The organism is Variovorax sp. RA8 (assembly GCF_901827175.1).
Classification (GTDB): domain Bacteria; phylum Pseudomonadota; class Gammaproteobacteria; order Burkholderiales; family Burkholderiaceae_C; genus Variovorax.
In genome coordinates this window covers 333362-389192 of sequence record NZ_LR594664.1, presented here as the reverse complement: position 1 = coordinate 389192, position 55831 = coordinate 333362, and the positions used below count along the sequence as shown (strand labels likewise).

Here is a 55831-nt window from a genome sequence, read left to right as displayed (position 1 = left end):
GCCTCCAACTGGTTCCGGATCAGTCCAGGGCCTAGCTGGCGGGTGCCCTCCCCCCATTTTTCCCATTCTTTTGTAGACAAGCGAGGCGAGAAATCAAATGAGCGCGAACGAACCCCAGCAGAACGTCGACCACGAATCGATCGGAATGGCCACTGCAATCGTAGAGATGGACGCACTGGAGAAGAACCACCCCGAGTGGTACGCGATGTTCAACGACGTGCTGCCAGATTCGTTGGCCAGCCGCGCCGAGCTCGCCGAGCTGTGGGCTACCGCTCCGACGCCGTTCGCCAACGCGCTGATCTATGGAAAGTTCACCTTGCGCCTGGAGATCGCAGCGCACACCGGCATTCCATTCGTTTGAATCGCGCCACGCGACTGGATCGCGAAGAGCGTCCAAAGAATGAGTTTGCAGGACAATATTGCTATGAACGAAAAAACCGGCGCCGACGCGCGATCGATGGTACGGAAGACGCTCAGCGTGAACATGCGCCAGGCAGCTGTGGCCGTCCTGACGGCCATCCTCGAGTGCGCGTCCCTGGGCGCGAGTGCGCAGGGCGTATCCCGCGTCTCGAATCCGGGCGCGCCGGTGCCGAACCAGCAGCCTCAAAGCCCCGCGGCAGCGAGCCCGTTCGCCCAGAGCGGTCCCAGCCCGGGTCAAGTGCCGGGAGCGCTGCCGTCGCCGGCCACGCCGCCGGCGCCGTCAGCCTCCGCCGCCATGCCGACGCCCTACGTCGCGACTACGCAGGCAGTGCTGGACAAGATCGCTCCGCTGACGCCCAAAGAGATCGTGAACCTGCGCAAGCAGATTGACGAGCGCAAGGATGCGTTCAGCGAGAACATTTCCGGCCGTCCGCCGGCCCGGCCGACCAGCACTCAAACGACCATCGATCTTTCGCCCGGCAGCACGCCCCCCGTGCTGCGGCTGGCGCCTCGCCAGGGCGCAACGATCATGTTCGTCGACGCGGCCGGCCGCCCCTGGCCTGTCGAGGCCGCTGACAATTTCAACGATGCCGGCTATGCGGTCTCGCAGATGGCCGAGCACGTCTTCTCTGTCGGGATGAAGCAGCCCCAACTCGGGAACATCGCCTTCAAGCTCAAGGACATCGCTCGACCGGTTTCCGTGACTGTGATGCCCGCGCAGGACGCCACGGACTACAACCTGGACTTGGTGGTGCCCAAGTTCGTGGGCGGCGTTCCGCCGACGGCGATGGCGAGCGCTGCGCCTGCGCCGACCCACATGGCCGACGAGCTGATGGCCTACCTGTATCGCACGCCGCCGCGTGAGGCCCGTCGCCTGACGGTGGCCGGCAGCGGGACCGACGAGATCATGGCCTGGCAGATCTCGCCCTCCAGCATGGCGGTGCGCACATCAGCGCAGATCCTTTCGCCGGCGTGGATGCGCCGCCAAGGCTCCTCCGATGGGGTGTTCGTCTACCAGCTCCCCATCACACCCGTGGTCGTGATCTCGCAGGCCGGTGAATTGCGCAATGTGGCCCTAGGGGGCATCAGCGTCGAGCCCGTTGGATCTAACGCCACCTCAGTTTCGGGAGCCCTGTTGTCGAACGCGCGGCTTTCTGGTTTCCCCAAGTGACGCGAGAAGCGCAGATGAGCAACGAAAACCAAAACACCGACGGCGAACTTGAGTTCGCGGACGTGGCAGGCACGGAGTCCGCGGCGATCGCCGGTCCTGCCGCCGATAGCGGAAAAGGCCGACGCCTCGACCCAGGCGCCAAGCGCGTGATGAAGTGGGTGGCAGCCGCGTTCGGGGTTGCCTTCGTCGCCGTGGTCGGCCTGGTCTTCATGGCCAGCGGCAAGAAAGAGATGAAGGCCCAGGTCGATCTGTCGGCCAATACGAGCACAGGCGCGCAGAAGGATGTGGAGCAGACCGACTACGAGAAAGGCCGGCTGGCTGAGCTGCAGGCGCAGAAGGCTGCGAAGAGCCGCCAGGAAGGTGGCGTGTATGTGCCGCCTCCCTCCGGCGCGCCCACGTCCATCGGCCAACACGGTGGCGCGCCTGAGACGCTGGTGGGGCCGGGCGCAAGCTCGTACCAGACCTACGTCACCACGCCGCAGGTTGCCATCCAGCCGGGCTCCTACCAGGACCCCGTGCGCCAGCAGGCCATCCAAGAGGGCCTGAACCGCCAGCTCGGCCAGCTTCTCGCTGACGCTCCCTCGGGTGCGGCGATCGCCCACGTGGCCCCTTACCAGAACCCCAAGGCGACCGGCAACGCGCAGCAGGGCGTGACGAGCCAAGGGCAGGGCGTTGCCGCCACGAACGTCGCCACCGAGGATCCCGATCTGCCGGGGGCGCTGACCATCCACGCCGCGCGCACCACGTCGCCGATCGACACCGAGAAGTCCTCGTACGTCACAGCAGAGGTCATCGGCGGCAAGTATGCGGGGGCGTTCCTCAAGGGCACGGCCGTGCTGAACCAGGGCGAAGGCCTGCAGGTGACCTTCACCGACATCCGCTTCAACGGCAAGGTCGCCAAGATCAACGCGGTCGCGCTGGACGAGCAGACTTCGGCTGACGCGCTCGCCGGCAGCATTGACCGGCACATCCTGTCGCGCTACGTGCTCCCGATCGCCTTCGCATCGGTGAGTGGTGCGGCGAGTGCGATCGCGCAGCGCAGTTCGCAGGTCGTGACGAACGGTCTGTCGACTTCCGTGGTCTTGCCTGAGGCCACTGATAAGCAGGCCGCCGCGGCGGGCCTCTCATCGGCCACCCAGGTGGGCCAGCAACTGGTGCAGTCACTGCAGCAGCAGAAGAACACGGTGAAGCTCCCGGCAAACACCATGATCGGCGTCCTGTTCAACTCCGTGCAGGCCGCTTCCTCCACCGCGGCGGCGCCGCAGCAGCAAGCCCAGGCGCAGGCTGAGCAGCAGCCGCAACGCTATCCGCAGGGCGGCTTCCAGCAGCAGCCTGGGATCTCTTTCAACCTGGCGACTGGCATGAACTACGGCTCGTTCGCTCCGGCCGTTGCCCCTATCAATCAAGTGCAGGTGCGCTACTGATGAGCAACCTTGAAGAAGATGGAACCAGATCGCAGGGCAACGAGGGTTCGCTCGATGATCTGTGGGGTGCAGAGGGCGGTTCGGAAGGCGTCGAGGCGCCGGAACTGCACGATCGCGTCGACCCAGGCTTCGACAACAGCGAAGCACGCGACACGCTGAGTGAGTCGCTCGAGGACCCTGTGGACGCGATTCCGCGCGACCCCGAGGGAGACGCCGAACCTGCGCCGAAGAAGAACTCCAATCTGCCGTTCTACGGAGCTGTGGGGGCGGTCGTGCTCGTGGCCGCGGGAATCGTCGGGTACAAGACCGGCCTGATCGGCAGTTCGTCGCGCAAGGCCATCGAGCCCACCATCGCGTCGGCAATGGACAGCGCACCCGCCATTCAGGCCAACAAGCCCAACGGCATGCTCGACTCGACCGGCCCCAGCAAGGCGTCCAGTCCGGACCTGTTCGGGGAGAGTGGTTCGAAGACAGCTCCCGCCTTGGACGCCGAGGCGGATCTCCTGGCGGACAAGGGCCCAGCGCCCGCAGCTGCCCCGGCAGCACCGGCAGAACCTGCTCCTCCCGCGGCCCTCGAACTGGCGCAGCCGGTCCAGAAGGCACCCGAGGTCGCTCCGGCCGTGGTGGCGCAGGCCCCGGTCCCAGCTCCTGCCCCGGCCGCCCCGCCGGCAGCGCCTCCAAGCGAAGTGCAGAAGGCCGTTCCGGCGACGACTGCGCCGATCGAAGTGGCGAAGGCGCCCCCGAAGGCCGAGGCGCCGAGCACCGCCGCCGTCGCCAAGGCGGAGCGCCCCAAGCCGTCCAAGCGCGTCACCGTGGCCGTCGCTCCGAAGATGGCCACGCCCGCCAAGGCCGCGGCGTCACGCGTTGTGGAAGCCAAGCCCGCCCGGGTCATCCGGCTCGCCGATGCCCGCAAGCCCTCCAAGGTAAGCGGCAAGGGGCGGCGCGCCCCGGAAACGGACTCGACGCCCGAGTCGAGGGAAGTGCTGGCGGGCTGGAAGCTGCGCGGTACCTGGCCGAACCACGGTCCGAGCCAGCTCGTCTGGATCGCCGACGAGCAAGGCCGCCTCACGACAGTGTCCGTTGGCGCGATGGTGGCGGGTGCTCGCGTGCTGTCCATCGGTAAGCGCGGTGAGGTAGTTCAGACCACCGCAGGCCAGATCATTCCTTGAGGCTGACCCATGCCAGATTTCGCCGCCTTCCTCAATGAGTTCGCAGCGCTCGGCAGGGCGTTCGTACCGCTCGTCTACTGGGCGGCGCTGCTCATCGGGTTCTTCTTCGCCGGCTCGGCCCTGCACAAGATCGCCAAGATGGGCCACGACCATCATGGCGGCCAGCAGCCGACATGGGCTGGCGTGGGCGGCAATCTGCTGGTGACCATCGGGGCCACGATGCTCTCGGCCTGGGTTGAGTCCCTGTCGAGGGATTACGGCGGAATCGGCGAGGGCGTCGCATCTCAGATGGCCTACATCCGGGACGGCACATCTGGCTCGCTGAAGCCGCTATGGGACGCGATCTACGCCTGGATCTTCTTGCTCGGCGTGTGCGCGATCTTCCGCGCATTCCTGCTATTCAATCGTGCTGCGCAAGGGCACGCCCAAGAGGGCGATGGGTTCTGGCGCGGGTTCTGGCACATCCTCGGGGGAGCGATTCTCGTGAACATTGCTACACATTGAATACAACCGCCGCAATTCTTGTCGCCGCTTGGCAACCGCGCCAATTAACTAGCACGGTGCACTGCATATTACGCCTTTCGTTCTAACCAATCAACCAACAGACCCGCAGGAGCTAACTTGAAAAACCTGATCTCCAACCTGAACGTACGTATCGCCATGGCCCTCGCAAACAACGCTGCACTGGGCCGCAACGCCGCGGTCGCCGTTGCCACCACCGCCCTGACAAGCAGCGCCTTCGCGCTCGATGCGAACACCTCCGTCAACTCGCTGATCCAGCTATTCAAGCTCGGTGTCACGCTCTTTCAGTGGGCGATGGTTCTGGGCGGCATGGCTTCCATCTGCTACGGCCTCCTGAAATGGAAGAAGAAGGGCCAGGACAACGGAGGCGACCAGGTCGAAGCACGCCAGATCTGGATGCCGATCTCCGCGGGTGCGGCAATGATTTGCATCTGGGCAATCGTCGAGTTCGCAGTGACTGCGGCCGGCGGGAGCACTTCTGACATTGGCCGGGTCCAGTCCTTCTAGGGGGGAGCAATTCGGTCTACACAACCCCTCTAGATTCGAAAAACTGGCCACGAGAAAAGAATCCGCGAAAAACTATTACTACAGCTATTAAACTGTAGTAGCTAAGAGCGCGAATTTTCCGGCACCCTCGCGGTGCACCATGCTGGTCGACGTCGGGGAGGGTTCGCCCCTCCTGGCGGTCGGCCATATTTTTTGCCCAGCCTGAATGTTCAAACTCATCCCTGGTATCAAGCGCAGCGCCTTTCGAGACAACGACCCGCGGGCCAAGCAGGCCGATGCGGTCTTTGTCGCGCGCCGGCCCCAGGTGCTTGAGAAGGCGCGCTACACGTGCCAGGCGTGCCTATACCGCTCGATGCAGACTGCAAAGAAGCCGACGAAGCTTCAGGTGCACCACCAGGACGACGACCACCACAACAACGACGACAGCAATCTGGCTCCGATCTGCTCCCTGTGCCACGGCTACCCGCATCTGGGCTGCAAGACGGCCTCGACCGGCGGCGGCGGGAGCCTGGCCTCGGACGCGCAGCTCGCGGCGATCCCGGAGCTTGCGGCGGCCGATCTGAACAACCTGCTGCGCGCCATCGGTGCGGCGATGTCCGATCCCAACGAGGCGGCCGTGGCCAAGCAGATCTACGAGGTGCTGTGCGAGCGGGTGATGCCCGTGCGCAAGGCCTTCGGAACTTCCAAGGCGCTGGATTTTGCTGGCGCCATGGCGAAGCTCAACTCGGTGGACTACGCGGCGCGGGGCGATGCCGTCTTCGACCTGCGCCTGGTGTGGAAGCCGGAGGTGCTGAAGAAGGCCGGCGCCGACATGCTCGATGACCACCCATCGTTGAAGCCGAGCTCGTGGCACGCCTCCTACGGCGAGCTCGTGGAGGAGGCGCTGGCCTCCCAGGCCTGAGCCCCAGGACCGTACCCGCAAGATGGCAATCACCCACGCCCGCCAAGGTTCCTACCGCAGCTCCCATCCGACCGAGGAGGAGTTGCCCACGGCCGTCGGTACCGCGCCGGAGTTCGGTGTGGCGCACTTCGACCTGCAGGACGTCACCTCTGGTGGCATCTGCTACTCGACCAACGGCGGCTTTCGGCGTTTCCAGTCTGGCGGCGACCTGATGAACCACATCTGGGTGACGAACCTTGATGCGGTGCCCAAGCAGCTCCCCAGCCTGCGCTCGAGCAAGTTCCTGCAGACAAAGCTCACCACGCTGGCCGAGGATCTCGGTGTCGAGCTCACCGGATTCAAGCAGGTGAACGGGGTCGACAAAGGCGGGATGGTCGATGTGGCGCGGGTGCTGAATCACACCCGCGACCTGGTCGTCGCGGCCTACCCGTGGAAGGCGCCCGACCGGGAGTGGAACAAGCCCCGTTTGAGCGAGTGCATCGCCGAGCTGCTGCCGTCCGTGGAGCGCTCGGTGCCCCAGATCGAAGTCGCGCTGCGCGGGGCCTACCAGTCCTGGTCGAGTCCGCAGATGCAGCAGAAGATGATGTACGACCGAGGCTCGCGGATGATCTACTTCCGCCGCAATCGCGTCCAGCACGCCCTGGACATCATGCGCACGCCGCTGCCGACGAGCGGCTGGTACCAGCAGCCGTTTCTGGACCTCGACAACCTGCTCGATCCGGGCCAGCCCACGCTGGTCGAGGTCGCGATCGAATGGCGCCATGCCGATGCCGACACGGTCTCGCTCATCGCTTTCGGCGCCGACGCCGGCAACACGCTGATCCGCCGCTGGGTGTCCCAGATCGAGTTGACCTGGCTGCTCAAGTACGCACGGATCACGGTGCTGTCGGCCTATGCGGCGAATGCGGCCGCGCCGCTGCCCGTGCAACTGCAGCTTCCGAACATCATCGCGGGCGATCCGATCTACCAGCTGTCGATTCCTCACGGCCTGGTCGCCGAGGCTCATTGGGCGGGCCTGGCGCGGCCGATCTACAACCGCATGAAGCGTCAGTCCGAGATCACCACGACATCCGTCTGGTACCGGGCGATGGACCGTGCAATTTCATTCCAGATGGCCCTCGCGGCGAAGGAGTTGGGCGGCAATGTGTCCGGCTATGGCTCAGGCGGCGTACAGGTGCGCATGGAGAACATGTCCGTACAGCAATTGCTTGAAGTGGCCGATGCCGTCGGCGCCAGCCATCCGTGCCTGGCGTCCGAAGTGGTCGGCCGGGAGAGGGGGGATTCATGACAGCAGCAACCACAGAGAGCGGCGCGCGCCTCGCGCAAGTGCTCGCAAAAGCGCCGGTCTCTGCCGGCCCCGACTACGCGGAATGGCTCACGATGTGGTGCCAGAGCGGAGCACGCATCGAGCGCAGCGTGCCGGCGCAGCCATTCCAGTTCCTGCTCCGAAAGGACCGCACGCCACGGGACGTTCTGGATGAGGACAACCTGCTGCCGATGCGCCGGATGCTTTCCAACCATCCGGGCGCGCCCATGGCCTTTGCGGAGATCTGCCGGGAGAGGTCGGGCTTCATGCGTTTGCGCTCGCTGGTGGAGTACCTCAAGGTCCAGTCCGAACAGCCCTCGGTGACGAACGCGAGCGACGAAGGCTCGGCGACGGCCTACGTGAGCCCGCTGCATATCAACGAGGTGATGCGGGGCTTTCACATCGATGACTCCGACGAGGCCGAGCAGGAGATCGCTCGGCTGCGTGCCTTGGCGCGCGAGCAGGTGATGCGGGATCTGCTCGGAATTGCCGGGGAGGCCTCGGAGCGCGCCTTCAAGGAAGCCGCCACCACCTGGCTGCGCAAGGAATACACCCAGCGTCAGGCCGCCGAGAAGCCTGTTCGGGTCGCGAGCGGCGCATCCGCGGCCACGAGCGCCACCGGCGCGAGCCGCGAGCGTGGCCATGACCAGGCGATCGCTCTTCCGACAGAGCGGCCCACACGGATGGGCTTCCCTGCCGCCACGCCGGGCTCGCAGCCCGATGAAACACATGCCGAGCCGGCTAAGGCCCGGGCAGCCCCGGCGCCGGACAAGCCGTTCGGCTTCGGGTTCCGCCGGCCAGCCGGCTGACCGGCGTAGGCAACCACCTTCCACGCGCAGTCTGAGCGCACCAGACATCCAGGATCTCATGCTCATCAACGCAATCGAGTCTTTCATCTACTGGGCTGGTTCCCAGATCTCCCTCGGAGACACCGATCTGGCCTGCGACTGGCGCGCCCCGATCCAGACGGAGGCTGACGCGCCGGCCGAGATCATGGCGCTCAAGAGTGGCAGCGTGGTGTCCTTCATCGAGATCAAGGGCATTCGGCGCTATGTAGGCGCCAAGGAATTCGAGCAGCTGGCGCAGAACCTGGCCACGATCCTCGCGAATCGGATGAAGGCAGGCAACGGGCGCAACCACAGCATGTCCTTCTGCTTCCGCAGCGACCCAGCTGGATCGGTGCGCCTGGCGCGCGAACTCATCTCGCCCATGGCGACGACGGCCAAGCGCCTCGGGATGACCGAGACCGCCTTCTTCGACGCCCGGGTCGAGGAGCTTGCGCGGGCCTGTACCGACGAGGCTGTGTACCTGGCGGTCTTCACGCATCGGGCGGGCATGAACTCCAACGAGCAGGCCAACCTGGTGGAGCGCCAAAAGAAGGCGGCCGCTGAGCTGAGCAGGCGCAAGGTGAGCATCGCCTACAACGACACGTTCTCGCAGTCGATGGCCCAGCCCTCCAACCTGCTGGTGACCCGCCACAAGTCCATGGTGGAGAACTTGGTCAAGGACCTCTCCGTGGAGATCAACACCGGCGGCACCTACCTGCTGGCGAGCACGATGACCGTGCGCGAGGCCGCGAACATGGTGCGCAGGGTGTTCGACCACACCGATTTCCCGTCCACATGGGCGCCGCGCTTCCTGGGTGACAAGGGCGTGATAGGCGCGAGCCCGGTGCGCCGGGCTGACGAGGCGGCGGTGATGCCGGTGGCCCTCTCGCGCCAGATGATCCCCGCCAGCTTCAGGGAGGAGTTCAAGTCCTTCGAGTTCGCCCGGCAGGGCTCAACCCTCTCGGCGAGCGTGGTGGTGGAGGTGCTGCCAGAGGAAGGCTCGCAGCCCTTCAACAAACTGATGGATAAGCTCGGCCGCACGATTCCACTGGCCTACTCGCAGGACGTGATTCCGTCGGGCCTGGAGTTCCGCAAGAGCGACCAGTTCTTCGGCAGTTTCATGGCCGCCATGGGCGACTTCAACAAGGGGATCAAGCGCGGCTGGGACGAGCTCAAGCAGATCGAAAAGGAGGGCGGCTACGTCGCGGCCACGCGCATGACACTCACCACCTGGGCCAAGAGCGAAGAGCAGCTGCAGTTCCAGGTGGAATACCTGCGCAGCTCGATCGAGGCATGGGGCTCGACCGTCTGCTCCAACGAAACGGGCGAGCCGGCCCTCGCTGCCATCTCGACCGCGGCCGGCTTCTCGCGCGCAAGCTCGGCTCCGTACCTGCCGGCCCCGATCGGCGAGATCACCCGCATGTCGCCGGTGGTGCGCGCGGCGTCGATCTGGAAGACGGGCCAGCTCATTGCATCGACGCTCGAAGGCCGGCCCTACCCGATCGCTTTGGGCTCGGGCCTGCAGACTTCCTGGGCGACGGTGGGCTTCGCTCCGACCGGCTCGGGCAAGTCGTTCTTCATGAACCTGCTCAATTCGGGGCTGCTCATGGCGCCAGGCGCGCAGGATGTGCCGTACGTGACGGTGGTCGACGTCGGCCCGAGCTCGCGGCTCATCATGGACCTCTATCGCGCCATGCTGCCGGCGAGCAAGCGCGACCAGGTCGTGTCCATCCGGGTTAAGAACTCCCCCGAGTACACCGTCAACCCGTTCGACACCTTCCTAGGGCTGGACCAGTGCACCGAGCAGGACCGGGACTTCATCGTGGCGGTTTTGGGCACCATCTCCCCGGGCCTGGGTCCCGAGGCCGACAAGTTCTTCCAGAAGCTTATCGCGGCGGCCTATGAGCGCTTCTCGCGCGCCTCCTCAGACGCAAAGCCCTGGCAGAACGCACTGGATCCGGAGGTCGGCGCCCTGTACCAGCGGCTGGGCAACGAGGTCGTCGACGGCCGCACCCGGGTGTGGGATGTGGTCGACGCGCTCTTCAAGGCCGGCCACGTTGTCATGGCCGAGCGGGCGCAGCGCTATGCGATGCCGATCCTGAAGGACCTTTCCAAGGTCGTCTCCCAGGCGGACATCATGCTGATGTACGGCGAGGCTCTCGCCGCCAACGGAGTGGAGACGATGGTCAAGGTGTTCCAGCGCAATCTGAGCGCCGCCTCGACCGGCACCTACACGCTGCTCAGCAGCTATACCCAGGCGAACCTGGGCGCGGCGCGCGCCATCTCGATCGACCTCGAGGAGGTGGTGGGCTCGACCACGTCGGAGGAGGGCCGCCGGCGCTCCGCCCTGATGTTCCTGTTCGCGCGCCGGTTGGGCGCCAAAAACTTCTTCGCGCGCTGGGAGGAGATCGCGCCGCTGGTGCCCGATCTGTATCGCCGGTACCAGCAGGACCGCGTCGAGAAGATGTGGGAGCAGATGAAGTTCCTCGAGTACGACGAGGTGCACTACGCCTCGGGCGCCGAGTCCTTCCAGATGCTGCTGCAGCAGGATTTGCGCGTGGGCCGCAAGTTCAATATGGTGACGATGATGATGAGCCAGCTGATCTCCGACTTCCCGGAGGCGATCATGGCCAACTCGACCAACTTCTACGTCTTCGGCCTGGGCGACGGCAGCATGGCCGACCAGGTGAAGGCAGCCTTCAAGCTGAGCGACGCGGAGATGCAGGCGATCAGCACGCACTGCCGCCGGCCGGGCACGCTGTTCGCTCGCTTCGCGACCACCGAGGGCGTGCTCGCCCAGGTGCTGAAGACCACCGCCAGCCCGCTGGATAAGTGGGCCTTCACGACGAACGCTGCCGACGCGCCGGTGCGCGCCGCGCTCGCCCTCAAGCTGGGCGGCACAGACGACAGCTACTGGCAGGCGCTGCAGCTGCTGGCCAAGATGCTGCCGGCCGGCACGGCCAAGCCGATGATTGCGGCGCTCATGGCCGAGAAGGGCGAGTTCGATGTGACCGACGAGTCGGTCTCGATGGACGTGGCCAGCCGGCTGATCCTGCGGGCGCAGGCCGAGGGGCTGCTTTCGAGTGATGGCCTCGCCACAGCGGAGGTTGGAGAAGAAGTGGCGGCCTGAGCGAGGCGGTGCGGGCCGCGCGCCCAGGGCTCGGGTGGCGTCAGGCCGATCGAGCCTGCACCATGGCGCGCTGGCGCTGCTTGCCCGCCTCGCACTCGACCATGAACGCGCCCGCGCGTGCTGGCGTCCAATCGATGGCGAGCGGGGCCTCGCCGGAGGTCTCATTCCCATCGAGCGAACAGCGCAGCGGCGCTTCCTTACCGCTCCAGTGGATTTCGATGCGCTGTGGCTGCCCAACCTTCAACTCGGCCGGCCCGTTGACGCGAAATGTCTTCGCCGGCGCAGGCCCAAGCCGCGTGGGCGCCTCGTCGTCAAGCCCGTTCGCGCGCAGCTCGGCGAGCTTGCGCTCCAGCCAGCGGCGATCTTCCTCCGAGTGTCCGCCGTGCATCAGTAGCCACGCCACGAACGCGCCCGTGAAGAAGCCGGGGCCGGAGCTTTGGCGGTGATCGTCCAGTTGGTGCTGGAGTGCCGGCGAAGGGCGAGGCCCCGCCGCGGCAAGGGCGCTGCGCGCCTGATTGCGGGAGGTAGGGCCAGAGACCGGCGCCTGGTTCGCCTGCTTCGTGCGACTGGCCGCCACCAGGCCGGAGTAGGTGACTGGGGGTGCCGTGCGGGCGCCTGAAGACCACGAACCGCGGCTAGGCGCCGCGCCGGAGGATCCGGGTGAGCGAGCCGACGTCGAGGGGGAGGCGGAGGCGGGGGAGGCCCTGGGAATGGACGGCACCGCGCTCGCCGGAGCGCTGTATGTCTGGCGACCGTAGCCGCCAGAGCCATAGCCCTTCGTGCTGCCGGCCGGTGCGGCGGCCGAAGTTCCGATTGCGCAGAGCACGGCGCCAGCGAGCGCGATCGCGCGGAGCGTGCGCACGGTCATGGGCCGGCCTTTGCTGCATTGGCCTCCACCTGCACGGCCTCGAGGTCCGAAATCTCAAGCTCTACCACGCTGCGGTCCGCGGCAGCTTTTTGCGCCTGCGCAGCGGCCAGCGGCGTCAGCCCGCGCTGCAAGGAATCGAGGTCGAGTGGCGTCACGCGTGTGCGGCGAAGGCTGCGCAGATCGCATTCGTTCGTACAACGGATCGCCCATAGGTAGGCGTTGCGCAGGTCGCCCACATCGAAGTAGGAGCGGGCAGCATCGCCGGCGGCCTTCGTGTCGCCAGCCAGCCAGGCTCGCGCGTAGAACCCGGTTGCGCGGTAGGTGTCGCGCTGCACATAGCGGCCCACTTCGAGGATGTTGCCCGCGGCGACGAGCAGCGCGCGCTCCTGTGCGTTCGCGCCGCCGGACCCGTCGGCGAGCGTGAGTAGGGAGCCAGCCCACTTGGCGACGAGCTGCGACGGGATCTCGTGTGCGGCCGCTTCCGCGAGCACCGGCTTGCTGGGGATGGCGTCGGTACCGAAGATCGTTGCAAGGGCTGCTGGCTGTGCCTTGTCCAAGGCGGCTTGCACCAACTTCCAGTGCGCTTCCTCGGCGCGCAGGAGCGTAGGGCTTCGCGTGCAGGCGCCGAACATGCATCCGTCGTTGGCCTGCAAGGCGGCCCGCGTCTCCCGCATGAGCATGGCGGCCGCGGCCCAAGGATCTGCCTGGGCTGCAGCGGTTTGTGACTTCGCGATGGCCTGGTTGATCGCCGCGGCTGTGTCGGCGTTCTTCTCGTCCTGGCTCTTCTCGCACGCGGCGAGCGCCGCGGTTGTGGCCAGCAGAAGAATAATGATTCGATATCGCATCAAAACAGTATGGGGCGCGGATGCGCGACCGCGCTAGGGATCGGTTCAGATTCGCGCCTCGAAAGAGGCTGCATTCCTACGCCGCCTGGAGTGGCATGGCCTGGCCAAGGATGGCGCCCAGCCCGCACCTGTAGCGATCCAGAACGCCGGCGCGCAGCATGGCAAAGCCCCAATCGAACGACTGCTTGACGGCGTGCTCCGCGTCGATCGTCCCGTCGTTGTGCAGGATCGCGAGGGCACGCACCAGGACCGTCGGCGTCAGTTCCTCATCAAGTGCGATGCGAAGGAGAGTCTGAAGCTCGGGGCCGATGCTGGTGTGGAACTCCTCGCTGAGGTACTCCTCGACCGTTCCCAGGTCGCCGTAGCCCTCCATGGAGCGCACAGGCACAAGGATCGGATCATCCTGGTCGATGCCATCAATCCACCCCAGGTCGACGCCGTCGATGTTCATGACGGAGAAGATGCAGTCCACCTGCAGGAGTTGCCGCTCGATCGGCAGGGTGAAGTCGCTCGCATAGGGCGAGTAAAGCGCCGACGCGACACGGATCGGTGAGCGTTGGGTTCCCATGTGCTGTTCTCCTTCTCAGCGGGGGGTACGAGGCGGCCTGTCCATCAGCATCCTGTTCAAACCGATCCGTCGGCCTTGCACGGCGCTGGCCAGCTGGACCGCCCGGGCGTTGGAAGTGCCGAACCGCTGGCGCGCGATGGCCTCGAACTGCTCGGCGCCATCCGCGCGCAGCTCGTCCGCGCCGTCCTGCTGCGGCGATGATTCGGGTGGTGCCTCAGCCTGACGCCCGCGGAGTTCGTCGGTGCGCGCTTCAGCCTGGTTTAGTTCGGCCAGGTCCGAGAGGGCTTGCGCGTGGGCGTCGGCGCACCGGTCGAGCAGTACCTCGCGCTGGAGAGCCGCGAGCTCCCGAGCTACGCTGGACATCGGGCGATCCGGGTCGCTATCGAGGGGCGGGGTTTCGTCATCGGGCAGCGGGGCGTCCACGTGCCGCAGCTCCAGCCGGGGCTCAGCCCTGCGGGGCGTGATGCTCTCGGCTTTGGTGTCCGCGAAGCGCTGCTCGGACACGTCCATGGGCTGTCCTCGCGACGACACCGCGGCTTGGCTGAAGTGAGCGCGCTCGACCTCGCGCTGGATCTGCCGGAATAGTTCCAACCCCACGGCGTCCAGCTGAACGCTTCGCCGGTCCCCCGTTCGCCGGGCTGCCTTCTGGGCGTGGACGTGATTGCGCTCGCGCAGCTGGAACATCTCGACCATGTTGAGCGCGTTGCCCGGCAAGTGCTTCATGTCCGTGTGCGTGCTGGCTTCGCGGCCAGCGCCCGAGCCAGCTTCCGATCCGGCTTGCGTGGCGGCCTGGGGATCGACGAACTCGTCGACGCCCAGGCCCGCGGCCGCATCTTCAGCGCCCGCCGCGCCCGCTGCGCCGGTGGCCCCGGCGCCCGCGCTTGAGCTTGCCCCTGTTCCGGCAGCAGACGCACCGGTTGCACTTGTGCGGGCGAGGCCAAGCGCCTCAATGAGGGAAGGGCGGTGAGGAGGCGTTGTCTGGGCGTCCATCGGTGGAGTTCGTTTGAGGGGAGAGCGGGCTAGTAGGTGTAGCTCGTCGAGCTGTGGCTCAGCGTGTAGGCGAGTTCTTCAGTGAGGTCGCCCACCTCATCGCCGGCCTTGTCCAACTCGACCAGCCTGCCGCCCTCCACGACGTGCTCGCCGCCGAGATCCCGGACGAGAGCGACGGCTGCAGCGGCCGGTCCTTTCCGGCAGGAGGGTGCAGGACGGTTCCGATCAGGAGGGCATGGCTTGCGATGGACATCTTTCTACCTACTCGGGAGACGCTTCGTCTCGAATGCGCGTCACGTGCGCTGCAGTTGATGGCACTCTCATTGACCATTAGAAATTCGTGCCGATATCATATTACGGGTTAAACAGTTCCAACGAGGGTTTGAGTATGAGCAACATCAGCAGCACGTCCAGCGCCACGAGCGAGCGGGCAGATATCCCCGCATTCCTTGCCAAGGGCGCGTCGTCCCCTACCGTGATCGGGACCGAATCCAACTTCATCGGCGACCTCAGCATCGCCGAAGGCCAGGACCTTCACATCGAGGGCTGCGTAGTGGGCAACGTTTTCCATGGCGGCAAGGTCGTCGTCGCCGAGTCGGGCATCGTGCTTGGTTCCATTTTTGCCTCGCACCTGGAGGTCCATGGCGTCATCGACGCGCCGGAGGGCGAGATCCTGGCTGCGAACCTGGTGGTGCACGGCACCTCGCGCATCACCGCCAGCGAGGTGACCGTGGCCGCAGGCTGCATGAACTACGAGCGCGGCGGCTTCATGAGTGCTCAGATGGGCATGATTGCATCGGGCGAGGTCACCGAACGCATCGACTCGCTTCTGAGCAAGGAACTCGATCGCGCGAAGGAACGCCGCGCCGCCATCGAGCTTGCACGTGCGGCGCGTCCGTTCAACGCGCCTGCCCGCGCAAGCGCTTCCCAGGCTCGTCCGGCGGCGGCTGCTGCGATCGTCCCGGCAATCAACGACGAGCAGACACCGGCCGCTGCGCACCCTGAGGCCGCAGTTGCTGCAGAGCCCGCTGCAATGGCCCCTGTGAGCGCTCCGGCAGCACCGGCTCCCGCTCCCCGCGTATCGTTCGCGCTCGTTCCCCCGGTTGCAGATTCCGCCAGCGATGAAGCTGACGAAGTGGACGGCGCGGGCGAGGCCATCCGCGCCTTCGCTGGCTGATGCCGTGCACGGCTTGACCCTTCCGCAGCCGTTGCGTGAGGGTCAAGCCGGCGTCCTGGAGCCGAGTTGCAGTCACACGGCCGATCAACTTCCCGCCATGGCACCCCAACGAACTGACACCTCCCGAGATCGACGTACCGCCGATGACGACCCCCCTCTCAAGCATGCCCAAGGGCACTTTCGACAGCAAGCTGGCGAAGGTCGTCTTTGGCGACGACGTCACCCGCCAGCGAGGGCCGCTTACTGCCGAGCAGCAGAAGGATTGCGCCGCGAAGTTGCTGCGGTGGCTGGACTCAACGCCTTCGATCGTGATCGCGCGCCATGCCTTGGAGGTGGATCGCCAGCTCGTGTCGAAGCTACACGGCGAGCACCTGCGGGTGGTCGTCAAGTGGTTCGCCGAGAACGCTGAAACCGTGGGGGGCCTTATGCCCAAGGTAAGGCGATATGCCACCGCGATGACTCGCGCCGTGGGCTACAACTCGCTGTATCAGCCGGGACCCCTTGAGCGCTTCCGTCTCGCGCTCGAGTTGGACAACCAGGGCGGCTCGACGTCGTCGAACGGAAGCTGATATGACCGAAAACCACAGTGGCGCGAACTCGCAAACGAAGTTGCGTCGGGCCGCAAAAGTCGCGAACAGCGCGCTGGTTCCCAAGGGCGTGGGCCTGGCTGTCGGCCAGCTCGGCCGCTCTAGGCAGAACCTGAGCGAAGCATGGGAGGCCGCGCGCGAGACGCGCCAGCGCCTGCTCAACGAGTCGAAGCTTCCGATCAAGACCGTCATCCTGAAGGATGGCTCCGAGCACGAACTGCCGACGGACCCATCGGAGCGTTTCGAATTCCTTTACCGCGTGATGGACTGGAGCCCCGCCCACCACGCCAGCCAGATCACCGCTGCGCGCCGGGCCAAGTACGGCTCGATCGCGATGACCATCATCGCCTTCGCCATGGTCTGTTTCATGATCTTCACGGTGCCAATGTGGATCGCATTCCTGCTGATCCCCACGAGCCTGACGGTCCTCGCAGTGGGCATTGCGACCACCTTCCGCTGGGCGCTGGTCGAATACCAGTACACCCAGCGCGCGCTCATCAACTTCAAGACGTTTCTCGTTCAGCCGAACTTCTTCCGATGGATTTTCTGCTGATCACCGTGCTGGCCGGCTCGCTCGGCATGGGCCAGCCCGCCCAGACCCATCAGGTCAAGGTGGTGCTTCCTCCGCAACTGCCCGCGGATTGTGTTCAGGCGGCCGCCAATCGCTACGACGTGCCCGCGATGCTGCTACTGGCCATCGTCAAATGGGAGTCGCGCGGCAAGCAGGCCGTCAACTGCGACAACGCCGCCGGCGGCTGCGACCTCGGGATCGCGCAGATCAACACGAAGTGGTGGGCTCCGCACCTGATGAAGAACTACGGCATCGCGCCGGAGCGGCTGCTTAACGACAACTGCCAGGCCCTGATGGCCCAATCGTACATCCTGCGCAAGGAGTCGCTGGCCACGCAGTGCAAGGGCAACCTGTGGTGCGCCGCGGCGCGCTACCACTCGCCCAACTCGGCTGAGCTGCAGCAGAAGTACATCGCCCGCGTGTGGGATGCGCACCTCGGGATCTTGCAGCGAGGAGCCTTCTGATGGCCAAGGGAAACACTGCAACGTCAAACGCAGCCAGCGCCGAGGGTCAAGCCATCCAGATGGTTCTGGGCATGGGGTTGGTCGTCGTGATCCTGGGCGCCGCTCTCTGGTTCACAGGCTCAAACCGCATCGTCTACTACTTCACGCCCGTGTTCAGGGCGGTCGCGTGGCTCTACAACCTGGTGCCCGGTGGCGGCGTCACGTGGGGGCGCATCAGCTACCTGCACGATGCATTCCGCGCGCGGCCGAAGGACGTCTCGATCTTTGACTTCCTGCGCTACATCGACATGGCGCTCTTGCCGCTCGTCGTTCTGACCGCCGCCCTCATGGCCGGCCTGGTCGCCTGGACCTTCACGCGCAAAGGCAACAAGCTGGCCCGTAAGCCGAACCCCGAGTCGCTTACGCAGATCCTGTCGCGGCGCTTCTCCGGCGTCGTCCCGGTCATGCACCTGGGCTCCCAGCTGATCCTCGACCAGCTTCCCAAGTGGCGCCGGCAGGTCTGGCCGGAGGAGGTGCTCATGAAGCACAAGATCAACGGCAAGCCGCTCTTGACGGACAACAAGGTCAACCTCGAGCAGATCCGCTTGTACTTTCAGGGCGAACCCAAGCTCATCAAGGGCACGAACCGGCTCAGGAGCCACATGCTTGGCATCCAGCTGGTTTCCGTGCTGCACGACCGCGGCAAGAAGGTGGTCTACCCCGATCGCATGAGCCCGACGGGCAAGGTCATGTACGCGCTGCTGGTCGCGCACGCCTTCGGTGGCAAGGAAGGCAAGAAGGACTACGAGCGCGCGATGAACGAGCTCAACTACTCGTGCACGGGCCACCCGGAGGGCCTGCCCAACCTGACCGTGGCGCAGTGGATCTTCGACAAGTACCGCACCCACGAGAAGGCGGCGAACCTCTTTGCCGTGCACCACTGGGAATACACCTACCTGTACGCCCTGTTCTTTATGGCCAAGCGGCAGGGCAAGGTGACGCACCGGCAATGGATCTGGCTCAAGCCCCAGGACCGGATTCTCTTCTACGTGCTGAACACGGTGCTGCGCAAGGTTCCACACACGGAATCGGCGGCCGTCTGGTGCCAGTATGACTTCGAGCGCAAGGCGGCCAAGGCGGGCCTGGTACCGGTCAGCCCGCAGGGCCATCCGCAGATCGTCGTGCAGCCCGCCGAGGAGGCAATGGTCGACGCCTGGAATCACTACGTGAACGGAACCGACGACGACGAGGACAAGTGGTGGGCCGAGGGTCAGGTGTGGCGCCGCGCAAACAACGTGAAGCTCCAGGCGCCTCCGCTGCCCCCGCCTGAGGCCCTCGCTGTGGCCAACGCGGATACCCGGTTCGACGACGAGGCACGTCGCGAGCGCGAGGAGTCCGCACAGCGCTTCAACGCGAAGTCTCGCGACGGCGCTGAGTCGCTGATGGGCAAAGGCGAGTCCATGGCGGACTACGCGGCCCTGGCCGCGGCTGCTGGGCGAGCAGGTGCAGCTGGCGGTACCGGCGCGGCAGCTGGCAGCCTCGATTTCTGATTCTCAAACCTTGAGCAACACATGAACGATCTCAACACGCAGCCGAGCGCGGCGAACCCAGTCCCTACGCTTTCGCTGACCGGATCGGCCTTCAGCTTCATCGAGGCCGGAAACCTGGATCACGATCGAGCTTATCCAGTGGTGATCTGGACCGCAGCGCGCCCGGGCGAGGTGTGGAAGATCTGGTGGAACAGCCAGACCTCCGAGCTGGCACTCCACTACAACGAGTCGGTCCTTTGGTCGTCGCAGGTCCACCCGCTGCCGGGCCGCCTGCCAGAGCTGTCGGCCTACCGCCAGATCGTCGAGCAGTTCACCCGTCCTGCCGAAGCCCACGCCTTTGTCCCGAACCTCCTCGGGCGGGCGAGGAAGGGTCTGATCGAGCGAGTCAACTCGCCTCGCGCGCTGGCGCGATCGGCGCTGACGCTTGTGCGATGGTTCCTGATGTTCATGGGCTTGGTGCTGCTCGTGACAATGTGCTCGCAGTACCAAACGCGCAGCTCAGGGAATCTGCCGCCGGGTACGCATTACGGTGTGAATGCGCCGAAGAGTGACACCGCTCCGGCCGACGAGCTTCCCCCGGAGCTGCGCGACCGCACCCTCGGCGACAAGCTTTCGGTGACCGAGATGCAGGTGCTCGCTAACGTGACGCGCGAGCTGGGGATTCAGATGCGCCCGTCCGGGCAGCCCTTCGTCATCTTCAGCGACCCGAACTGCCCGTCATGCAAGGACCTAGAGCCGAAGCTGTCGCAGATCGACCCGCGCTTCGTGCCGGTGATCGTGCCGGTCTCCTTCAAGGTCGGCTCGGAGGAGCTGGTCAAGAACGTCCTGTGCGCGAAGGACACTGTCTCAGCCTGGTCGGCGGCGATCGGCGGCTACGCACCCATCGGTGACGCGGTGAGCGACGGCAAGTGTGCCGGGGCCGAGGACAAGGTCCTGAAGGCGAATGGCGCCTTCGTCGCCCTGAACTTCACCGGAACCCCGACCCTGGTGTCGGCGACCGGCAAGGTGATTGCCGGCTCTGGCTCGCTCGGCGACATCAACAAGTGGCTCGCCGAGAACGGCGGGCTCAAGGATGACGCTGCGCGCTGAACCGCCTGCGCCCCGCTCCACGGCCATTGGGACCCCCAAGATGAATGCTCCCTCCATCAATGGTCTGTTCGCTCGCATGCGCGGCCTGGTGCGTCGCCAAGCTCCAGATATGGGGCAGGCCCCTGAGGAAGTCGCGCCACCCCTCGCGCCAGCAGTCGCAGATTGCGTCGCAGCCTTTGACGACGGCCTGCGCGCGGCGGCCAGGGCGTGGTCCAGCGGTGCTCTGCTGCCCAAGGTCAATCCCCGGCGCGTGGAGCGCGTCCTCGAGGCGCTGGCGTCGCGCGACACGCTGGCGATCTCAGCACTCGTGGTGGAGATCGCAGCACCTGACAACGCGGTGTCCCCGGTCACCACACTGACGGCGAAGAACAACGTGGTGCGCGAGCAGTTCGTGCGCGGGGTGATGGGCGCCCTGATGGCAGCCCTCTTGGACGTCGAGAAGGCGCATGGGCCCGGAGTGCTCTATGCCAGCGCGCTGCTGGACCGCACGCGCAACTGGATCGCCCGGCCACAGTACCGGCAAGCACCGGGCCCCGGCTCGGACACGAAGGCGCTGGAGGAGGCGAACGACGTGCTCTGCCGGATCGCCGCTGACATCCTGGAGGGCAGCGACGAGCAGTCGGCCGCCATGGTGCGCGTCGGTATTGTCGGCCCGCTGGGTGTGGCGCTGCAGATCACAAAGATGCTGCAGGAGACGCCCCGTTCCGTGCTCGGCCTGCAGGTGGCCGGTTTCGAGTTCGCCGCGCGCCAGGCCGCAATCGAAGAGGCCGATCCTACCGGCGCCGGCGCCAAGTCCTGATCGCAGATCCCTCAAACCAGCCCATTCTCAAACGTCCAGCGCCAGCGCTGAACCGGACCCTCATGGCTCTCATCGAACAGCACCAGGAAGTCAAGCTCTCACGCAACATTGCCGACACGCGTGGCTGGGGTGAGAAGTACGCCGAGAAGCTCTCAAAGCCCGAGTTCCTGGCCGTCAACGTCCTGGCAGTGGTGATCACGATGGTCGCGATCAAGCCGCTCTTTCCCGTGTGCGTGGTGGCCTTCCTCTTCCTGCTCTTCACGCACCTGAGCTATCGCGTGATCCTGCCGCTGCGCTACCCGCCGGACGGCCTGGACGAGAAGGGCAAGGAAGGCGACGGCATCATGTACGTGGGGCACGTGCGCTCGACCAACCCCTACGAGAACTTCCGCGAGGTGTGGATGGCCGACTCGGACCTGCGCACCCACTTCCTGATCCTGGGATCGACAGGTTCGGGAAAATCCGAAACCCTCAAGGGCATGTTCTACAACGCGCTGTGCTGGGGCTCGGGCTTCTTTCTGGCAGACGGCAAGGCGGACAACAAGATGCCGCTGGACCTCATGGCCATGTGCCGGATGCTGGGCGCAGACGATGACTTCTTGGCGCTCAACTTCCTGATTGGCGGCAGCTCCCCCGAGAAGATCCGCGCGTCGCGCCGCCGGCGCACGAACATGATCAACACGTTCTCCGACTCGGACGCCGACACGCAGATCCAGATGGGTGCCAACCTGCTGCCGAAGGCGGAAGGGGACGGCAAGAGCTGGCAGGAGAAGGCGCTGAACTTCTGGCGTTCGCTCGTGGCCGCGCTTTGCTACAAGCGGGACACCCAGGGCTTCGAGATCTCTGTGGGCACCTACATCGACTACATGGGCCTGCCCAAGGTCGAGGAGCTCTACGCCGAGGGCTACCGGGAATACATCGAGAAGGGTGAGTGGTCCTACGGCTTCGTGGGCATCAAGAGCTACTGCGAGTCGGGAGGCTGCCCCGGCTTCATGGTCGATCGCGTGATAGCCAAGTACAACCTACCGCCTGATCCCAACTCGGCCAGTCGCACGGGCCTGCCGACCGATCGCGGCCTGGGCGGCCGCGGCGCGCCGGCGTCAGCTGCTGGCAAGCCAGCGCAGAAGACCGAGCAGGACCAGGCCACGTACGACCAGCACGGCTACCGCATCGGCCAGCTAATGCCGGCGCTGAACCTGCTGGACAAGACCTACGGCCACATCTTCCGGGCCAAGTATTCCGAGATCGACATGGTCGACGTGGCGCTGAACAACCGCGTGCTGGTCATGATGATCCCGTCGCTCGAGAAGTCGGCCTCCGAAGCGGAGAACCTGGGCAAGCTGGCGATCGCGTGCCTGCGCGTGATGATGGGCCGCAACCTCGGCGCCGACATCGAAGGTGACCGCGCGATGGTGCTCGAATCGAAGGCGACGGAGGCGAACTACCCGTTCCTCGTGGCGCTGGACGAGCTGGGATACTACTTCTCAGACGGCATCGCCGTGATGTTCGCGCAGGCCCGAAGCCTGGGCATGAGCATGATCGCGGCGGCCCAGGACATCGAGAAGCTCACCGAAGGAAGCCGCGCCTCCGAGGCGGGCGCGATGTTAGCCAACGCCGTGGCCAAGTACTTCATGCGGATCGACGATGCGCAGAAGACGCAGAAGCTGATCTCCGACTACGTGGGCAAGGCCCGCGTAGCGGTCTACAACCAATACGCGCTCAACGCGGGGGGCTTCCGTCGCGACATGGCCGTCTCAGTAGAGACCGTCGAGCGTGTCACGATCGACGACATGCAGAGCATGAAGACCGGGCAAGGTCTGATCAACACGCGCGGCAAGACCTTCGGCATCGCAGGCTTCTACGTGGGCGACTACCTTGAAAAGTACAAGATGCGGTCGTTTCGGCTCAACCGTTTCCTGCAGGTGAGGCCGGTCTCGATGCAGGAGGTAGAGGCGAACGCGATCAAGGCGGAGGCGCTCGACGACAAGGTCTCCAAGGGCCTGAAACTCATCGACTTGCTCACCTACAAGACCAGCCACAACCTGCAGGTTGAGGAGGACATGCTGATCGGGCGTGTCTCGATGGTCGCGCAGGGCCTGCCGGCGAGCATCACCGGTGCCGAACGCGGCGCGGCGCTGTACGTGGCGGCTCGTCGCGCTGCCGAGGATCTCGGGCTGATCAAGGGTGCCGCAGCTGGCGCGGCGGGCTCGCTCGGGGGCGGCGATCGCCCGCTCACGGATGCTGCCGTGGGGAACACCGCCCAGCCAGGCGCTGGCTCAGCGGCGCCAGCTGGAGACCCGGACGAGAGCGTGGGGCTGCCGTCGTCGGGCGAGTTTGCGTCCTTCACCAAGCCGAACGCAGCTCCCGCAGCTGCCGCGCCTGAGCCGGAAGCCAGCACGCCCACCCTCGCGCCGGAGGTGAGCGACGATCCGTTCGCCTATCTGAACGACGCCATTTTCGAGCGCATGCCGGTGGAGGAGGTTGCAGCGCCCGCCCGCCGCGCGCCGCCGCCCGCATTCCCGGTCGCGCCCGCAAAGGCTGCAGCGCCAGCGCCCGCTAAAGCACCGCTCGCTCCCGCTGCGTCGCCGGCAGTCGCATCGCCAGGTGCGATCGACGTGGACGCCTTCATCGACGGCACGCTGGGAGGCAGCGCTGCCGCGCCGGCGCAACCCCTGGTGTCACCGACTACCGCCCCCGGCGATCCGGCGGCCCTGTTCGCCGAGCTGGACGGAGAGGGCGGGGCTCCAGCTGCGACGAATGCCATACGGGACCTCTCCGGCGAGCCGCTCGTGGCCGCTTCGGACATCTTCGCGCCGGACATCCTTTCGACCGCGGTGAAGGCCACTATTGCCGCGCTCCTGTCTACGGGAGAGTCCGTTTACGAACGAAACAGTGGTGGGGCGTCGGGAAAGGCCACGGTTCCCGCTGATAATGCGGCGGAGATTGTTGTAGTACCAAAGGCGACAGCTAGGACAGCTTCGGCGACACTCGGACAGAACCCAGGCTGGGTGACGAACGCGCTGGCCGGTGCCGAGACGACGCTCAAGAAGGTCGGCCCGGACGCAATCGGCTTCAACGACAAAACCCGCGAGCTGGTGGTTTCGGTCGAGGCCGCGCTGGGCGGACCCGACCCGGTGGGCGCAGCGCAGATTACTGAGCGGATCGTCGCGGCCCAGGTGACGCCCGTTGAGGACGACGAGGTCCCGGACAGCAAGGACCAGAGCGTGGACGACTTCCTGGCGAGCCTGGGCGGCATGTGAGGCAAGTGAAATATTCGCGTCGAGGGTGTCGTTTCCGGGGGAAAAGGGGCTAAGTCCTACTGGTTACAATCTGGTCGCTGCGATATAAATGTTCGTAAAGCAGTTATTACGTGGAAAATTGAATCGAACGGATCGCATAGTCCGATTGATGCTTTTGACCCAAGAAACTGCACTTCGCCATGACCATCCTGAGCAACGACGCACCTTTTGCACCCACTCCAATCGCCGAGGCGGCCGGCAGCAATGCGCGCGTTGAGTCGGCTGGCCTGATCCATGGCGCCGCGGCAAAGCGGGATTCGCTCAAGCTCGAAGACGCCGCGCGGATCATCCGCGAAACCGCAAAGACGCTATGGCGCGGATCCTTCGCCGCCATTGAGGGCCTGATGCGGATGCTGCTCAATTTTTTTCGCTGGATCACGCGGCCGTTCCGTGAAAGACCGAGGAGTGGATCTGGTGCTCCGGCGGACGGGCAGGGAAGGGGAGCAGCGGGCGCGAAGGACGTCAATCGCCTGGTCGATGGGCCGGCCCGAGGTGACCCCCGCGACCGGGCGCAGGCAGGAACCGTTGCGGCGGAAACGGCTATCGCGAGTAGCGAGGCCCCCCCGGTGAACAGCGGCGAACTCGTCCCGGACGACTATCTAGGCCAGGACGAAGAGGTCGCGCCATGGCCAGGCCCAGGCCTGACCAAGAAAGTGAAGCTGGCTTTCCCCGCCGGATTCTCCGCCAGCAAGCTCACGGACGAGCTTCCGCTTAGCGCGGAGACGGTCGTGGGCGCAATGGAGCGCCTTCATGCGAAGGCTCCGGATCTCAACGCGGTAGACCCAAGCAAGGTGCCCGTTATCGCGGCAATAGGTCTGCTGGAAGAGTTTGTGTCCGAGGTGACGCGGGCCAAGGCCAAAGCTCAGGATCTGGATGCGCAGATCAAGACGCAGCTGGTCGCGCTGGCTGCCACGGGTGACATCCCCGCCGACCAACTGCTCGGTCAGGTGCTCGCGAGCAATGACCTCGGAGGCCTCCCGGGCGCCGAAATCCGTCGCCTGCACGCCGAACGGGTCGCCTGCGATCAGACGGCCGAAGAGCGGCAGCGCGCCATTGAATCGTCCTTGTTGAGCGCGAAGCAGCAGGGTCTGGACGTCGTGGAGATCGCCACAGGCGCGAAGGTCGAGGAGGCTCTGCCGGACTGGAGGGCAAGGATTGCCCTGCGGGTTGACCAGGAGCCCGCGCCACTGACACCGGCCGAGCGCCGCGAGCTGGCACTCGATGTCGATCCCGATTCGGAAATCGAACCTTCCGAGCCGAGCCCAGAGCGGGTGGCCAGCTTAAAAGAAGCACTGACAAAGGTTTCGAGCAGCAATGAGCAAGACGAACACGAAAACGATCGCCCCCGCGGCTAAGAAGGCCAAGCCGGAGGCCAAGGCAGCGGCCAAGGCGCCCCCCGTGAAGAAGCCCGTTGCGCCAGGCACGGCCAAGAAGCGCGTGAGCAAGCCTCGCGTCCCCTCCCAGAAGCAACTCCTGGAGCGTCAAGAGCGCCGCGAGAGCCGTGAGGCCGAACGGGCCCAACGCAACGCCGAGCGCCTCCTACAGAAGGAGCAGGACAAGAAGGACCGGCAGGCAGCGCGCGAGCAGCGCAAGAAGGAGCGCGCAGCCGCAAAGCTGGCCGAGCGCCTCGCCCGCAAGGAAGCAAAGGCGGCGAAGAAGCTCGCGCGCAAGCTCGGGCGGCCTGGCGTGCCGACGATCAAGAAGGACATGGAGCTCGATCACGCCGATCTCCTCAAGCCGTGGTCGGAGCGGCCCCTCACCGGTCTCGACGTCGACACGCTGTGCAAGCGCTTCGACCTCAACTCGTCCGAGTTCGGCGCGGCGCTCGGCCTGCAGAACCGCTTCGCCTTCGCCAAGATGTTGCGCTCGAGCAAGGTCATCGCCTTCGACGTCGAGATGCTCTGCCGGCTCTACGACGAGGTTCCTACGCCTGCACCGTGGCGCCGGTACGAAGCGGACGAGGTGTTCCGCGTGATGTACGGCCCGCTGATCGAGCAGATCAGCATGCCGGGCGACGAGGACGATCGCAACTACGTCGAGTTGCAGTTCTCGAAGCGCTACACCTCCGCGTTCGATCGCTCGTCCTCGACCGCCTACCGCTGGATGGAGAAAACCGAAGGCAGCGGCGCGCGGCTGGTGATCGAGCTGCTCCTGCGCAAGCTCATGTCGATGCCGAACCCCCGAGAGGCGCTTGAGCGCGTTTCTACCATCGTGCACCGCGTTCGTGGTGGCGACTTCGAGACGCGGGCGCCCGCTCCTGTGCCTGGTGCCCCACGCAGCAAGCGCGGCCGCGCATCGAGTCGTAGCGCAGCACGCCGTGACTCGGTAATGCCACTGGCCATTCGCCCGCTTACCCTCTGATTGGTGTAGTCGAAATGAAGCAACCAGTTGTTCTTCCACAGCGCGACGAGAAGCGCATCGGTCGTGCCAATGGCGCGACGTTCTTCCGCTCCTTCCTGCTGACGGACCGTCGCCCGTCCGTCATCAACTTCCGCGATACGCTTGTTGGCCTGGAGGGAACCAATCCGCGGGATCTTCCGGACGAATTCGTTTGGGCTGTCCACGGTACCCGCGCGATCGCCGATGCGAGCATCTATTTTTCCAAGGCCGCGATCGACGAAGGCAAGCTCCTGTACGAGGTCGACGTCTGGATGGGATTCGACCACTTGAAAGAATCGACGACCTCGGTAACGGAACAGATGGTCCGCAACTCGGGGCTTCTGACCTCGACGCGGCTTCGCGCCGACTACGAGCAGGAGGTCAAGGACATCGTGCTTTCGTACCTGGAGGGCCGGCTCGCAAAGAAGGACTTCAACGTGGTGTCGACGCTCAGCCTGCAGCATCTGCTGATCCAGTTCCCCTCGGCCGTGTGGCGCTTCATGCGCGAGCGGCCCTACGTGAAGGCGTTCGTCCACCACGCGGTGGTACGCGTTGCCGAGAAGAATGACAAGCGCGATGCGGTGGCGACGCGCCTGAACGTCATCACGTTCCGCCCCGATCCGAAGCGGGTCGTCGAGGCGACCGTGCGCCAGGACCCAAAGATCAACGTCGCGATGTAGAGCATGCTGGAATTCGCAATGATGAGCGCCGAAGAGGCGCTGGAACAGACATTGGTCCTTGCGGCCAGGGCAAAGGAAGAGCGTCGTCTAGGTGCGCCTCCGATTCGGCACGTCTCGCTGTCGGAAAGCGATCTGGAGCGACTGCGTGACTGCCTTTTGGCCCACGTCGAGAACCTGGGCCATGTCGAGCTTTCGTCGCCGACGATGATCGACGTCTATCTGAACACGGCGGCGCGCTCGCTGATCGAAGAGGCGCAAGCTGCCGGCGTGTGCAGCAGGCCGGGTCAGCACTGGTACGTCCGCCTGGGGGATGTGTGCATGGTGATGTTCGCCGATGAGCAGCGCCTGCGCAGCGTCGAGTCGGATCATCTGGTGGCGCTCGCCCATGAGAGTGCGATCCGCAACGCGCGGATGGCCGGCCGACCGTACAACAGCCAGGCGCTCGCGACCTACGAAGCGCGGGCCGCTGCCGCGAATCACGGCGAGCGGATCGGGTAACTCCCACCCCGCGCCAGCTACTTCAACGCCCCGCCCGACATGCTCGGACGGGGCGTTGTTGCTCCAGCCCTGCACGGGTTGCCAAAAATCCCCTGTGTCTGCAACTCCCGCTGATACCATCGGCGTAGGTGCCGTCAGTCCGTAGCAATATCAACTCGCGGATTGAAACGGCAGTAATCGCGGCGATCCACCGGCGTCACGTTGCCAAGGGTTCACCGCACGTAAAAAAACGGTTCAGGTCAGGAATTCCCATGCGTTTCGCCCACGCTGCAACACACTCCGGTGGCTCCGCACCAGGCACGCCGCGGCTCACCTCGCGCTCGCGGAGGAATTCCGCACTGCACATCGCCGGGGGTATGCTCGCGGTGCTGGGATCGATGTTCATGGCGGGCATAGCCGCGGCGCAGAGTACCGGCACGACCCAGCTCACGCAGCCTTACCTCGATGCGACCGGTGCGAGCGATATGTCCACGCAGGCGTTCACCGCGTTGCTGGGCACGTTCTTCACGAACCCGTTCTCGGCGCTTGGGACCGCGTCGACGCTGCTCGGCAGCATGTTCTTGGTCTTCAACACCTTCATTCTTGTCGCCGGCACGATCTGGGCGACCTATGGGATCGGCGTGGCCATCGTCCAGACAGCCCACGAGGGCCAGCTCATGGGCAAGAAGCTCTCGCAGGTGTGGCTCCCGATCCGGATGGTCACCGGGGTGGCCAGCCTGATTCCCGCGTTCGGTGGGTTCTCGCTTTCGCAGGCCGTCCTGGTCTTCGCGACCACGCTCGGCATCGGGGCTGCGAACCTTGGATTTGAGGCCATGGTGAGCGGCACGAACAACATGACGACTGTGGTGTCTCCTTCGTTCGTCACCCCAAAGGCGCAGGGCGGCGCCTCACTGGAAGAGGCGGCATTCACGTTGTTCAAGGCGCGCATCTGCATGAACGCGCAGAACGACTATGTGACCGCCCAGGAAGCGAATGGCATGAACATGGCAGCCGAGCGGGTCAGCGCGACGACGCCGAGCGGGATCACAGGGGTCCAGTACGGGAAGCCTGAAGCGCGGGACTTCTGTGGCGGCGTGAAGGTGAATGCGACGGTCAGCGCTGGCAGCCGATGGAGCAGTTCGTCGGTTGGCTACCGAATCGCATCGGTAAACTACGACGCGATCGCACAAGCGATGCAAGCGCGGGCAACCAGCAACTTCGGCAACTATGTGAACCAGATCGCGACGTTGGCCGACCAGTGGTACCGCGATTTCAAGGCTTACCAAACGACAGGAGGATCGCGTCCGGTGGTGCCGGTCCTCCAGCTTGAGGGCATCGCCACGACCTATTACATGGCGATTCAGCCTCCAGCCGGCGAAGCGCAGCAGTCGGCAAACGCGCTTTCGACCCAAGCCCTCGAGTCCATGAAGAAGTTCGGCTGGTTCGGGGCGGGTGCTTGGTACGCGACTCTCGCGGAGGTCAATGCAGCGGTCGCGCAGGCGGCTCAATCCGTCAGCTTTACGCCGGTGCCGATGGGCATTAAGAATACGGACGGTGGCTACAACACGGCGTTGGATGCTGTCCTGACTGGCCTGAACTCGTCGAGCGCAGCCGCATCGTCCGATGCTTCCAATGCCAGCTCTGCTGCGGGCGACTCGTCCTGGCAGGGCCTGTGCCGAATCGTCGCGGGCTCGATCAGTCCACCGGGCTATCGTCCGACAGGAAACTGCAGTCTTGGCCAGACGTTCGCGATGGATCTGATCGATATGTCAACGGCGGGTGCCGGTGGAGCGACGTCGACCTCCAACGGTAGTTGGAGCACCAATGGCGAGCTTCGGATGATTGATCCGATCATCGCGATGAAGAACATGGGGGACTACATGATGGTCGCGGCGGAATCGCTGTTCACCGTCTACTCCTACCTGAACGAGATTACTGACGATTCAAGCGGCACAAACATCGTGGGCAGCGCGATCAAGAAGGTAGCCGGCGGCACGATTGGTACGGTGCTCGCTCCCCTCAAGGCACTTGGACCTTTGCTGCCTGCCATCGTCGGGGGGCTCTTCATCGTCGGGATGATCATGAGCCTATGGATCCCCATGATCCCATTCGTGAACTGGTGGGGCGGCCTAGTGCAATACCTCACCATCTTCTTCGAGGGGATCGCCGCTGGTCCCATCTGGGCGTTCGTCCACTTGGATGCGAATGGAGAGGGAATGGGGCAGCGAACCGAGACCGGTTACTTGTTCATCATAAACATGTTGTTTCGGCCGTTCCTGATGCTGCTGGGATTCGTGGCTGCAGCCGCGCTCATCATGGTGATGGGGAGCTTTTTGTTTTGGCTCTACCCCTCTGTGATGTCGAACGTCCAGGGCAACTCGATCACGGGGATCTTTTCGGTCATCGGGTTCCTGCTTATCTTTTGGATTCTGATGCATACATTGGTCACCACGCTGAGCAATCTCTCGGTTCTTCTTCCTGACCAAGCGCTGGCATGGGCTGGAAAGGCGATTGGCGCCCAGCTCGGGCGCGATGCTGAACAAGGAACGAGGGGTCAGTTCATGGCATTCGGACGATTCGGTCAGAACGGCATGTCTGGTGCGATGGCGCCGAAGCGAGGTGGAGTCGCGGACGGCCCCCAGCTGCCACAGCCGCGATCAGGCGCGACGCCTCTTCGCAGGCCAAGGCCAGAGCAAGAGTAACTGTCCTTCCGCGGCGAAAGTGCCCACAAGCCCTAGCGGAAATGCCGGTTCGTTCGGCATACTGAAGCACTGGCGTCGTAGATCCTGTATTGATGGGTGACGGTGGCAAGACTCTAAGGACTTAAATCGTGGCCGGAATGGACGACTTTTACGCAGATATGCACCGTGGGATTGAGCGGAATCGCAATGCTGCCGAGCTGCTCAAGACCGCTGCAAGGTATCAACATGCAGTCAATCAAATCGCCGCGGAACGGGATGAGATTCAAAGGGACTACGACACCCTCATCGGTCAGAATGCCGGCAACTTAGCACTTCGGTATGCATATGCTTCTGAGCTGGCGAAATTTGCGCCTGATCATCCTTTAGTTCGAGACGCCGCGCTACGGGACCGCATCGTGCGCCACGCAAAAGACACGATCCAGGCAACGAACGGCGATTGGAACGCCGTCCGCGAGCTAGGCGCGACATTTACGATGCCCCGCCGTACCTGAAACAAACTCTGAGCGGATTTAAGTGAACGACCAGCTTCGCGCTTATCGGTTTCAGCTTCGCCCGCGCGGTGAGCAGGTGAATATGCTCGCCCGCTATGCGGGCATGGCGCGTTGGATCTGGAATCGGGCCTTGAGCAAACAGCGGACTCTTCGTGAAAATGGGGAGAAGTACGCGAGCTACGAGACCATGTGCAAATGGCTTACCTCGTGGCGGAGCGCGGCTGATACGGCGTGGCTACGTGAAGGCCCAGCGTCAACGCAACAGCAAGTCTTGAAGCGATTGGACGCGGCGTTCCAAGCCTTCTTTGCAAAAGTCCGTGAAGGAAGGAAATCCGGATACCCTCGCTTCAAGAAGCGTGGCGCGGAGCCGGGCCTCCGATTCCCCGACCGAAAGAAGATAAGCCTGGACGCAGAGAATGGGCGCGTTCAACTGCCCAAACTGGGCTGGATTCGCTTGAGAATGAGCCGCGATGTGGAAGGCGAGCTTCGCAATGCCAGCGTCAGCCGAGAGGGAGAGCGCTGGTATGTAGCGATCCAGACGCTTCGGCCGGGGGTGCTCCCGGCTGGCGGCCTTGTCCCAACCCTCGGAGTCGATCTGGGCGTCGCCAACTTTGCGGGGCTTTCCGACGGACGGCTCATCGAGCCGCTCGCGGCCTTAACCGCGAAGCTCCGACGGCTGAAGCGTTACCAGCGAAGCGTCACTCGCAAGGTCGCCGGTTCGTGCAACCGAAAGAAGGCAGTCAAGAAACTTCGGGCGCTACATAGGCGAATCGCGCACCAGCGCAAAGATTTTCTGCACAAGCTCACCAGCCAGTTGGCGTCAGAACATCCGGTCATCGCGATTGAAGACCTGAGGGTCGGTGTGATGAGTGCCTCGGCCCGTGGAACCGTGGCGAAGCCCGGCACCAGGGTGCGCCAGTAGGCCGGTCTCAATCGGTCGATTCTCGATCAAGGTTGGGGCGAGTTTGCTCGCCAACTCGCGTACAAGTTGTCGGCCGTAGGCGGCGCAGTGGTGCGGGTAGATCCTGGCTACACCAGCCGTACGTGTTGCGAGTGCGGCCACGAGTCGCCTGCGAACAGAAGGACGCAATGCGTCTTCGCTTGCGTGGCCTGCGACCACAGCGAGCACGCAGACATCAATGCCGCAAAGAACATTCTGGCCGCGGGGCACGCGGTCTGGGCTTCTAAGACGAAGTCCGATGCCTGTGGAGGGGTGGTAAGACGTGCAATGTCCGCGAGGACAAAGCGCGCAGTCCCGAGGAAGCAGGAACCCTCCGAGGTGGTGGATTGCCGGTAGTCGGCTGTCGATCTCAGCAGGAATTCCCGCACTTACGCGCGGGATGGATGTCAACTTTTCATTATTAACATGGCCCCGCCGGAATCTCAGCGCAGCGCGCGGAACAGATCGAGCGGACTGCGCTTATGAGGGCCGCGGCCTCGCAGCCCCGCCGTCTCAGCACCGCGGCGCTTTAGCCTCCTCCGACAGATCTTCCCCGAGCTGCTCGAGCAGGCGCTCATGCTCGGCCTCGTACACCGCCGTGACTGCGGTGGCGGCGGAGACGGCGGCCGTGTGGAAGACGAGATGGAACACCACAGGCGAGGCGCCGCTCGCGTCGCGCACGGGCAGGTAGAGCATTTTGCTGTCGCCGATCGGGGTGTCCTGGAGGCTGGACTGGACCCGCGCGCGAAAGGCCGCGAGCGTCTCGCCCTCGTGGACCATCGCCGGCGCATGCCGGTACATCTGCGCGATCGCGCGTCGCAGCCCGGCGGGTTCGCCCGCGAGAAGCATCGCCTTGTCGCGCCGCCCGAAACCCGCCTGCACCTCGACCGGCGTGGCCACGCGCGCGAACTCCTCCACGGTGAGCTCGCCGACGGGCCGGGCCGCCAGGCGGGCGAATTGCGCATCTTCTGCGGCCGCGCGCTTCCCGTCGGCCTGGCCCTTCACGTTGCCGTCGGGGTCGGCGCAGTTCCACACGACCAGCGGGCTGGTGGGGCCTGCAGAGGACGTCGTGAAGGAGTAGCCCTGCAGATCAGGGCAGAAGTCTGAAGGTTCCTTTGCGTGGTAGGCCAGGCCCAGCGCGGCCGAGGCGGCGGCATGTGCCTCGTTCGGCCCGGACCCCAGGACACGGTGGCCATACCGCTCATAGATGTGATCCGGCGCGAGCACCAGCAACTGCTCCTGCGGCTCGCGGAAGACGTGGATCGTGCGCTTGCGCCAGTTGAGCGCCTCGATCGCGGGCGGCAGGCCGAGGGAGTAGGGAATGTACTGCTCGCCGAGCTCGGCGTCACGAATGGACGTGGTCATGGATTTCCTTGGGTGTCGAAAGGTGTGCGGCGCTCACGCTCAAACCATGTCCGCAATGAGTATCCAGCGCGGATTTGCGAAAACGCATCGCCAAAGTTCATCGTATCCTTGCATCGAAAAGTAGCCACATGTTTTAATCGGATCATTGAGTTTGTAAAGACGTGTTATTGAGGAAAAAAGAGAGCGACGGAACAGCGCAGGAGAACTGTCACGCAGCCGGTGAGCGGTAATCCGAAAGGTTGACCCGAACCGCATTTCCCACACGTCACCCACCTATCCAACCGCCATCACCCTCGGCCTTTACCTCTCAAGCATGTTCAAGAACGCACCTCGACGCGCCTCGGCGCTGGCAACCGGCAGCGCAACTCGCGCAGCCTTCCTCGCACTCGTCCTGGGTGCCTCCGCATGCAGTGCTCTGGCCGGCTTCGTGGACAGCCGTCCCGCTCCCGCCGCGGCGGCGCCGGCGGCGGCGGAAGCTGGTTCAGCGGTGAAGGGCGGCGCGGTGGCCACGCCCGTGGGCGGCGAGGTGGCGGCTCCTGCCGCTGCGGCAGCGCCGGCGGCACAGGTTGCGCAGCCGTTCACGGTGTCGCGCAGCGACAAGACCATTCGCGAGGCGCTGGCGGTCTGGGCGCGCCGCGCCGGCTGGACGCATGATCCCGAGCACTGGACCGTTCCTTTCGACCTGCCCGTGCTCTCGTCGGCCGACCTCGGCAGCGACTTCAAGGGCGCCGTGCGCGCGCTGCTGTCCAGCACGGACCTCACGAATCTGCCGCTGCAGCCCTGCTTCTACTCGAACAAGGTGCTGCGCGTCGTTCCCAAGGCGGAGCTTTGCGACCGGATGGCCGCCCACTGATGCGATTGCCTCGACGCTGAACCGATCAACGCTCGCTCAAGAACTACAGAGATCATGAACCCCATTCGCCTTGCCCTCGTTCTCGTGGTTGCCGCCGTCCTCGCCGGTTGTGCCTATCAGGAGCGCGTCCGTGTCGACGCCCAGGCGGCCGACAAGGAAATTGCCGCCACCCGAAACACCCTGATCGAACACATCAAGGATTCTGAGAAGGTTCGCATCGCCGCACAGGACGTGGCGCGCCCCTTCATCGCAGGCAATCAAACGCCGCTCGCCCGCGAGATGCAGATGCCGGCGGCGCTGCGCCGCTCGGTGCCGATCACCGCGCACTTCCAGCGCGCCTCGGTTGACCTGCAGACCGCGCTCAACCAGGTCGCCGAGGCCTCGGGTCTGATCATCACCGCGACGCCTGACGCGTTGCTGCCGCCCAGCCAGTTCGCCGCCAAGATGGCCGCCAAGGACGCTCCCATCCTCGGGCCCGCCCGCGTGCAGCTGCAGGCCTCCAACGTGCCACTGTGGCAGGTGCTCGACGACATCGCACGTCAGGCGGATGTCTCGTGGCGCCCGGTCCCGACTGGGGCTGAGTTCTATCGCGTTGAAACCCGGATCTTCCACCTGCAGGCCATTGCGCAGATCGCGACGACTTCCGCCACCTTGGGGCGCAATGGCGGCTCGAACACGGTGTTCGAGTCCCAGAGCAAGACAGGCTTCACCAGCAAGGATCAGAACCTCATCACGGGTATGCGCGAGACGATCGACGCGCTGCTCACGATGAGCGGCAAGGCAGTGATCAGCCAGGAGAGCCAGACCCTCGTGGTCACCGACACGGCCAAGGCGCTGGAGCGGGTGGCCAAGTACGTGGAAGACCAGAACAAACTGATGTCGCGCCGCGTGCGCGTCCTGATCGAGTCGGTTGAGGTGACCACCCGGGACGACAACGACTACGGCATGGACTGGAACCTGATCTACAAGGCCGCAAACAGCGCCGTGTCGGTCGCATCGCCCGCGTCGCTTGTAGCTTCGCAAGTCGGCACCACCGGCTGGGGCCGCACGTCCGGCAAGCTGTCGGGCAGCGATGCGGTGGTCCAGGCTCTGAGCGAGATCGGCACGGTGGTGAATCGCCGTTCCTTCCCGTTCACGACAACCTCAGGCCGTCCGGTCACACAGGCGATCCGCACGACGTTCAACTACGTCGACCAGGTGCAGGCGACGGCCATCAGCTCTTCGATCATCAGCACGAACGCTCAGGCGCCGACCGTGACGCAGAAGGAAGAGACCGTGGGCACGTTCGTGACCCTGGTTCCGACGGCGAAGGCCGACGGCACGATCTTCCTGTCGGTGAGCTTCGATGTGACCAGTGCACAGCCCCTGAAGGCGTTCACCGTGGGGTCCGGCGATTCGGCAGTGACAGTCCAGCAAAAAACCATCGACGGCCAGGGCGTGATCCAGGAAGTGCCGGTTCGCTCGGGTCAAACCGTGGTGATCGGTGGCATCGAGTCGAACTCGAACGCGGTCACCAACCGTCGCCTGGGGGCGAACCTCCCGATGGCGCTTGGCGGCTCTGATCAGGGCCGCGCCACTAAGAGCCGGATGGTGCTGCTCGTTACCGCGATCGCGGAGGAGGGCGTCTGAGGCAAGCGAGCACGGTGCCCGGCGCCGTCTTGCCTGCCTGATCAGATCTCTTAGCGAACCAGGAACCCTCCCAGTGGCCATTTTCAAGAAGAAAGCGAAATCGAACCAGGACAGTGGCCGTTTGCCGCTGGTGGTTGCGATCCACGAAGCCGAGCCAAAGGCCTTGGCGTTCGGGGTGAGCTGGCGCACCGTGGCTTCGCGCTCGTCCACGCGCTCGGACGCCGTAAAGATCGCCCGCGGGGGCGGCGCGACCCACCTTGTTCATTCGGTGCAGCAGTTCGGCTATGGCAATGTGCCGGCCGAGACGGCGCCGGCGGGCACGCGTATCTTCGCGGCCGCTCGTGTCGCAGCGCGCCAGCATGGCGGCGACGCGATCTACGCGCTCAAGATCTTCCCGGACGGCAACGAATATTGGTTCGCCGTCGTCCGCGGCGGCCAGCCCTCGTCGATCGACCGGGTGATTCTGTCGGACAACGACATGGATCTCATCGAGGCTGCTCGCAAGGAAATCGAGAGCGGCCTGGAAGACGACATCACCTACGCGGTCTTCACCAACCTCGAAGACCACGATCTGAGCGACAAGGCTCGCGGGCTCACCGTGCCCGACCTGCTCCTGGCAGCGTCTGGCGAGGAGGACGTGCTGCAGCCGCTGCCCAAGAAGAGCGGCGGGATCCCGAAGCCCGTGATCGGCTTCGTGGCGGTTTCCGTCCTGGTGGCCCTGGCCAACAAGGGCTGGAACATGTACCAGGAGAAGGAGCGCAAGCGCCTCGCCATGCTGAATGCGACGGTGGATGAGCCGCCGGAGCAAGCATGGGCACGCGCCACCCAGATGTGGGCGGATGGCCACCGCGCGGCCGACTCGCAAGGCCTGGCGGCAGTGCGCGTCTCGCTCGGCGCGGTCCCACTCGTCTGGAACGGTTGGGAGCTCCAGAGCGCGACCTGCAACGCCGTTGCGCCCGCGGCCGCTCCGCCTGGTGCCCCAGCGGCGATGGATCGGAAGTGGTCCTGCAGCGCTGTCTACAACCGCACACAGCTCGGCCGCGTGAATCGCGAGATGAAGGGCAGCATCCCGGATAGCTGGACCGTGCAGTATCGCGGCCTGGACACCTTCACGGGGAGCTGGTTCGTCACGCAGGCGGCCCAGCCCTTCAAGTACGAGGCGTTGCGCTCGGTCGAGAGCCACATGATCGACACGGTCAGCCGCCTGCAGAAGCTGAGCCCTGCGTTCGCGCAGGCCGGTGACCTGACGTTCGTGCCGGTGGAGATCACGCCGCCGCGCAAGAAGGACGGCACCGCCGTGCCTCCGGTGGCGTCTGTGCCGCAGCTGCGTGCAGCGTCCTTCACGCTGAAGGCGCCCCTTCGCAGCATCGACGCGCTCATCGACGCGGGCATCGAGGGTGAATGGCAGCAGATCGGCATGCAGTTCAAGCAGGCCGACGGCGAAAAGGTCGACATCAAGACCTCTGCGGTGAACGCAGACATCAAGGTCGTGATTTACGCCAAGGCCCAGTGAGCCACCTCGGAACCCAATTTCTCAAAGGCACTTCGCCCATGCAAATCCTTCGTCTTCGCCAAGCTGCAGTGCTGGCTGTCACCGTCTGCGCCGGCATGGCCTTCTCCTCAGCCGCACTGGCTGGCGATACCCCTGCAGCGCTCGACCGGGCGCCCCAAACGAACGCCATGCGCAGCAGCGTCATCACCGTGGACACGCTCATCGCCGACGAGAACCGGCAGGCGCTCGCGCGCTCGGCAAGCACGTCTGTGGCCGCGGGCCTGGCCGAGACGCCCAAGCCCGCTGCGCCGTCGGGTCCGCCGCCCGGGCGGATCTTCGTGCAGTCCATCTTCGGGATCGGCGATGAATTGCGGGCCAACATCGGCTTCAACGGGGAATCGTATGAACGAGTCCGCGCGGGGGCTCGCGTTGGTAGCTGTGTGATCGCCAAGATCGCGGACCGTGCCGTCGTGCTCAAGCCCGCCAGCCGGGGCGTGCCTGCCGCGGCCTGCCCCACCGGCAAGTGGACGGGTATCAGTCCCTTCCCGGTCAACCTCGATGCGGCTCGCGACCTCGTGAAGGCCGGGGGCTCCGCCGCTCTGGCTTCTCCTGGCATTCCGACCCCGTACAGCTCCCTGGGCGCTCCGTCCCTGCCTCTGAAGGCGTCTCCGCGCGCTACGGGGCAGGCTTCAGGACCGTTCCCCCTTCCGGCCGACGCTGGGCTGGCTCAGCAACCCGCTGCCACCAACTGACCACGAACGGACACGCCAGTAATGTTCGGATTCGGTAAATCGAAAGCCAAGGCAGCAGCCCCCGCAGCACGTGTCGCTTCCGGCGCGCGCACGGTTGGCAAACCAGGTGCAGCTGGAGCGGCGCCGGCCTCACGTCGGACCGTCTCGACCGGCCAGCCGGCTGCGCCCGCGGCGGAGGCCTCTGACATCTCCAACTGGGGTGGAGTGCGGTTCAGTCGCACGCCCATCGCCATGGCCGACGACCTTGCCAAAATCCTCTTCGACAAGGTGATCAACGAAGAGGTGAAGCTCGCGCCTCACCTGTACGCCTCGATCGCAGTCGCCAAGGTGCGTGCGACCGACAAGGTGGTCCTGCTCTTCGTGGACAAGGAAAAGGCCAAGCGCGAGGAGGTCGAGGCTGTCGTCAACCAGCTGGCCAAGCGCAACTATCATCTCGTCGACACCCACATCCAGGGCTACTTCGCGAGCTCCGGCCTGGTGCTGGCGCTGTCCCAGGGTGACATCACCCAGTCAAGCCTTCAGTTCGAGCGGGATGTCTCGCGTGACCCGACCAAGAACGCGCTCATGTCGGCCTTCACCGACGTCGTGTCCTGGGCCTACGCGAACAAGGCCGACGATATCGACTTCGCCGTGGATCGCGAGGCCGCCAAGAGCCAGATCTGCTTCAAGATCGGCGGCCGCTACATCCGCCCCGAGCGCTTCCTGCTGCCGACGGACACGGTGATCGCCATGCTCGGCATTGCCTGGCAGAAGTCCGGCGGCGGTGCCTCGCCCCAGTTCGACATGAAGGTCGAACAGCAGGCGCTGGTCAAGATCAACCTGCCGCGCAGCCCCGCGATCCCCGATGGCGCGCGTGTGCGCCTGCGCTGGAGCGGCATGGCCATCGACAAGGGTGTCGTGGTCACCACCCGGATTCAGCGCCTGGGCGAATCGGCAGCGATCCGCTCGCTGGATGAAGCCGGCTACCTGAAGAGCCAGATGGACATCATTCGCCGGGTGATCAACTCCGAAGGCGGCATGGTGGTCCTGGCCGGGGTGGTGGGCTCGGGCAAGTCGACTTCGCTGGTGCAGATGATCAACATGCTGCCCACGGACATCAAGATCCAGTCCTTCGAGGATCCGGTCGAGCTGGAACTGAAGAACGCCTACCAGAAGACCATCACCCGCGACCTGGCACAGGCCGGCGACGACAAGTCCTTCCTGTCGGCGACGCGCGCGCTGTACCGCTCCGCCCTCGATGCGCTTTACCTGGGTGAGATCCGCGACCGGGAAACGGGCCTGGTTGCCCGCCAGGTGGTCGAGTCGGGCCACAGCGTGTACACGACGACCCACGCGCGCTCCAGCCTCGGTATCGCAGAGCGCTTTGCGTCGCCTGCGATCGCCATCAACCGCGAGGTACTGGCCACGCCGGGCATCCTGAAGCTCCTGGTGTACCAGGCGCTCCTGCCTACGAACTGCCCGCACTGCGCCCTGTCGCCCAATGACTTCGCCCATGCCTTCACGCTCAATCCCGAGCAGCTGGCCGAGCACAACCGCTACTTCGACCGCCTGGAACGCCTGTACGGCATCAGCCGCGACGTTTATCGCATGCGCAACTCGCGCGGCTGCAAGTTCTGCATCAAGGACGAGCTGCCGGAGCTCAACGGCTTCTCTGGCCGCACGGTGGTCAGCGAAATGGTGGAGCCGGACGAGCAGATGCTCGAGTACATCGGCGCTGCCGACGGCGCGCTGAAGCTCTTCAAGTACTGGCGTTCGATGGCATCGGAGCGGTACGACGATGAGGACCTGACGGGCAAGAACACGATGGAATGCGCCATCTACAAGGCCGTGCGGGGCACGACCGAAGACGGCAAGTACGTCGGGCTGATCGACCCCCGCGAGATCGAGCCGCGCTTCATGAGCTTCGAGACGGTCGAGAACCGCCGCAATCACGAGCGCGCTGCCGCAGCTCGGCGCAACACCAGCCACGTGCCGGTGCCCGAGAAGTATGACGCCTCGCGCGCCCAGTCCGCGGCCGTCGTGCCGCTGCATCCGGCGGCGGCGCCGGCTTCAGCTAATGCCAGGGAGGTTGTGTAAATGGCCGTCAAGGTTCCCTTCGCGATCAGCCAGGCTGCAGCCAAGTTCCGCCGGCAACGCGCCGACTACTACACCTACATCGCCGACAAGCTCGACGGCGGCAAGGGCGACATCAAGCTGCTGAGCATCTTCGAGAAAGATGCCGACCGCTACGGATCCACGGCCCGGGCGAAGCTTTCCGCCTACTGGGCCGAGGAGTATGCGACCAACGGCGCGAACCTGTCGGCGGCTTGGCGCGGCACTCTGCCGGACGACGAAGTGGCCATCATCGACGTGGCTCAGGACGCGGGCGCCGGCGCGCTGCTCGCGGCGCTGCGGGACGTGTCGCGTATCGCCCGCCTGTCCGATCAGGTGCGCAACGAGTCGGTGGGCACGCTGGCCGCCGCGGCGGTGGGCCTCGTGATCGCCGTCGTGATGCTCACGATCTTCCCGTGGTTCTCGGCTACGAAGCTCCAGGAGATCTATTCGTTCATCCCGCTGGACCAATGGGGCCCCAAGGGCACGTTCTTCAACGCATGGGCGGAGAACGTGAAGGGGTATGGCCTGTACCTGGTGCTGCTGCTGGCTTGCGTGATCGTGACGCTGCACTGGACGGTGAACAACCTCACCGGCAGCGTGCGCGACTGGCTTGACGCGAACGTGGCGCTCTACCGTGTGGTGCGCGACGTAAAGGGTGCGCTGTTCCTGGCCACCATGGCGACGCTCACGCGCAAGCGGGGCAACACGATGTTCACCTTGAGCGAGTCGCTCAACACGTTCGCGCGCTCCGTGCGCTCGCCCTGGCTGCGCTGGCGCGTCGAGCAGATCGCCGAGGGCGTCGATGCCACCGGCGCGGTCGGTACCGAACCGTTCCGCACGAACCTGCTGTCGATGGAGATGTACTACTTCCTGCAGGACATGCAGGAGGCGCGTGGCTTCTCCGAAGGCTTCGAGGAGACCGGCCGCTACGTCGAAAAGACGATGCTGGCCAAGATCCTCAAGCGCATGGCCCTCTATCGCTGGGTCATGCTGATCTCGGCCGTCTGCTGCGTGATCGGCGTGATGGCAACCCAGTTCGGCGTCATCTACGAGATGAAGGGCGTCATGTCCGCGTACTACAGCACCAAGTAACTACTCCCCTACCGAATCGATTTCCAACCCGATCTTCACCCTAAGGACCTCAAGCAAATGAAGAACTTCCGCAACACCCGCTTCGCCTCGAAGAAGAACGTCAAGGGCTTCACGCTCGTGGAGCTGATCGTCGTGATCGCAATCGGCGCGCTGCTGGCCCTGTTCGCCGTGCCGTACGCCCGCGGCGTGATCATCAACGGCAAGGTCGAGCCGACGGCAAACGACGTCAACAAGACGGTGACCTCGATCCGCGGCAACTTCGCCGGCCAGGGCGTGACCCCGTACAACAACCTGGGCGTCGGCGCAGCCGCCACCGCGATCTTCGCGAACACCGCGCGCGGCCTGTCGTCCTCGCTGACCGTCAGCGGCAGCGGCGCGACGGCGACCGTGCAGCATGACCTGGGCGAGACGGGTGCGCAGATCACCGTCGCCTCGTCGACGATCACCAGCGCCGGCGACTCCTTCACTGTGACCCTGCCGACGGTCAACAACGCCGCCTGCCCGGGCCTGGCTGCCCAGCTGTCGCGCGTCGCTGAAGTGATCACGATCAACGGCGCGGCCGCAAAGGCTGTTGGCTCCACCTACAACGGTGGTATCGCACAGAACGCCTGCACCGACGGCGACACGAACACGTTCGTCTTCACCTTCCGCTGATCTCGGCGCGGCCGGGTCCTCGGGATCTGGCCACTCGACACGGGCCCGCTCCGATTCTGCATTTCCCCTTCCTCGAAACATGACCCCACGCTTCCCGCAGCAACCCGGGCGTGCGCGCCGCGCGCAGCAAGGCTTCAGCCTTGTCGAACTCATCGTCACGATCAGCATCATCGCGATCCTGTCGATCTACGGCCAGGCGCAGCTCGCGAAGCTCTCCGAAGAGCAGATCGGCGTATCGGCGGGCAGCTACCTCAAGCAGGTCGCGGGCGCTGCCGAGCAGTACGCGCTGAGTCACTTCGACGATCTAGGCAACGGGGTTGATATTCCGGGCGTTGTGAACGATATTGCACCGACGATCGCCGAGCTCGTGACGGACCAGAAGCTTCCCGGCGGTTTCCCCTCGGGACCTGGCGCGATGCCGACTCGGCAGAGCCTGCGCATCGATGTCGTGAAGACCAACTGCCCAGGCGTCGGCTGCACGATTGTGACGAACGTGTGCACCACGACAGGCGTGACCCTCGGTCGTCCAGAGATCCGCTACGACCTGGCGCAGGTCATGGTCGACCAGCAGAACGGCACCGGCGGCCAGTCCTCGTACACCGCGCCGGCAATGATCAAGGGCCCGTCCCTCAACATCGCGAACCCGAACGGCGCAGTGGCCGGGACGGTTTGCTCGAGCGCGACCCTGAACACGGCCATGTTCCAGCAGTTCGTTCGGGTTCGGGACACACGGAACCCTGATCTGAGGGGAGATCTGAGCGCTCAGGGCAACCTGGCCATCAGCGGAACGTCGAGTCTGACGGGCAACGTCGCCGCGGCGGGCAACGTGAGTGTCGTCGGCAGCGGCGGGTTCGGTGGTGCGGACCCGGTCGCCGTGCCTGCAGGGCTGAAGGGGGTCAATACCCAGGACATGGTCGCCAGTGGCAGCATCCTGGCCACGGACCAGGGTGCCGGGTTCACTGGAGCGAACGGCAACTACGTCGCGATAGCTGCGAACAGTGGCGGCGAAGCCGCGGTGGTGACGTCGGGCCGCATGGCCGGCAGGCGGCTGATTCCGACCGGCAGCTATACGAAGGGCACGGCGTGCGTCGAGGCAGGCGCCCTCGGCCTTTCGGCGACCGAGGCTTCCGGCTCGCTCGTAGTGTGCTCCTCAGGGCGTTGGACGCCGCTCACAACGTCTGCTGTTGACGGCGGCGCGTGCTCGCTGGAAGGGCAGGGCGCTTCCGACTCCGACGGTCTCATGCTCTATTGCACGGGCGGGCGCTGGACCTCGATGACGCAGTTTCTCGCGCCTGCGTTCGACAACACCGCGTGCACGACCCCGGGTCAGGTGGGCTACTCGGCCGCGGTGGCGGGCGTGAAGAAGGCGATGCTCTGCAGAGTGAACCCGCAGGGAGGCGGCGCGGTGTGGAGGCGGATGGAGGACATCACGACAAACTTGGTATTCGTTCGATCGGTGGAAGTGATCGACATGCAGAACGTTCCCAAGCCGACCTGCGCCAATCCTGGCAATCCCACCGCATCACCCATCATTCAGCTGATTCCGAAGACCGAGTCCACGAGTGACGGGGGCTTCGCCCGCTTTGCAAACGACCTGGGGGCCGTCTGGCAGGTGAGACTCTTGACCGGTGCGTCCGGACCAATGCCTGCCGGATCGTCAGCCGTGGCCCACGTGTATTGCTACTTCAATTGACGCATCACCCCCCTGTTCTTGCCAACGAATGCCAAAAGAAACGCACAAGCAAGTAATTAAAACGTTACACTTCGTGAGCATACGACGCCACAGACGCATTTCTGGTTGCCAAAAAGCTTCCTAGATGCGCTACCGAAATCTCTACGATAGGTGAACGGACACCATGCGCAAACTCAACACTCTCGCCCGATCGCTCCAGCTCTTGGCCGCCGGTCTGGCGGTGGCTTGTGCGCTCCCAGCATTCGCCCAGACGTTCCAGGTGGCGAATTCGACGGCTGGGTCGCAGGTCGCTGCCGCCCCGATCAGTCAGATCGTGGCCAACTTGAACGCCGGCATCAATAACGCGCAGTGGACGGCCACGGTGGCGAACAACCAGGCGACCTATGCGACCCAAGTGGGCAACAACGCCCAGGCCACAGCCAACTGGGCTGGGGACGTTGCGAACTACGCCGCCAACACCGCTGCGGACGCGTGGAACCGAGCAAACAACGCCCAGGCTACGGCGAACGCGGTCGCTGGGCGCGTGGATGCGACCTGGAATCTGGCCATTGCGGACTGTGCCCTGGCGTTGGGTGGGGTTCAATGGATCGCGTACTGCCAGGCGGTGAATCCGCGTCCTTGGTAGAGCGGATCTGCGCGGCTCACCATGCGGCCGCGATCTAGCATTCTGGCTCCGGCCAGAAGAAAGCCGCCCTTAGAGGCGGCTTTCTTCTTGGGGTGCGTCCAGCTCAAGCCATGAGGCGATTCTTCATGGCGTAGTAGGTGAGGTCACTGTTGCTGGCCAACTGCATCTTCTCAAGGACGCGAGACCGATAGGTGGCAACAGTTTTGGCGCTGAGGGCCAGTGACTTCGCGATCTCGAGGGCGGAGCTCCCCTGAGCGAGCTTCATGAACACTTGGAACTCGCGTTCCGACAGAGTCTCATGCGGGGACTTGGCCGCCTCCTCCCTCTTGACGATCACCTGCTCCGCCAGGGATGCCGAGAGGTGGGTGAGGCCCGTGCCAACCGCGCGAATCGCATCCAGAAACTCCGCCCGCCTCGCATCGGCCTGAAGGTGCCCTTTGGCGCCCGAGCGAACCGCCTGAACGACGAGCTCGTCTGGGGGTACATCCGAGAGCACCAGGACAGCCAGTTCCGAGCAATGCTCGCGAGTCTCCCTGAGGACGTCGACCGCATGCGACAGGGAGCAGATGAGCACCTGCACGTCCTCTGTCCGCACAAGGCTCACCACCTCTCCCGCGTCGCCCGTATGTCCGGCAAAGCGTAGATCCGGAAGCCCGTCAGGAACAGCTCGAGCCCCGCGCGAACGATAGGCCTGCGATCCAGGATTGCCACACTGATCGTTTTCTCTCCAATGAAACGCGCCATCTGCAAGAGGGCACGAGACCCTCCTGGAGATGGCGCAGCGCTGAGCGGCTAGGGCGAGAGGTTAACCGCCCGTGGTGAACGAGAACGTCTTGGTGAAGGCACCGGTCGAGTTGGTCGTGATCGCGGGGTTGGTGCCGGTGCTGACCCAGTTCGAGCCGTCAAAAGTCAGCGTGGTGTTGTTGCCGACGATGCTCACTTCGTACTCGGTGTTGGGGCTCAGCGGCGCATCGGGCATCAGAACGGCTTGGCTCGGGTTCAGCATTCCGTTCGGGTCGTTGGACTTCGTCATGACGGGGCGCAGGGCCACGACGGTGCCGCTGACCTTCGCCTTCATCGAGGCGCTCGAGATGGCGATGCCCTGACCCGGGCGAACTGCAACCAGGATCGGCTGTCCGATGGGGTTGGCATTCAGATCGCGACCCGGGATCGGGTTTGGAGTCTCGTTCCTGAGCGTGTGCGCCGTGCCGATCGTTCCGTCGCACGGGTACGTCTGGACCGCCGCGCTGCTCGGCTTTTGCGACGCAGCCCCTTGCGCGAGGCCCAGATTGAATTGGTGGATCGAACGCGGGCCGAAGGTACCGGTGGTACCCGTGGCGTCGCTGCTCTTGATCGAGATGCCGATGTCCAGTTCGGGGCTCAGGAGGCTGAGAGCATGGTAGGGGGCACTCAGCAGCCCGCGAAGAGCTTGCACGCCGAGGCCTGTGATCAGGTTGGCGCTGCCGCCGGTGATGTCCGCGTTGTCGTCGAGAACGAGCAACGTGAATAGCCGGCAGCATTGGCGCGGTCAAGCGCGTTGTTACCGGTGAAGAACGGATCGCTCGGGTCCTGGAAGTGGCCGGCCTTGTTGTTGCGAAGGAGGTAGTTCGCATGACCGGAGGCGGCCGTGTCCAACTGAGTGCTCTGCTGCAGAAGACCGAAACCGCAGGTCTGACGCTCAGCGTTGAGCTTGGCGAAGGCCGCCAACTCCTCCGAGCCGGCCGTGTAGGTAGCGGCATTGATGCTCGTCACGAGCGTCGAATCGCCAGAGGTGGGCGGCGGGGGGGCGGCCGGAAGCTCTGGACCGGATCGGCTGCCGGTGCCGGTGCCGGCGCAGCCGGCGCGGGCGCCGGAGCTGGGGCCGCGGCGATCGGCAGGAATCCACCACCACCGCCTCCACCGCCGCCGCCACCGCAGCCCACCAGGGCGAGGGTTACCAGAGCCAGAGCGATCGGAGAGAGAACCTTTTTCTGCATGAATGCTTCCGAGTGATTTAATGACAATTCATAGTATCGACGCGGACTCAATTCGCGCTAGAGCAACGCGCAAAAAAAGCGCGCGAGCCTTCGATATGTGCCAGGGCACGTATCAAGTAGGTACTACTTTGACTGTTGAGAGCGTCGGGCTTGTTGTCAATGTGCCGCAGCAGCCCTTGGCTTGAGGCCGATCTTCACCGCGCACGCGTCGCTGAGATGAACTGCGAGCGGCCCGCGATCCTGCGGAACTGACCGCCAGTGACCGGTTTGTGTTCGCTGCAGACGGGGCAGAACTGCGACCCCGTGGGCTTGCTGACGAAGCGCTCCCGTCTGCGTTGGTCAGGTGTTCGGAGTAGGAGACGTAGGGCGTCGGTGCAGTCGGGCCCGGCCTTTCTCGGGAGGGCTCGTGAGAGAGTGCGGAGCCGAGTCGCGGTTCAAGCGGCGCAATCCTTTCGAGCGATGTTGCACGGGCGCCTCACAACACTGTACATAATCCCAGGCATTGTAGATACTGCGCTCAATGCAATCCGGCGTCCGATTTAGCGCAAGCCCAGACTCAAGTCTTGTGGCTCATCTGCGCATGTGGATCGGACACCAGCGGTTCATCAGGAATGCCAAGACGCGCGAGCGAGATCGCGTTCGCGCTGAAGGCGGCGTTCCGTCGGACAACCAGGCCTACTCGCATCTGATCACCAGCGAGACGGGCTTCCTCAGTGATGTACCTTCGCAGATCCTGCGCAATGGAGCGTTTCGCTTCTACACGGGCTGCAGCGCTTCCGGCGGGCCTGGGAGGCGCACCCAAGGTCAAGAGCGTTATGGGCGCCAGTCGGTGCTGGTGACCAGCGAACTCTTCCGCTTCTTACGCTGCCCTATGCCGGGCGCTCTGACCGGCAAGGCTGGGTGATCGAGCTGGGCACTAAGGCCAACCCTATTGGGCGCTGTCGTTCCAGGCCCATCGTGCCTGGGAGATGGGGAAGCAGATCGTCATCTCGGTCGTAGCCCAACGGCAAGTGGTTCGTGAGCTTCAGCTACGAGGGCCTGGCTCTTGAGCATGCCCGGCCTGGACAGCTTGAACCACGCATCGAGCGCAGCGCAGAGGAACTGTTGTACGAGGTCCAGGGCCTGGCGGACCTCGAGCAGAGGGTCTGGTCCGGCGACCGAGGGGTCAAGGTGCCGCTGATGGGATGCGACGGCAAGGCCTGGGACTTCTCCGATGTGCAGAAGGAACGCATGGCGCGCGCCGAGATCCGCAGGCGTCGTTATCAGCGTCGCATGGCGCGTTCCCCCAACGTCAAGGGGACGGACGGCAAGATGCGCGCGAGCGCAGGCTACCGGAAGCTCAAGAAGCGCGCTGCGCGCCAGACGGCCTACTGCGCCAACGTCCGTCAGGACTTCGCGCACAAGACCAGCCATGCGCTGGTCAACTCCGATGCACGGGTCTTCGCCTTCGAAGACCTGCAGATAAAGAACATGACCGCTGCACCTCGCCCCAGGCAGGATGCGGCAGCGCTGGGCCCGCAACGGCTCCGCCGCCAAGGCCGGACTCAACGCCGCGATACTTCGCAGCGCCTGGGGCTCGGTCCGGCGCTTCACGACGTACAAGGCGAAGAAGCGCAACAAGCTCGTCTACACGCTGCCGCCGGCGTTCACGTCACAGACGTGCGCCAAGTGCGGATGCTGCGATGCAAACAACCGTTTGGACCAGGAAACCTTCCACTGCGTGGGATGTGGTCACGAGGCCAACGCGGATGTCAATGCAGCGCGGGTGCTCCAGTGGCTGGCGATCGAGGCGATCCTCAGGGGCGAACTGCCCAAAAGCGAAACGAACAAGAGGAAGCGAGTGGCCTTCGCGCGGAAACGCGAAACGGCTCTAGAGCTGGAACGGCTCGAAGTTACGTCCGTGTCAGGAGATCGTCAGTCGCCAGTCGAGGTGCAAGCCTCGAATGACGCAGACCTCCGAATCTCTGCCTAGGCTCGGTCCTATGCGGAAGGTATCCGGATGCCCCCATCACAGCGCGTCAGCGCTTGACGGGGGAGGTTCACGTTGATGCGCGCGAGCACTCCGCGCGTCTCGTCCGGATCGTCGTTGTCCATGTGGAGATCGATCAGATCGGCCTCGTGGTTGCCTCGGACGGCTAAGACGTAGGGCTGCGCGAGGAAGCGTCCGGCACGATGGGAACCCACCCCCCGGTCCACCAGGTCCCCGACGCTGAAAAGGGGGTCTCGCGAGCGATCGAAGCCAGCCAGCTTCATGGCCTTCCAGACCTCGTCGAACGCGCCGTGGACATCACCGATCACGAAGTCGCGGCCGGCCTGGTTGCGCGCCTGACGAACGAAGCGCGGCGCGCGAGCGGCGATCTCGGCCAGCTCGAGGCGCAGCTGGTCGAGCTGGGCGCGGGTGAGGCGCTCCATCAAGCAGTCTCGGCAACTGGGAAGGGCGACTCTCCGGCGAGGTGCCGCAGATCGAACGATGGGCCGAACTCGCGGGCGGGCGGGATGTCTTGCCCCATGATGCCGTGGCTTTCGATGAGGCACAGCGCCTCGTTCAGCTTGTCCTTGCGCGAGCGGTGCCCGAGCAGTACCGAGGTGTCGGCCACGCGCTGGGCAATCGTCGATTCATGGCGGGCCAGCGCGTAGGTCCAGAGAGCGTGCACGAGGTCGGCAGATGCGGCTGGAGTGAGGTAGGCCTTGCGGTACTGCTTGCGGTCCGCGAAGACGATGTCGAGGGCGTACGGGCCCCATTCGGGCGGCATGCCCGTGCCGGTGGCAGTGATCGAACTGGGGATGCCGACAGGCTGGAGCGCTGGAGCGCCGGCGATTTCGGGATCGGCGAAGAGGTCGAGGCTGGTTGGTGTCATGTGAGTCTTTCGAGCGCCCGATTCCTGGCGTCGTTGCTCGCCCCTTTCGTTCGCGTCAGAGTATCGTAGCGGAATCAATGAAGTTCGTGGAAACCGTTCACGATGCTTCCCTCTGAACGCTCCGAAATTGCTACGCGCGGTTCTGTTTCCCTCACGCAACAGGTGCCCCGCCGGGCGCTGGAGTCGGGCTGAAAAGGCCCGGCTGACCTTGAACCTGGGCGCTCGGCCTGGCGCCGGTGCCGCCGCTCGGCTCCGCTAGGCGCCAGCCGTTGGCCTCGGCTAACAGCGTCGCCAGGGCGCGGGCCTGCGAGTTTGGGCTGCTCGCGAACATGTCGGTGAGGAATCGGCCTTGGGCCAGCGCGCCCAGTTCCGCCATGGCCTGCGGATTTTCTGCGGCCCAGGTGCGCCAGAGTCCCAGGTATTCGCCCCACTGGTCGATGGCCCGCAGCGGCTGCTTCCCCTTGCCGAGGCGCCAGTCGTTCCCGAGGGTGCGATACCCCTTGCAGTCGAGCTGCCACGCCTCCTCGATGGTCCTGCCGTCCTTCAGGCGTGCGAAGAGGGCGCTGAAGCGGCTGTCCCCCCGAGAGCTCACCTCGTGGCTGGCGCTGCCGGCCGGAGCATGCCGGGCCCATCCGATGAAGGGCTGGCCGCCGGGCAGCGAGGCCGACGCCTCGGATAGTGGGCGGTTCTGGTTGCTGCCCGCAGGGGGAAACCTGAGTGCCGCGCCGCCGTAGCGCTGCGAGCTTGTGGAGAGTCGGTTCATGTCGACCCAGCATACGGGCCGCAACAGCAGTTGCGCTAGGGCATTGGCTCCGGCTCGCGGCCGTGCTAGCCGAACTCGAACCCGGCCACAGACCGCAACAGCGATCGCGCTATGGCAAGCGCAAAGGCGGTCACGATTGCGCGGGCAGGTGCTCAGCGCGAACTGGTAGGCTCGGCCCCCAATGGAAGAGGCGTTCGAGTGAGGGCAATCGAGTGAGGTATTCAGCAAAGCCGATCGAGGACTACGGGCGGATCGTCGACGGCGTGTTCTGCGGCCCGAGCACGATTCCTGCGTTCAGGGACGACCTTGAGGCCTGGAACCTCGCCTACCTCTCGTTCAACTTCGATGCGAAGCCGGCGTGCCCGTTTCCGGAGTTCGGCTACCTGGTGGGCAAGACCATGCGCATGGACCTGACGACCGGAACTCACGGTGCGTCCGTTCCTGCGCCAGCGGCCGCGGGAGTTCGTCAGCACGATGCTGGCGCATCCCATGCTGCGCAGGCTTCCGCTCTACAGAGGATTCGGAGAGGATTGGATAAAGGTCATCTTCGAGCGCAGCTGGATCGGCGGCGAGGTGGCCGATGACGGGCTCGAGGAGGAGGCTGGTTTGCTGGAGACGCGGCGCTTGATGGACCGGCTTTCCAAGAAGGTGAGGTGAGTGAGATTGAAGCGCGGGAATTCGGGGAATCAAGGTGTCTGAGACGCCCCGACAGTTGTCGGGAGAGCATTGGCCAACACGTTCTAAAAAAAATTCTGTCTGCCTGTTCTGTGAGCACCCCAAGGGAAGCCACGCCAGATGCGGTTCCGAGTGGTTGCTCATGGACTTGTCCACAGAGCTGTCCACCGGGGACGGGGAAAAGTGGACCTTGACATCTTGGCGTTGCGCCGCACGCGAGGGTTGTTCGCCGTCGGTTCGATTAGACAAAGCGGCGCGGCCGCAGATACGGGATCAGCCGCGAGGGCGATCTTCGAGGCATTCGTCGGTTTCCTCGTCCCCGCTCTCTGAACGTTCGTCACCTCGCATCTTGATTCGCGTCACCTGCGAGAGCACCGCGGCCTCTTCAGTCATGTCCGGGCGCGGCATCTTGAAGACTGGCTGCTCGAACTTGCCGTCGTTGAAGCGGTAGAGGTATCGCACTTCGACCAGGCTGCCCACGGCGGGCATGGCCTCGCTCGGCGGGATCGTCACGTTGCCCAAGTCGACCATGGCGCCCTTGTCGTCGCGCAGGCCCACCGCGACCGAGCGCTGGGCGTTTTGGCGCAGCACCAGGCAGGTGGAGGTCTCGGTGAACTTGAACTTCAGGCTGTCCTCGCTGCGGCCGGCTTCGAAGGGGGCCTCAAGCCGCTTGAAGACGAAGCCTTCGCCATTCGACGCGAGGATTTCGGCTGCTCGGCAGCGCTTGTCCTCCGTGGCGACGCTCAGTTCGAGCACTTCCATCCATGGGATGGACCTGGCGATCTGTTCGAGTTCGTTGAAGCGGGTGAGGAACGGGCGGCCCCGGAAGTCCTGGCCCTTGAACTCCAGCAAGTCGAAGGCCATGAAGCGGTCGCCGACGTGCTCGCCGGCGATGACGGTGCGGCCGTCCGAGTGAAGGCTTCTCCAGTGCTGAGGGATGTCGACGAAGAGGCCGCGCCGGTTGGTGCCGCGGACCGCGGCGCCCTCCACGATCAGGATGCGGTTCTCGCCATCGGCCTTCTGCTGCAGACCCCAGCGCGTGTCTCTGATAAGCAGCTCGGCCTGGTCCTCGGTGATCGCCGTGGGCAGCTGCGGCAGCTCGCCGCTCTTGCGCCCCGCGAGGTCGCTCGCGGTGTAGAGCGTGCCCGACTGGTCCGGGGTGTAGCCGCCCGAGGTCTTCTCGCGCACCAGCTTGTCGTAGATCTTCTTGGCCGCCTCGTAGGCGAGGGGCGTTGCCGTCTTGGTGCCGGTGCGTAGGGAGCCGCCGCGCGGACCATTCCCATAGTCGACCACCCAGCCGGCATCCTTCTGCCGCAGGTGTGCCTGATAGACCTTGTCGGAGCCGTTGCCCGTGAAGAAGAGGAAGCTGGATGCGGGTGCTTGTTCGAGAGTGGACATCGTTCGCGTCGCGTCAGGTGCGATCAGGTGGGCTCAGGGAAAAGGATGGCGGCGAGGGCAATCACGACCGTCTCGCTGCCGAGCATGCGCGTGTAGAGGTTCTCGCGGCCGGGCTCGTCCAGCTGCATGAGGCCCCAATTGACGAAGCGCGCACCGGCGTTCGTCAGGCCTAGGTAGTTGGGGAAGACCTCGTAGGGGCGCGCCTGGTAGCCGGGTTTGTGCTCGGCGTGGAGCTTGTCGCGCTCAGCAATCCAGGTCCTGCAGTCCCGCTCGGGGTGTCTGGAGTTGCTGCGGTTGAACTCACGGGCGCAGTTGATCTCCTCATGGTCCATCACGCGCCAGACGACTTCTGCTGGCTCTCCCATGGCCTCGCCGATGCGCCGCCGCGCGTGCTCATCGATCAGGGTCTTTCTCGGATCCATTGCTCTACTACCTTCACAAATTCATCACTTGAACGGGCGACGGCGGCGAGCCAGCCGGCAGCAGCCGCGTCGTCCAAAAAATCTTGTTGCTCGTCGCTCACCGTTCCGCGGTGGGACTTCACTTCGATCGCCAAGCCGGTATATCGGCCAGCGGGGCTCGGAAATGGAAGGATCCAGTCCACGACGCCCTTGCGCACGCCCATGGCGCGCATCTTTCCGGCCTCGCCCCGACTGCGCAGGCCGCCGTTGGGCACGTGCATGAGCCAGCGCAGGAAGGGGTACATCCCCTCGTGAGCGAAGACCCAGTCCGCACAGGCCCGGTGGATCTGGTCCTCCGTCGGGTGGCCACTCGTCAGCGTGAGCTTGCGGGGCTTGCGAGACCGGGCAGGCGCTTCAATGTCGGGCGCAAGCGCGACAGGATTCGGGTTGGACACCGCGTCAGCCAGCGCGTCGGGCTTGACCAGCGCCAGCGCTCCGCCTCGAACCCGCAAGCGCTCTGGCGCGAGTTCGCCCTCAGGCGTGCCCGCCGGGGCAAGCCCCATGCGTGCGCGGTACTCTGCCGCGCTCATGCGCTGGAATGCGGCACTCACTGTGTGGCCTTCCAGGGATTGCTCGTCGGGGGAGGCACCTTGAAGTCGCGCCCCTTGAACTGGGCGACCAGGTCGTTGTCGTCGAGCCAGGCCTGCACCGTCTCAGCCTGCACTTGCGATGACTGGATCTCCTTTTTCATGCTCATGACAACCCGGCCGTCCTCTTCCACGAAGTTGGTGGAGACGCTGAGTGAGTCGAGAGCCATGAGCTGCCGCGGCAGCTCAACCGTCCGCACGGCGATCTGGCCCTTGCGCAGGGAGTTCACCACGAATGCTGCACCGACGAGCGCGCCGACGAAGCCGCACGCGATGGCAGCCACGAAGAGAGCGATGACGGGAATGTCGACCACCTCGATCAGACGCGCGGAGCCGAGCTGCGGTCCTCTTGGTCGTCTTCCGCCCGCTGCGCTGCAACCTGAGCATGCAGGTCGCCCAGCATTGCTGCGCCCACTTGGCGCCGGCGCTCGCGCTCCTCAGGCGACATGGGGTGTTCCCGATGGTCAACGGCGTGTCGTCGGGGTTGTTGACCATCGTGAGCGATCTCCGGTCCCAGATGACGAAGGCGAACGAGTGGCGGGTGACCACCTGGATGCCCCCGAGCTCGACAAGTCGGTGCTGGTTTCCGTCGCTGTCGAAGAGGGGAAGAGCCCAGTCGATCTCCTCGCCGTTGGTAGACGGATAGTAGGAGGCGGCGACGGCTTCAGCATTCGGGCGCGCGGCATCCGCGGGCGCTGCGCCGACTTCGCGGACCTCGGCCGGCTTGTGATCGTCTTCGAGCTGATGCAGTGCTTCCTGGACCAGGGTTCGCACGTGATCGCCGCCCCATTGGAATCCGTTCCATGCGGCATCGATGTGACCTTCGGCGTAGCCGGCGCCCACGCGCTCGAGGAGCTGGCGCACGGTGCCGTCCGGCAGGCCTTGAAACAAGGTGGTTCGTAGATGGCCTTCGAACTTGCCGCGGAGGGCTTCGATCTTGGGAGTGGGTAGCCTGCGGAGATCCAGGTGCTGGGTGGTCATGTGATTCAGAGAAGGGCGCGGGGGAGGGCGTTCAGGACGACGCCGGAAGCCCAGACCGCGCAACAGCAGGGGCCGCTGCTGACTTCATGGACTTGCGGCAGGCCAGGTAGCCCTTCACGCTGGTGTAGAAGAAGAAAACGTTCTGGGCGACAACGCCCCACACGGGCGCCGTCGGCGCGGTGAACGCCCAGACGATCCAGAGAACGTTGGCGACGAGCCAGGCCATCCAGCCCAGGTACGACCACCGGTCATAGCGCGCCACGAGCAGGCTGCCGGCCATGCTGATGGCTGCGCAGACGATGTCCATGGTGATTGCGATGTTGAAGACGGTCATACAGGGCTTCGAGACGCGATGTGGGGAAGGGCTTCCTTCGATCGGAGGTCCGTCGGGATTCTGCTCGATTACAGAAAAAAATCGTGGAATTGTTAGTTCGCAACAGAATACCGGCACAGACACGAATACCGCAAGGCAGACTGTGGCACGACTCCCTTCATTCCTCTCCCGACGTTCCGGCCATGCCGGTCCTCAAGCATCTATTGCGTTGGCCCCGGCTTCTGTCGGATCGCCGGCGAGCAGGTCAGTGCACTGCATCGCCGTGGACCCGCGTGCGGTGACGGGCACCTCGGCCTGCTGGTTCTCAACGGTCGAGGAGGCCGACCAGACGTTTCTGAAGATGTCGAGCTCGCCGGCGTTGAAGGCGGCCACCCTGGAACGCTTCAGGCTGCTGGTCCCTGCGAGTGCAATACGCGAGAAGATCGACGAGATGGTGATGACGGCGGTCCGCTGGGATGCCTATGTGCCGATCGTGCGCAGGGAAGGTGACAGGCGCGCCGCGAACGATTCAGCGCCGGCTCCGCTGGGCAGCTATGAGCTGGGATGGCCGTACGACGCCGATCCGGATGTCGGGATCAGGCCGCCTCGATCCGGCTAGGCCGTCTCACGGGTGGCAGCGGCCTTTGCGACCGAGATCATTTCCGCGAGCGCGGTTTTCCGTTCGAGCTTCGCCAGGTGCATCGGGTGGTTGATGCGCCAGGCGGGAATGCCATCAAGGTGAAAGCGCAGCCGGGCGCCTTCATTCTCAACGGTGATGGGACCCATCCGTTCGCCGAAGTGGCACTTGAGTTGCTGGTCGAGCGATGGGTTCGTCGTAAAGCAGATGACTTGCGGCTGCAGAATGCTCAACTGGGCGTCCAGAAGCTCTCTCGAGAGGCGCTTGATGGCTTGGTACGCATCCGGAAAGTCTCTCGCAATGGACATAGGCGAGGCCCTTGAATGGCTGGTCGCGAACAGGTTGCACCAGCCCAGCGCGCCGACGACACCGCCCATGCGCTGGCTGCCACACTTCAAGAACTGGAGGAACTTGTGCTTCCCCGGTTTTGCGAGCAGCACACCGAGGTGGGCTTTGGCAGAACGACGAACGTATTCCGCTGTCGGTGTCGCCGACAGATCGACTTCGTTCAGCCACGCCTTTGGCGCGCGCCCGACTACGATGATTCGGCCAACGCTATTGCAGTAGGCGGGGGTGGCCATGGGAAGGAACACACCCGAGCGGCCCGGCATCCCAAGGAATGGTGCGAGCGCCGCAGGCGTGAAGATTCTGCAGTGGGCCTCGTGCAGCGCAGCATTCACAGCCACGGGGTCAAGCCCCTTATGGCCGGGCGGCTGCGTCGTGGCGCCGTGGCGATTTTTCTGGTTGAGCATCTATGCCTGCACTAGTTGAAGCTTCTCGCGGATCGCCCGCGCCGTGAACGTCGTCTTCATCCCGAGCTGGTCTGACACGTCGGCGTCGTTCATCCCGCGATGGATCAGCCGCGCGGCGTAGGCGTTGCGCACGAACTGCGGGCCGTGGAAGGCGGCCTGGTGGCCCAGCTCCTCAAGGGTCCGCTTCACGCAGCTGGTCACGACGCGCTCGGCCAGGTCCGGGGCGATCGGGCTGCGCGCCGCGCCATGCCCGCCGGCGACCACGTCCCCGGCTGGTGCGATGTCGACCTGGCCGAGGAACAGGCGGTTCGAGGCGCGCGAGCCCTCCGCGATCGCTCGGCGAGACTTC

General features: G+C 64.9%; 59 protein-coding genes (2 of these 59 cut by a window edge). 41 read left to right on the top strand and 18 right to left on the bottom strand.

Features of this window, described 5'->3' with window-relative positions:
* The 11 genes from E5P3_RS35130 to E5P3_RS35080 all read left to right on the top strand — a co-directional run.
* A protein-coding gene (locus E5P3_RS35130; RefSeq protein ID WP_162590618.1) for a DotI/IcmL family type IV secretion protein crosses the window boundary here: on the top strand, window positions 1-35 show its 3' end. Its footprint begins 640 nt before the window's first position; 35 of the gene's 675 nt are visible here — the last part of the coding sequence; the start codon falls outside the window, past its left edge; its stop codon occupies window positions 33-35.
* Window positions 36-145: 110 nt separating this feature from the next.
* A complete protein-coding gene (locus tag E5P3_RS35125) occupies window positions 146-361 on the top strand; it encodes a hypothetical protein (protein WP_162590617.1) in 216 nt (71 codons plus the stop codon).
* A gap of 63 nt (window positions 362-424) precedes the next feature.
* On the top strand, window positions 425-1591 hold the full coding sequence (locus E5P3_RS35120) for a DotH/IcmK family type IV secretion protein (RefSeq protein WP_162590616.1): 1167 nt from the start codon (window positions 425-427) through the stop codon (window positions 1589-1591).
* Window positions 1592-1605: 14 nt separating this feature from the next.
* Window positions 1606-3015 (top strand): DotG/IcmE/VirB10 family protein, encoded by a 1410-nt coding sequence (locus E5P3_RS35115; protein ID WP_162590615.1) that lies wholly within the window; start codon window positions 1606-1608, stop codon window positions 3013-3015.
* A complete protein-coding gene (locus tag E5P3_RS35110; protein WP_162590614.1) occupies window positions 3015-4184 on the top strand; it encodes a hypothetical protein in 1170 nt (389 codons plus the stop codon). Before E5P3_RS35115 ends, E5P3_RS35110 begins: the two co-directional genes overlap by 1 nt.
* Before the next feature lie 9 nt (window positions 4185-4193).
* Complete coding sequence (locus tag E5P3_RS35105) at window positions 4194-4688, top strand: hypothetical protein (protein WP_162590613.1); 495 nt, start codon at window positions 4194-4196, stop codon at window positions 4686-4688.
* Window positions 4689-4805: 117 nt separating this feature from the next.
* Window positions 4806-5213, top strand: coding sequence for a DUF6750 family protein (locus tag E5P3_RS35100; RefSeq protein ID WP_162590612.1), 408 nt, complete (start codon window positions 4806-4808; stop codon window positions 5211-5213).
* 205 nt (window positions 5214-5418) lie between these two features.
* On the top strand, window positions 5419-6114 hold the full coding sequence (locus tag E5P3_RS35095; protein WP_162590611.1) for a hypothetical protein: 696 nt from the start codon (window positions 5419-5421) through the stop codon (window positions 6112-6114).
* Window positions 6115-6136: 22 nt separating this feature from the next.
* Window positions 6137-7402, top strand: a complete 1266-nt coding sequence (locus E5P3_RS35090; protein ID WP_162590610.1) for a hypothetical protein — start codon at window positions 6137-6139, stop codon at window positions 7400-7402.
* Window positions 7399-8229, top strand: coding sequence for a hypothetical protein (locus E5P3_RS35085; protein ID WP_162590609.1), 831 nt, complete (start codon window positions 7399-7401; stop codon window positions 8227-8229). The genes E5P3_RS35090 and E5P3_RS35085 overlap by 4 nt, the downstream gene beginning before the upstream one ends.
* A 58-nt stretch (window positions 8230-8287) precedes the next feature.
* Window positions 8288-11377, top strand: a complete 3090-nt coding sequence (locus E5P3_RS35080; RefSeq protein ID WP_162590608.1) for a hypothetical protein — start codon at window positions 8288-8290, stop codon at window positions 11375-11377.
* Window positions 11378-11417: 40 nt separating this feature from the next.
* Here the strand turns inward: E5P3_RS35080 and E5P3_RS35075 are convergent, their stop codons facing one another.
* The 4 genes from E5P3_RS35075 to E5P3_RS35060 form a co-directional block, all read right to left on the bottom strand.
* The gene (locus E5P3_RS35075; RefSeq protein WP_162590607.1) at window positions 11418-12245 is read right to left on the bottom strand and encodes a hypothetical protein; all 828 of its coding nucleotides are present in this window, start codon (window positions 12243-12245) and stop codon (window positions 11418-11420) included.
* Window positions 12242-12898 carry a hypothetical protein gene (locus E5P3_RS35070; RefSeq protein WP_162590606.1) on the bottom strand — a complete coding sequence of 219 codons (657 nt, stop codon included), beginning with the start codon at window positions 12896-12898 and terminating at the stop codon, window positions 12242-12244. The genes E5P3_RS35075 and E5P3_RS35070 overlap by 4 nt, the downstream gene beginning before the upstream one ends.
* Window positions 12899-13166: 268 nt before the next feature.
* Complete coding sequence (locus E5P3_RS35065) at window positions 13167-13658, bottom strand: hypothetical protein (RefSeq protein ID WP_162590605.1); 492 nt, start codon at window positions 13656-13658, stop codon at window positions 13167-13169.
* Between the two features lie 15 nt (window positions 13659-13673).
* Entirely contained in the window at window positions 13674-14648 is a 975-nt protein-coding gene (locus E5P3_RS35060) for a hypothetical protein (RefSeq protein ID WP_162590604.1), read from the bottom strand.
* A gap of 340 nt (window positions 14649-14988) precedes the next feature.
* Here E5P3_RS35060 and E5P3_RS35055 point away from each other — a divergent pair, with 340 nt between their 5' ends.
* From E5P3_RS35055 to E5P3_RS36585, 16 genes are all read left to right on the top strand, one after another.
* Entirely contained in the window at window positions 14989-15825 is an 837-nt protein-coding gene (locus E5P3_RS35055; protein WP_162590603.1) for a bactofilin family protein, read from the top strand.
* 143 nt (window positions 15826-15968) lie between these two features.
* The gene (locus E5P3_RS35050; protein ID WP_162590602.1) at window positions 15969-16394 is read left to right on the top strand and encodes a hypothetical protein; all 426 of its coding nucleotides are present in this window, start codon (window positions 15969-15971) and stop codon (window positions 16392-16394) included.
* Between the two features lies 1 nt (window position 16395).
* Window positions 16396-16965 carry a hypothetical protein gene (locus tag E5P3_RS35045; protein ID WP_162590601.1) on the top strand — a complete coding sequence of 190 codons (570 nt, stop codon included), beginning with the start codon at window positions 16396-16398 and terminating at the stop codon, window positions 16963-16965.
* A complete protein-coding gene (locus E5P3_RS35040; protein WP_162590600.1) occupies window positions 16950-17447 on the top strand; it encodes a lytic transglycosylase domain-containing protein in 498 nt (165 codons plus the stop codon). Before E5P3_RS35045 ends, E5P3_RS35040 begins: the two co-directional genes overlap by 16 nt.
* A complete protein-coding gene (locus tag E5P3_RS35035; protein ID WP_162590599.1) occupies window positions 17447-18976 on the top strand; it encodes a secretion/conjugation apparatus DotM-related subunit in 1530 nt (509 codons plus the stop codon). Before E5P3_RS35040 ends, E5P3_RS35035 begins: the two co-directional genes overlap by 1 nt.
* 21 nt (window positions 18977-18997) lie before the next feature.
* Entirely contained in the window at window positions 18998-20065 is a 1068-nt protein-coding gene (locus E5P3_RS35030; RefSeq protein WP_162590598.1) for a thioredoxin fold domain-containing protein, read from the top strand.
* A gap of 40 nt (window positions 20066-20105) precedes the next feature.
* On the top strand, window positions 20106-20864 hold the full coding sequence (locus tag E5P3_RS35025) for a hypothetical protein (RefSeq protein WP_162590597.1): 759 nt from the start codon (window positions 20106-20108) through the stop codon (window positions 20862-20864).
* 62 nt (window positions 20865-20926) lie between these two features.
* Window positions 20927-24124: a type IV secretion system DNA-binding domain-containing protein gene (locus E5P3_RS35020; RefSeq protein ID WP_162590596.1), complete on the top strand. Its 3198-nt coding sequence runs from the start codon at window positions 20927-20929 to the stop codon at window positions 24122-24124.
* Window positions 24125-24303: 179 nt separating this feature from the next.
* Window positions 24304-25518 carry a hypothetical protein gene (locus tag E5P3_RS35015; RefSeq protein ID WP_162590595.1) on the top strand — a complete coding sequence of 405 codons (1215 nt, stop codon included), beginning with the start codon at window positions 24304-24306 and terminating at the stop codon, window positions 25516-25518.
* Window positions 25478-26524 (top strand): hypothetical protein, encoded by a 1047-nt coding sequence (locus E5P3_RS35010; RefSeq protein ID WP_162590594.1) that lies wholly within the window; start codon window positions 25478-25480, stop codon window positions 26522-26524. Before E5P3_RS35015 ends, E5P3_RS35010 begins: the two co-directional genes overlap by 41 nt.
* A gap of 14 nt (window positions 26525-26538) precedes the next feature.
* The gene (locus E5P3_RS35005; RefSeq protein ID WP_162590593.1) at window positions 26539-27222 is read left to right on the top strand and encodes a hypothetical protein; all 684 of its coding nucleotides are present in this window, start codon (window positions 26539-26541) and stop codon (window positions 27220-27222) included.
* 18 nt (window positions 27223-27240) lie between these two features.
* A complete protein-coding gene (locus E5P3_RS35000; RefSeq protein WP_162590592.1) occupies window positions 27241-27720 on the top strand; it encodes a hypothetical protein in 480 nt (159 codons plus the stop codon).
* A gap of 251 nt (window positions 27721-27971) precedes the next feature.
* On the top strand, window positions 27972-30401 hold the full coding sequence (locus E5P3_RS34995; RefSeq protein ID WP_162590591.1) for a DotA/TraY family protein: 2430 nt from the start codon (window positions 27972-27974) through the stop codon (window positions 30399-30401).
* Between the two features lie 137 nt (window positions 30402-30538).
* Window positions 30539-30892, top strand: a complete 354-nt coding sequence (locus E5P3_RS34990) for a hypothetical protein (protein ID WP_162590590.1) — start codon at window positions 30539-30541, stop codon at window positions 30890-30892.
* Window positions 30893-30914: 22 nt separating this feature from the next.
* Window positions 30915-31814, top strand: a complete 900-nt coding sequence (locus tag E5P3_RS34985) for an RNA-guided endonuclease InsQ/TnpB family protein (RefSeq protein WP_162590589.1) — start codon at window positions 30915-30917, stop codon at window positions 31812-31814.
* 18 nt (window positions 31815-31832) lie between these two features.
* Window positions 31833-32189, top strand: a complete 357-nt coding sequence (locus E5P3_RS36585) for a zinc ribbon domain-containing protein (protein ID WP_443083312.1) — start codon at window positions 31833-31835, stop codon at window positions 32187-32189.
* A gap of 156 nt (window positions 32190-32345) precedes the next feature.
* Here the strand turns inward: E5P3_RS36585 and E5P3_RS34975 are convergent, their stop codons facing one another.
* Window positions 32346-33197, bottom strand: coding sequence for a hypothetical protein (locus E5P3_RS34975; RefSeq protein WP_162590587.1), 852 nt, complete (start codon window positions 33195-33197; stop codon window positions 32346-32348).
* A gap of 313 nt (window positions 33198-33510) precedes the next feature.
* Between E5P3_RS34975 and E5P3_RS34970 the strand changes: the two genes are divergently transcribed.
* From E5P3_RS34970 to E5P3_RS34930, 9 genes are all read left to right on the top strand, one after another.
* Window positions 33511-34050 (top strand): toxin co-regulated pilus biosynthesis Q family protein, encoded by a 540-nt coding sequence (locus E5P3_RS34970; RefSeq protein ID WP_232073658.1) that lies wholly within the window; start codon window positions 33511-33513, stop codon window positions 34048-34050.
* Between the two features lie 54 nt (window positions 34051-34104).
* The gene (locus E5P3_RS34965; protein ID WP_162590586.1) at window positions 34105-35679 is read left to right on the top strand and encodes a hypothetical protein; all 1575 of its coding nucleotides are present in this window, start codon (window positions 34105-34107) and stop codon (window positions 35677-35679) included.
* A 73-nt stretch (window positions 35680-35752) separates the two neighbouring features.
* Window positions 35753-37192, top strand: a complete 1440-nt coding sequence (locus E5P3_RS34960; RefSeq protein ID WP_162590585.1) for a type 4b pilus protein PilO2 — start codon at window positions 35753-35755, stop codon at window positions 37190-37192.
* Between the two features lie 38 nt (window positions 37193-37230).
* On the top strand, window positions 37231-37923 hold the full coding sequence (locus E5P3_RS34955) for a hypothetical protein (protein ID WP_162590584.1): 693 nt from the start codon (window positions 37231-37233) through the stop codon (window positions 37921-37923).
* 231 nt (window positions 37924-38154) lie between these two features.
* Window positions 38155-39999 carry an ATPase, T2SS/T4P/T4SS family gene (locus tag E5P3_RS34950; RefSeq protein WP_162590583.1) on the top strand — a complete coding sequence of 615 codons (1845 nt, stop codon included), beginning with the start codon at window positions 38155-38157 and terminating at the stop codon, window positions 39997-39999.
* Complete coding sequence (locus E5P3_RS34945; RefSeq protein WP_162590582.1) at window positions 40000-41109, top strand: hypothetical protein; 1110 nt, start codon at window positions 40000-40002, stop codon at window positions 41107-41109.
* A gap of 57 nt (window positions 41110-41166) precedes the next feature.
* Window positions 41167-41763 carry a type 4 pilus major pilin gene (locus E5P3_RS34940; protein WP_162590682.1) on the top strand — a complete coding sequence of 199 codons (597 nt, stop codon included), beginning with the start codon at window positions 41167-41169 and terminating at the stop codon, window positions 41761-41763.
* A gap of 79 nt (window positions 41764-41842) precedes the next feature.
* On the top strand, window positions 41843-43456 hold the full coding sequence (locus E5P3_RS34935) for a type II secretion system protein (RefSeq protein WP_162590581.1): 1614 nt from the start codon (window positions 41843-41845) through the stop codon (window positions 43454-43456).
* Between the two features lie 163 nt (window positions 43457-43619).
* Window positions 43620-44081 carry a hypothetical protein gene (locus E5P3_RS34930; RefSeq protein WP_162590580.1) on the top strand — a complete coding sequence of 154 codons (462 nt, stop codon included), beginning with the start codon at window positions 43620-43622 and terminating at the stop codon, window positions 44079-44081.
* A gap of 103 nt (window positions 44082-44184) precedes the next feature.
* Here E5P3_RS34930 and E5P3_RS34925 read toward each other — a convergent pair whose 3' ends face one another.
* The 3 genes from E5P3_RS34925 to E5P3_RS34915 form a co-directional block, all read right to left on the bottom strand.
* On the bottom strand, window positions 44185-44661 hold the full coding sequence (locus E5P3_RS34925; RefSeq protein ID WP_162590579.1) for a LuxR C-terminal-related transcriptional regulator: 477 nt from the start codon (window positions 44659-44661) through the stop codon (window positions 44185-44187).
* Window positions 44662-44886: 225 nt separating this feature from the next.
* Entirely contained in the window at window positions 44887-45582 is a 696-nt protein-coding gene (locus E5P3_RS34920) for a hypothetical protein (protein ID WP_162590578.1), read from the bottom strand.
* Window positions 45531-45833 (bottom strand): CAP domain-containing protein, encoded by a 303-nt coding sequence (locus E5P3_RS34915; RefSeq protein WP_162590577.1) that lies wholly within the window; start codon window positions 45831-45833, stop codon window positions 45531-45533. The genes E5P3_RS34920 and E5P3_RS34915 overlap by 52 nt, the downstream gene beginning before the upstream one ends.
* A gap of 804 nt (window positions 45834-46637) precedes the next feature.
* On the opposite strand from E5P3_RS34915, the gene E5P3_RS34910 reads away from it, so the two are divergent.
* Complete coding sequence (locus E5P3_RS34910) at window positions 46638-46961, top strand: hypothetical protein (RefSeq protein WP_162590576.1); 324 nt, start codon at window positions 46638-46640, stop codon at window positions 46959-46961.
* 594 nt (window positions 46962-47555) lie between these two features.
* Entirely contained in the window at window positions 47556-48029 is a 474-nt protein-coding gene (locus E5P3_RS36580; protein ID WP_162590575.1) for a zinc ribbon domain-containing protein, read from the top strand.
* 8 nt (window positions 48030-48037) lie between these two features.
* On the opposite strand, the gene E5P3_RS34900 is transcribed toward E5P3_RS36580, so the two are convergent.
* From E5P3_RS34900 to E5P3_RS34890, 3 genes are all read right to left on the bottom strand, one after another.
* The gene (locus tag E5P3_RS34900; RefSeq protein ID WP_162590574.1) at window positions 48038-48469 is read right to left on the bottom strand and encodes a metallophosphoesterase; all 432 of its coding nucleotides are present in this window, start codon (window positions 48467-48469) and stop codon (window positions 48038-48040) included.
* Window positions 48469-48915 carry a hypothetical protein gene (locus tag E5P3_RS34895; RefSeq protein ID WP_162590573.1) on the bottom strand — a complete coding sequence of 149 codons (447 nt, stop codon included), beginning with the start codon at window positions 48913-48915 and terminating at the stop codon, window positions 48469-48471. Before E5P3_RS34895 ends, E5P3_RS34900 begins: the two co-directional genes overlap by 1 nt.
* A gap of 151 nt (window positions 48916-49066) precedes the next feature.
* On the bottom strand, window positions 49067-49678 hold the full coding sequence (locus tag E5P3_RS34890; protein WP_197894042.1) for a hypothetical protein: 612 nt from the start codon (window positions 49676-49678) through the stop codon (window positions 49067-49069).
* Between the two features lie 429 nt (window positions 49679-50107).
* On the opposite strand from E5P3_RS34890, the gene E5P3_RS34885 reads away from it, so the two are divergent.
* Window positions 50108-50335, top strand: a complete 228-nt coding sequence (locus E5P3_RS34885; protein ID WP_162590572.1) for a hypothetical protein — start codon at window positions 50108-50110, stop codon at window positions 50333-50335.
* A 291-nt stretch (window positions 50336-50626) separates the two neighbouring features.
* On the opposite strand, the gene E5P3_RS34880 is transcribed toward E5P3_RS34885, so the two are convergent.
* The 4 genes from E5P3_RS34880 to E5P3_RS34865 are packed head-to-tail and all read right to left on the bottom strand — an operon-like array spanning window position 50627 to window position 53113.
* Window positions 50627-51751 (bottom strand): ATP-dependent DNA ligase, encoded by a 1125-nt coding sequence (locus tag E5P3_RS34880; RefSeq protein ID WP_162590571.1) that lies wholly within the window; start codon window positions 51749-51751, stop codon window positions 50627-50629.
* A 23-nt stretch (window positions 51752-51774) separates the two neighbouring features.
* Window positions 51775-52173, bottom strand: a complete 399-nt coding sequence (locus tag E5P3_RS34875) for a hypothetical protein (protein WP_162590570.1) — start codon at window positions 52171-52173, stop codon at window positions 51775-51777.
* Complete coding sequence (locus E5P3_RS34870; protein ID WP_162590569.1) at window positions 52152-52763, bottom strand: VRR-NUC domain-containing protein; 612 nt, start codon at window positions 52761-52763, stop codon at window positions 52152-52154. The genes E5P3_RS34875 and E5P3_RS34870 overlap by 22 nt, the downstream gene beginning before the upstream one ends.
* Complete coding sequence (locus E5P3_RS34865) at window positions 52760-53113, bottom strand: hypothetical protein (RefSeq protein WP_162590568.1); 354 nt, start codon at window positions 53111-53113, stop codon at window positions 52760-52762. The genes E5P3_RS34870 and E5P3_RS34865 overlap by 4 nt, the downstream gene beginning before the upstream one ends.
* Before the next feature lie 220 nt (window positions 53114-53333).
* Here E5P3_RS34865 and E5P3_RS34860 point away from each other — a divergent pair, with 220 nt between their 5' ends.
* Entirely contained in the window at window positions 53334-53702 is a 369-nt protein-coding gene (locus E5P3_RS34860; RefSeq protein ID WP_162590567.1) for a hypothetical protein, read from the top strand.
* A 109-nt stretch (window positions 53703-53811) separates the two neighbouring features.
* Here the strand turns inward: E5P3_RS34860 and E5P3_RS34855 are convergent, their stop codons facing one another.
* Window positions 53812-54114, bottom strand: coding sequence for a hypothetical protein (locus E5P3_RS34855; RefSeq protein WP_162590566.1), 303 nt, complete (start codon window positions 54112-54114; stop codon window positions 53812-53814).
* 247 nt (window positions 54115-54361) lie between these two features.
* Here E5P3_RS34855 and E5P3_RS34850 point away from each other — a divergent pair, with 247 nt between their 5' ends.
* The gene (locus E5P3_RS34850; protein WP_162590565.1) at window positions 54362-54712 is read left to right on the top strand and encodes a hypothetical protein; all 351 of its coding nucleotides are present in this window, start codon (window positions 54362-54364) and stop codon (window positions 54710-54712) included.
* On the opposite strand, the gene E5P3_RS34845 is transcribed toward E5P3_RS34850, so the two are convergent.
* Together E5P3_RS34845 and E5P3_RS34840 are read right to left on the bottom strand one after the other, a co-directional pair.
* Entirely contained in the window at window positions 54709-55482 is a 774-nt protein-coding gene (locus E5P3_RS34845) for a hypothetical protein (protein ID WP_162590564.1), read from the bottom strand. The two genes, E5P3_RS34850 and E5P3_RS34845, sit on opposite strands and share 4 nt — an antisense overlap.
* Window positions 55483-55831 carry the 3' portion of a site-specific integrase gene (locus tag E5P3_RS34840; RefSeq protein WP_162590563.1) on the bottom strand. Its footprint extends 749 nt past the window's final position, so only the last 349 of its 1098 coding nucleotides appear in the window; its start codon lies off the right edge, out of view; its stop codon occupies window positions 55483-55485.

Coding starts and splice junctions, on each gene's coding strand:
- E5P3_RS34845 (WP_162590564.1), bottom strand. CDS start 55,482: ATGCTCAACCAGAAAAATCGCCACGGCGCCACGACGCAGCCGCCCGGC.
- E5P3_RS35110 (WP_162590614.1), top strand. CDS start 3,015: ATGAGCAACCTTGAAGAAGATGGAACCAGATCGCAGGGCAACGAGGGT.
- E5P3_RS35000 (WP_162590592.1), top strand. CDS start 27,241: ATGATGAGCGCCGAAGAGGCGCTGGAACAGACATTGGTCCTTGCGGCC.
- E5P3_RS35120 (WP_162590616.1), top strand. CDS start 425: ATGAACGAAAAAACCGGCGCCGACGCGCGATCGATGGTACGGAAGACG.
- E5P3_RS36580 (WP_162590575.1), top strand. CDS start 47,556: ATGCGGCAGCGCTGGGCCCGCAACGGCTCCGCCGCCAAGGCCGGACTC.
- E5P3_RS35010 (WP_162590594.1), top strand. CDS start 25,478: ATGAGCAAGACGAACACGAAAACGATCGCCCCCGCGGCTAAGAAGGCC.
- E5P3_RS35005 (WP_162590593.1), top strand. CDS start 26,539: ATGAAGCAACCAGTTGTTCTTCCACAGCGCGACGAGAAGCGCATCGGT.
- E5P3_RS34970 (WP_232073658.1), top strand. CDS start 33,511: ATGTTCAAGAACGCACCTCGACGCGCCTCGGCGCTGGCAACCGGCAGC.
- E5P3_RS35025 (WP_162590597.1), top strand. CDS start 20,106: ATGAATGCTCCCTCCATCAATGGTCTGTTCGCTCGCATGCGCGGCCTG.
- E5P3_RS35035 (WP_162590599.1), top strand. CDS start 17,447: ATGGCCAAGGGAAACACTGCAACGTCAAACGCAGCCAGCGCCGAGGGT.
- E5P3_RS35125 (WP_162590617.1), top strand. CDS start 146: ATGGCCACTGCAATCGTAGAGATGGACGCACTGGAGAAGAACCACCCC.
- E5P3_RS35060 (WP_162590604.1), bottom strand. CDS start 14,648: ATGGACGCCCAGACAACGCCTCCTCACCGCCCTTCCCTCATTGAGGCG.
- E5P3_RS35045 (WP_162590601.1), top strand. CDS start 16,396: ATGACCGAAAACCACAGTGGCGCGAACTCGCAAACGAAGTTGCGTCGG.
- E5P3_RS34900 (WP_162590574.1), bottom strand. CDS start 48,469: ATGGAGCGCCTCACCCGCGCCCAGCTCGACCAGCTGCGCCTCGAGCTG.
- E5P3_RS34910 (WP_162590576.1), top strand. CDS start 46,638: ATGTGGATCGGACACCAGCGGTTCATCAGGAATGCCAAGACGCGCGAG.
- E5P3_RS35020 (WP_162590596.1), top strand. CDS start 20,927: ATGGCTCTCATCGAACAGCACCAGGAAGTCAAGCTCTCACGCAACATT.
- E5P3_RS34975 (WP_162590587.1), bottom strand. CDS start 33,197: ATGACCACGTCCATTCGTGACGCCGAGCTCGGCGAGCAGTACATTCCC.
- E5P3_RS35095 (WP_162590611.1), top strand. CDS start 5,419: ATGTTCAAACTCATCCCTGGTATCAAGCGCAGCGCCTTTCGAGACAAC.
- E5P3_RS35080 (WP_162590608.1), top strand. CDS start 8,288: ATGCTCATCAACGCAATCGAGTCTTTCATCTACTGGGCTGGTTCCCAG.
- E5P3_RS35040 (WP_162590600.1), top strand. CDS start 16,950: ATGGATTTTCTGCTGATCACCGTGCTGGCCGGCTCGCTCGGCATGGGC.
- E5P3_RS34930 (WP_162590580.1), top strand. CDS start 43,620: ATGCGCAAACTCAACACTCTCGCCCGATCGCTCCAGCTCTTGGCCGCC.
- E5P3_RS34965 (WP_162590586.1), top strand. CDS start 34,105: ATGAACCCCATTCGCCTTGCCCTCGTTCTCGTGGTTGCCGCCGTCCTC.
- E5P3_RS34945 (WP_162590582.1), top strand. CDS start 40,000: ATGGCCGTCAAGGTTCCCTTCGCGATCAGCCAGGCTGCAGCCAAGTTC.
- E5P3_RS35115 (WP_162590615.1), top strand. CDS start 1,606: ATGAGCAACGAAAACCAAAACACCGACGGCGAACTTGAGTTCGCGGAC.
- E5P3_RS35090 (WP_162590610.1), top strand. CDS start 6,137: ATGGCAATCACCCACGCCCGCCAAGGTTCCTACCGCAGCTCCCATCCG.
- E5P3_RS34940 (WP_162590682.1), top strand. CDS start 41,167: ATGAAGAACTTCCGCAACACCCGCTTCGCCTCGAAGAAGAACGTCAAG.
- E5P3_RS35015 (WP_162590595.1), top strand. CDS start 24,304: ATGACCATCCTGAGCAACGACGCACCTTTTGCACCCACTCCAATCGCC.
- E5P3_RS34890 (WP_197894042.1), bottom strand. CDS start 49,678: ATGAACCGACTCTCCACAAGCTCGCAGCGCTACGGCGGCGCGGCACTC.
- E5P3_RS35030 (WP_162590598.1), top strand. CDS start 18,998: ATGAACGATCTCAACACGCAGCCGAGCGCGGCGAACCCAGTCCCTACG.
- E5P3_RS34950 (WP_162590583.1), top strand. CDS start 38,155: ATGGCCGACGACCTTGCCAAAATCCTCTTCGACAAGGTGATCAACGAA.
- E5P3_RS34855 (WP_162590566.1), bottom strand. CDS start 54,114: ATGACCGTCTTCAACATCGCAATCACCATGGACATCGTCTGCGCAGCC.
- E5P3_RS34990 (WP_162590590.1), top strand. CDS start 30,539: ATGGACGACTTTTACGCAGATATGCACCGTGGGATTGAGCGGAATCGC.
- E5P3_RS34895 (WP_162590573.1), bottom strand. CDS start 48,915: ATGACACCAACCAGCCTCGACCTCTTCGCCGATCCCGAAATCGCCGGC.
- E5P3_RS35105 (WP_162590613.1), top strand. CDS start 4,194: ATGCCAGATTTCGCCGCCTTCCTCAATGAGTTCGCAGCGCTCGGCAGG.
- E5P3_RS34880 (WP_162590571.1), bottom strand. CDS start 51,751: ATGTCCACTCTCGAACAAGCACCCGCATCCAGCTTCCTCTTCTTCACG.
- E5P3_RS35075 (WP_162590607.1), bottom strand. CDS start 12,245: ATGACCGTGCGCACGCTCCGCGCGATCGCGCTCGCTGGCGCCGTGCTC.
- E5P3_RS35085 (WP_162590609.1), top strand. CDS start 7,399: ATGACAGCAGCAACCACAGAGAGCGGCGCGCGCCTCGCGCAAGTGCTC.
- E5P3_RS34995 (WP_162590591.1), top strand. CDS start 27,972: ATGCGTTTCGCCCACGCTGCAACACACTCCGGTGGCTCCGCACCAGGC.
- E5P3_RS35050 (WP_162590602.1), top strand. CDS start 15,969: ATGACGACCCCCCTCTCAAGCATGCCCAAGGGCACTTTCGACAGCAAG.
- E5P3_RS35065 (WP_162590605.1), bottom strand. CDS start 13,658: ATGGGAACCCAACGCTCACCGATCCGTGTCGCGTCGGCGCTTTACTCG.
- E5P3_RS34935 (WP_162590581.1), top strand. CDS start 41,843: ATGACCCCACGCTTCCCGCAGCAACCCGGGCGTGCGCGCCGCGCGCAG.
- E5P3_RS34875 (WP_162590570.1), bottom strand. CDS start 52,173: ATGGATCCGAGAAAGACCCTGATCGATGAGCACGCGCGGCGGCGCATC.
- E5P3_RS34955 (WP_162590584.1), top strand. CDS start 37,231: ATGCAAATCCTTCGTCTTCGCCAAGCTGCAGTGCTGGCTGTCACCGTC.